Genomic DNA, 55849 nt, shown 5'->3' on the forward strand with positions numbered 1-55849 from the left:
GCGACAGCAAATGGCTGGCAGATCCAGCCGTGACCCAGGTTCAGATTCCGCTGCAAACCGTGCACATCGACGATGCCGACGTGATCAAAAGCCTGCACGCGATTGAAACGGCGCAGCAGCGAGGTCCGGTACTGATGCACTGCAAACACGGCCAGGACCGCACCGGCCTGATAGCGGCGATGTACCGGATCGTGGTGCAGGGCTGGACCAAGGAACAGGCGGTGGAAGAGATGACCCACGGCGGGTATGGCGATGAAGACAATCTCAAGCGGGGAATTGCCTACATCGACAAGGTGGATGTTCAGGCGCTGAAAACGGCCTATCAAAGCGGCGCGTGCAGCACCAGCGCGCTGGCGAGCTGCGCGATCAAGGGCTGGTTTCAGAAGACCGACGTGGCCGGCGTACCCACAATCTTGTGGCGACTGTAGGAGCGCGCTTGCCCGCGACCGCGGAGTGTCAGGCGATGAATGCGTCGGGGACACACCGCCGTCGCGGGCAAGCGCGCTCCTACAAGGTTTGCGTCATACCTCAGCTGGGATCAACCGGCTTCTTCAACTTCGGATTAGGGAAGAACTGCACGCCCTGCACCTTCGGATCGGCTGGTTTCACCGGCGCCTTGTTGACCCGCGTACCCAACTCCTTGGGCACTGACTGGCCCTGGGCGTTGAGCGTGTCCGCGTAGCCGCAATGCACGCATTCGCGATGCGGAACGTCGTCTTCGTTCCACATCATCAGCTTGTCAGACTCGCTGCACGCCGGGCATACAGCCCCGGCAATGAAGCGCTTCTTGGTCACCACGCGAGGTGTGTCGCTCATGCTGCCGCGTCCTCGCTCAGGCCGGAATGACGCAACAGCGCGTCAATCGAAGGCTCACGCCCGCGGAAGTCGACGAACAGCACCATCGGCGCCTGGGAGCCACCACGGGCCAGGATCGCCTCGCGGAACGCGCGGCCGGTTTCGGCATTGAGCACGCCGTCTTCTTCGAACTTGGAGAAGGCATCGGCCGACAGCACTTCAGCCCACTTATAGCTGTAATAGCCCGCCGCATAACCCCCGGCGAAGATGTGCGCAAAGCTGTTCGGGAAGCGGTTGTACGCCGGTGGACGCATGACCGACACCTCGTCGCGCACGCCTTCGAGCACTTGCAGCGTGGTGCGACCGTCGCCGTGGGTGGCATGCAGTTCGAAGTCGAACAGCGAGAATTCCAGCTGACGCACCATCATCAGGCCGGACTGGAAGTTCTTCGCTGCCAGCATTTTTTCCAGCAAATCCTGAGGCAGCGGCTCGCCGGTCTCATAGTGTCCGGAGATCAGCGCCAGGCCTTCGGGCTCCCAGCACCAGTTTTCCATGAACTGGCTTGGCAGCTCGACCGCATCCCACGCCACGCCGTTGATGCCCGAAGCGCCGGCGTGCTCGACGCGGGTCAGCAGGTGGTGCAGGCCATGACCGAATTCGTGGAACAGGGTGGTGACTTCATCGTGGGTCAGCAGGGCAGGTTTGCCCGAGTCTGCCGGAGTGAAGTTGCACACCAGGTTGGCCACCGGGCTCTGCAGCGAGCCTGCCGAGGTGCGGCGGCGATCGCGGGCACCGTCCATCCATGCACCGCCACGCTTGTTGGCACGGGCGTAGAGGTCGAAGAAGAAGCGGCCGACGTGCTGGCCGTTTTCCTTGATTTCGAACAGGCGAACGTCAGGGTGCCAGGTATCGAAACCTTTCTGCTCGGTGATTTCGATGCCGTACAGTTTTTGCACAATGGCGAACAGGCCGCCCAGCACCTTGTCGATCGGGAAATAGGCGCGCAGGGCTTCCTGGGAAACGCTGTAGCGCTGTTCGCGCAGCTTCTCGCCGTAGAAACCGCTGTCCCAGCTTTGCAGATCCGGGCAGCCTTGCTCGGCGGCGTAAGCCTTCAACTGCACCAGGTCCTGTGCGGCGAACGGCTTGCTGCGCTTGGCCAGGTCACGCAGGAAGCTCAGTACCTGATCGCTGGATTCAGCCATCTTGGTCGCCAGGCTCAGTTCCGAGAAGCTGGCAAAACCCAACAGTTTGGCCAGTTCCTGGCGCAAATCGAGGATCTGCTCCATCACCGGGCCGTTGTCGTTCTTGCCGGCGTTCGGGCCTTGGTCGGAGGCGCGGGTGCAGTACGCGGCGTAGACTTGCTCGCGCAGCGCACGGTCCTGGGCGTAGGTCATCACCGCGTAGTAGCTCGGGAATTCCAGGGTGATGAGGTAACCTTCCAGACCTTTTGCCTGGGCCGCAGCGGCCATTTGCGCCTTGGCCGAATCGGTCAGGCCGGCGAGCGCCGCTTCGTCGGTGACGTGCTTGGTCCAGGCTTGGGTGGCGTCGAGCAACTGGTTGGAGAACTGGCTGCCCAGCTCCGACAGTTTGCTCTGCACTTCGGCGTAACGTTTCTGCTGCTCGGGCGGCAGATCGATGCCCGACAGGCGGAAGTCACGCAGTGAGTGCTCCAGAATGGTCTTCTGGGCGACGTCGAAACCGGCGGCTTCCGGGCTGTTGGCCAGGGCTTCGAAGGCCTGGAACAGCTCGCGGTTCTGGCCCATTTCGGTCGAATAGGCGCTCAAGCCGGGCAGGCAGGATTCATAGGCTTCGCGCAGTTCGGCGCTGTTGCACACGGCGTTCAGGTGGCTGACCGGGCTCCAGGCAGCGCCCAGGCGGTCATTCAACTCGTCCATCGCCAGCACCAGGCCAGCCCATGTAGGCTGCGTGCCTTGCTTGGCGAGGATGTCGGCAATCGCGGCGCGGTTGTCGGCAAGAATCTGGTCAATGGCAGGTTTTACGTGCTCGGCGCGGATCGCCGAGAAAGGTGGCAGGTCGTAGGATTGCAAAAGAGGGTTGTTCGCGCTCACGGTTTGGCACCTTGGCTGGAAGAAACACCTGAGCATCTTAATTACAATCGGCGCTGACCGCAGCTATCAGCATCAGAGAAGGAGCCTATTGTGGCGATCCGAAAATTCCAGAATCACACGCCGGCCCTTGGCGAGCGGGCTTTCGTCGACCATTCGGCAATTGTTATCGGTGATGTCGAAATCGGCGCGGACAGCTCCGTCTGGCCGCTGACGGTGATTCGCGGCGACATGCACCGCATCCGTATCGGCGCGCGCACCAGCGTGCAGGACGGCAGCGTGTTGCACATCACCCACGCAGGCCCGTTCAACCCGGACGGCTTCCCGCTGCTGATCGGCGATGAGGTGACCATCGGCCACAAGGTCATGCTGCACGGCTGCACCATCGGCAGCCGCATCCTGATCGGCATGGGCAGCACGATCATGGACGGCGCCGTGGTCGAGGACGAAGTCATCATCGGCGCCGGCAGCCTGGTGCCACCGGGCAAGCGCCTGGAAAGCGGCTTTCTGTACGTGGGCCGCCCGGTGAAACAGGCGCGCCCGCTGACCGAGAAGGAAATTGCCTTCTTCCCCTACAGCGCCACCAATTACGTGAAATTGAAAGATCAGCACCTGGCCGAAGGCTTCGACAAGCCCTGCTGATCCCCGGCCGCAAACGAGAGACGACATGCATTACCAGAATATCCTGTTCGACCTGGACGGCACCCTGACCGATCCTCGCGAAGGCATCACCCGTTCGATCCAGTTCGCCCTGAGCAAGCTGGGCATCGACGAACCCGACATCACCCAGCTTGAACACTTCATCGGGCCACCGCTGTTGCAACAGTTCATGCGCGCCTATGACTTCGACGAAGCCCGTGCCTGGGAGGCGGTGGGTTTCTACCGCGAGCGTTTCAAGGTCACCGGGCTGTACGAAAACCTGGTGTTCGACGGCATTTTCGAACTGCTCGACCTGCTGTCCGATCAAGGCCGCACGCTGTTCATCGCGACCTCCAAGCCTTGGGTGTTCGCCCATGAAATCGCCCGGCATTTCGACTTCGCCCGGCACTTCAAGCTGATCTACGGCAGTGAACTGGACGGTACGCGGACCGACAAGGTCGAGCTGATCCGGCATCTGCTGGACGAGGAAAAGCTCGATCCCAAACAGACGCTGATGATCGGCGACCGCAAACATGACCTGATCGGCGGCAAGCGGAACGGGCTGGATGTGGCGGCGGTGGGGTACGGGTTTGGCAGCCGCGAGGAGCTGGAAGCCGAGGCGCCGACCTATCATTTCGAGTCGGTGAAGGCACTGCGTGAGGCGTTCCTCAAGCCCTGAGGACATTTGTAGGAGCGCGCTTGCCCGCGACTGCGGTGTGTCAGACAATGAGTCTGTAACAGACACACCGCGGTCGCGGGCAAGCGCGCTCCTACAGAGGTCAGATTTTCGACAAACGCTCCAACGCCGCCTTGCGCTGATCCTTGGGCAAAGCACCCATCTTCTCCACCGCTGCGAAAAATGCAGGCCAGTCGCCGCCAACCTGCTTGAACAGCGCCGCGAACGCGGGCGTCCATTGGTCATAAAGGCCGATGGGCAGTAGCCGGGCGTTGTTCATCGGCGCGTAGACCCAAGTGTCAAAGCGCTTGTCGCCACTCCATTGGCTGTCGCGCATCGTCCGGTATTCGCTGCGCAGCCGTTCGAACTCAGCGGCCTTGCGCTGGCGCATCACTTCCGGGCTCAGTGGCTCGGCGTACAGCGCCTTGAGCCGGTCCCGCGTGGCTAGCACCAGTGTGGTCAGTTGATCCCTGCGCTGGCTTTCGGATGACGCGCCTTCAGCCGGCAGGCCCCGGGCAGCGCGCCATTGCCGCGTGCCCTCCTGCTCGACGAAGGTGGCGTAGGACTCGTTGAACTCACTGTCGTCCTGCACGTAGAAGCGCTGGTGCGCCAGCTCGTGGAAGATCAGGGTCGCCAGGCGCTCGTCGCCCCAGTTCATCATCGAGCTGATGATCGGATCATCGAACCAGCCCAGCGTCGAATAGGCCTCCACGCCACTGACGTAGACATCCTTGCCGTCAAGCTTCTGCAACGCCGCCTCGCCCCGCGCCGCGCCCTGGCTGTAATAGCCGCGATACGCCACGCAGCCGGCAATGGGGAAACAGTGGGTGACCGGGTCCAGCGAGAACTCTCCCGTGGCGAAGACATTCCAGACCACATACTGGCGGTGGATGTCGGCGTACAGCCGGTAACTCTGGTTGTCCGGCAGATGCAGGTGCTGGCTCGCGAACTCACGAGCCTGTTGCGCCTTGCGCAGGTGCTCGCGCAGTTTGGGGTCGCGCTGGGGGTCGGCAATCACATCTGCCACCGGTTCACGGGCGCGCAGCAGGTCCAGCTGGCCTTCGGCCAATTGCGTGTAATAGGAAAGACTGGAACAGCCGCTGAGGAGTAAAATCGCCAGCATGGACAGGCCGCGCAGCAGCCACTGCTTTTTGTTTCGAATCATGCGGCGGCCTTACCGTCGAAATACATGAGGGGTATAAAGCCCCAGCGTTATGCCGCAGACCCGGCCCCTGACGCAACCATCCCCGTCATCTGCCTAATGCGGAGTCTGTCATGCGCCTGCCCCTGTCGATCATCGCCCTGAGCCTTCTGGCTGGCTGTGCAGGGCCGCTCCCCGCCGTTGACCCGCAACAAGCCTGGGTCGATCTGCACACCTACACCGGCAAGACGCTGATGGCCGACAAGCTCGACGGCAAGCGCACCGAAGACGGCCGCTTCTTTCAGGTATCGCCGGGCAAACACAAGCTCGAAGTGCGTTATGACTATGAATACGCACCCGGCGGCCTGGGCCTGTCGATGGACATCTACAACGAGCTGACCTGCTACGTCACGGTCAACTACGACCATTTCGAAGCGGGCCATCGTTATCGCCTGGATGTGCGCCACGTCGCCAACAGCATCGACGCGCAACTGCGTGACGAACAGCGCAAGGTGCTGGCCGAAGAGGGTGAGATCTTCTGCATTCCCTAGCTCAGGGTTTGCAGGTTACCGATCATTCTTCTGGTAGATGATCTTTTTGGTGCCGTTTTCGCACGAACCCACGACCATATTCTGATCGTGAACCTCTTCGTTGCTGACGATCTCGAGGGTGTAGGAACTGACGTTCTGCGCCTGGATCTTGGCTTCGATCTCGGCCTTGAGTTCTTCGCAGGGCTTGGGCGCGGCGAAGGCACTGGTGGTCAGGGCGCTGACGATCAGGGTTAACACAATACGTTTCATGTGGGGCTCCTAAAGCCGTGCGCTGCGCAGCGGCATTGCATCAGACCTTGCCGTGCCCGGCCGGTTCTACCGGTCCCATAACGACAATGACCCGCAATTGCGGGCCATCGAAGTTGCTACAGGGCAGTTATCAGCTGACCAGTGTGGCGTCCAATGTGATCTTGGCGTTTAGCACCTTGGAGACCGGGCAGCCTTCTTTCGCGGCTTGGGTCAGGCGCTCGAACTGCTCCTGGGTCGCGCCCGGCACCTTGGCCTTGAGGGTCAGGTGAACCGCGGTGATCGCGAAGCCGCCATCGACCTGGTCCAGGGTGACGTCGGCAGTGGTGTCGATGCTGTCGGCCTTCAGGTTCTCGCCACCGAGGATCATCGACAGTGCCATCGAGAAGCAGCCTGCGTGCGCCGCGCCGATCAGTTCTTCAGGGTTGGTGCCCTTGCCGCCTTCGAAACGGGCCTTGAAGCCGTAAGGCGCTTCACGCAGCACGCCGGTTTCAGTGGAGATGCTGCCGATGCCTGACTTCAGATCACCTTCCCAGTGGGCGGATGCTTTCTTGACGATGCTCATGGTGTCTCCTCGTGAAATAGGTGCGAAGGGCTCGCACATGGACAAAAGTCAGAGGAGTGTAGGCGCCACTTGGTTCAACCGTTGTGACGCCTGTGCTTTTTTAACGAAAGGTTTTTCCTGAATGACTAGGCATATTTCCGACCAAATCAGTAGGGATTTTCTCGCTACCCATTGCAACCTGAGAATCCGGCCTTATCCTATGGCTTAACGCAAATATTTAGTCTTAATGTGGGTATCGCTTTCGCGCCGGCCGTTTATTCGGCGCAGGGCCCGGCCCCAAGAGGATCAACCGCAGCCTATGAAACGTTTAGCTGATGTGAAGATTTCCATGCTCGATCTGGTTCCGGTGCGCGAGGACAAAGGCCCGGCCGTCTCCCTGCACAACTCGCTGGATCTGGCGCAACACGCCGAGAAATGGGGTTACAACCGCTTCTGGGTGGCCGAACACCACAACATGGACGGCATCGCCAGCTCCGCGACTTCCGTGTTGCTGGCGTACTTGGCGGGCGGGACTTCGAGCATCCGCGTAGGCTCCGGCGGTGTGATGCTGCCCAACCATGCGCCGCTGGTCATCGCCGAACAGTTCGGCACCCTGGCAAGCCTGTTTCCCGGTCGCATCGACCTGGGCCTGGGCCGTGCGCCTGGCTCCGACCAGATGACCGCCCGCGCCCTGCGCCGTGAACGATCCGGCAGCGCCGATGACTTCCCGGACGACGTCGCGGAGCTGATGAGCTATCTGGGCCCGCGCCAGCCGCATCAACGGGTGATCGCCGTGCCTGGCAGCAACACCAACGTGCCGATCTGGCTGCTGGGCTCAAGCCTGTTCAGCGCGCAACTGGCCGGCCAGCGCGGTTTGCCCTACGCCTTCGCATCGCATTTCGCGCCGCGCTACATGCACGAGGCGATTCGCGTCTATCGCAATCATTTCCAGCCTTCCGAGGTGCTGGACAAGCCTTACGTGATGCTGGGCGTGCCGCTGGCGGCCGCCGATACTGACGAGCAGGCCGACTATCTGGTGACCTCGGTGTACCAGCGCATCCTCAACCTGATGCGTGGCCAGAGTCTGATGCAAAAGCCGCCCGTGGACAGCATGAACGGCCTGTGGCTGCCCCACGAGCGCGAGGCGGTGATGGATTTCCTGGGCCTTGCGATGGTTGGCGGCCCCGAGAAGATCCGCGCCAAGCTGGAGGTGCTGCTTGAGCAGACCGATGCTGATGAGCTGATCTTCACCTGCGACATGTACGAACACGCCGACCGGCTGCGTTCGTATGAAATCCTGGCGCAGGTCGCCAGGGGCTGAGCCCGGCCAACCTTGTACTTGTAAGAGCGCGCTTGCCCGCGACTGCGGTGTGTCAGACGACGCATCCGTTACAGGCAAACCGCCGTCGTCCGAATGCGGCCCAGAGCAAGCGCGCTCCTACGGGTTACGCGGTGCAATAAAAAACCGACGCAGTGGCGTCGGTTTTTTTGTACAACGGGCCGAAATCAGCCGCGCTTGTAGACAATCTCCTTGCTGCCGCCGTCGCAGGTGCCGACAACCTTGCCACCCGCCGCGCTGCCTTTGTCCACCGCCTCCAACGTGTAGGACGACACGCCCTTGGCCTTGATCTTCGCGTCGATCTCGGCCTTCACGTCATCGCAGGATTTCCCGGCTGCCATGGTGGTGCCCGCAATACTCAACAACCCTACCGCCAAAAGAATCTTCTTCATCGGTCACACTCCATCGTCAGGCGCTTTTCAAGCGAAAGAGGCCGCCCGAAAAGGGCGGCCCGATACATGAAACACGCGTCCGAATTCACGAACGGCGGGTTATGTATAGTGAAGGTTGTGGCATTCGGCCAGTTCGAAAGTTCAGTGTTTTCAGCTGTTATCGATGCGGAAGCCCACTTTGAGGGTCACCTGGAAGTGCGCCACCTTGCCATCCTCGATGTGGCCACGGGTTTCGATAACTTCGAACCACTCCAGCAGCTTCACCGTCTTGGCGGCCTGGGCGATCGCATTCTGGATGGCGTCGTCGGTGCTGGTGGTCGATGAGCCGACCAGTTCGAGGATTTTGTAGGTGCGATGATCGGACATGGCAGTTCTCCTAATGGGGTCTTTTGCAGCGTAGCAGCGAATTCAATCCCTACCTCTGGCGGGAGAAACGCCCGGAAAGTTCACAAAAATCACCCTTGGGCAAACCCGCGACCAACCTTCACTGCACTTTCTGAAAACCCTGTAGTCGGAATCTTCACACGCCACTCATCACTGCAGGAGAGTCACAATCATGGCATTCACCTCATCCCGTAAAGCGTCGCTGCAAAGCATGGAAGCCGAGATCGAAAGTCTGCTCAAGTCGTTGGAGAGCTTGAAGTCGGACGCTTCGGACGAGTCGCGCAAAACCCTGAAGACTCTGAAAGCCAACGCTGAAAGCGCGCTGAGCCATTCGCGCAGCCTGCTGAGCGATGTCTACGAAGACGTCAAAGTGAAAACCCGCGAAACCGGCGTGGCTACCCGTGATTACGCCCAGGAACACCCTTGGACTACAGCCGGTGTGGCTGTTGGTGCAATCGGTCTGCTGGCAGCGTACTTGCTGTGCAAGCGCGGTAACTGACCGGAACATGCAGGGCACCGTTACACCGGGCCTGAACGCGCCAGCTCTTGCCCCAGCCACTGGGCCAATTGCCGGGCGCGCCCGTCGGCGGCACGTTTAGGCACCCACAACGCCAGTTGCGCCGGGGTTTCACTGAAACCCCATGGCGCAGCGAGGCGACCTGCCTTCAGGTCATCGGCTACCAGCTGCTCAGGTGCGATGGCGATCCCCAGGCCTGAAACAGCGGCCTCCAGCAAGTAATACAGATGCTCGAAACCTTGGCCGTAATGCAGCGCGTCGGGATTGATACCGTTGTGTTTCGCCCAGCTAGGCCAAGCCTGCAAGCGCGACATGGTTTGCAGCAACGGCTCGTTCAACAGCGCAGTGGCAGGCGCCGCGCGCAGGGACTCGAAGCGCGCAAAGCGGGGGCTCATGACCGGGCCGATCCGCTCGCTGGCCAGTTCGAATACCTGCATGTCGGCAGGCCAGGGTGGCTCTGCGAACACCAGCAATGCGTCCAGCCCGGGGCGGCGTGGATCGAGATCACCTTCACCGGCGGACAGATGCAGGCGCAAATCCGGCAAATCTGCATTCAATCGCCCAAGCCTGGGGATGAACCAGCGCGCCAACAGGCTCCCCGAACAACCCAGAACGAATGGCGCATCGGCGCTGCCCTGGCTCAACTCGGCACATACGCTGCGCAACCGGTCGAAAGCCTCGCCGCTGGCATCGCGCAGACGAACACCCGCATCTGTGAGTTTAAGGCCGCGCCCCTCCTTGCTGAACAGGCTCACGCCCAAATGTTCTTCCAGCGCCTTCAACTGCCGGCTGACCGCGCCGTGGGTGACATGCAGTTGTTCGGCGGCCTGACTGACGCTGTTCAGGCGGGCAGTGGCTTCGAAAGCGCGCAGGGCGTTCAGCGGGGGAAGGTCGCGGCTCATGATATCTGTGAGTTTTCCTGACAGGTTGTGGCGATCTTATCGGTTTTCACCGGCCTGCGCGCTGGTTAAAGTGTGTTCACTGCCTCAACGGCTCACCCTATTTGTCACTCGGCACTAGTCAATTGGAGCTCCTCATGTCCCAGACTCAGACCCAATATCGCAATGGCCCGGACGATCGCGGCATGTTCGGCGCGTTTGGCGGCCGTTACGTCGCTGAAACCCTGATGCCCCTGATCCTCGACCTGAACCGCGAATACGAAGCGGCCAAGAACGATCCTGCATTCATCAAGGAACTGGCCTACTTCCAGCGCGACTACGTGGGCCGTCCAAGCCCGCTGTATTTCGCCGAGCGACTGACCGAACACTGCGGCGGCGCCAAGATCTACCTCAAGCGCGAAGAGCTGAACCACACCGGCGCGCACAAGATCAACAACTGCATCGGCCAGATCCTGCTGGCGCGGCGCATGGGCAAGAAACGCATCATCGCCGAGACCGGCGCGGGCATGCACGGCGTGGCAACGGCCACCGTGGCTGCACGTTTCGGCCTGGAATGCGTGATCTACATGGGCACCACCGACATCGAGCGCCAGCAGGCGAACGTGTTCCGCATGAAGCTGCTGGGCGCCACCGTGATCCCGGTTGTCGCCGGCACCGGCACCCTGAAAGATGCGATGAACGAGGCGCTGCGTGACTGGGTGACCAACGTCGACAGCACCTTCTACCTGATCGGCACCGTTGCAGGTCCGCACCCGTATCCTGCGATGGTTCGCGACTTCCAGGCCGTGATCGGCAAGGAAACCCGCGAGCAGCTGCAAGAACAGGAAGGCCGCCTGCCGGACAGCCTGGTCGCCTGCATCGGCGGCGGTTCCAACGCCATGGGGCTGTTCCACCCGTTCCTGGATGACACCACCGTGCGAATCATCGGCGTCGAAGCGGCCGGCCACGGCATCGAGACCGGCAAGCACGCAGCCAGCCTGAACGGCGGCGTGCCGGGCGTACTGCACGGCAACCGCACCTTCCTGCTGCAGGACGACGACGGCCAGATCATCGACGCCCACTCGATTTCCGCAGGCCTGGACTACCCCGGCATCGGCCCTGAACACGCCTGGTTGCATGACATCGGTCGCGTCGAATACACCTCGATCACCGACGACGAAGCCCTGGCCGCGTTCCACCAGTGCTGCCGCCTGGAAGGCATCATCCCGGCGCTGGAAAGTGCCCATGCCCTGGCCGAAGTGTTCAAGCGCGCACCGACGCTGCCAAAAGATCACCTGATGGTGGTCAACCTGTCCGGTCGCGGTGACAAGGACATGCAAACCGTCATGCATCATCTGGATCTGTCCCAGCAGGAGAAACACTGATGAGCCGCCTGCAAACCCGTTTTGCCGAGCTGAAAGAACAAAACCGCGCCGCCCTGGTGACCTTCATCACCGCAGGCGACCCGTCTTATGACACCTCGCTGGCAATCCTCAAGGGCCTGCCAAAATCCGGTGCCGACGTGATCGAGCTGGGCATGCCCTTCACCGATCCGATGGCCGACGGCCCGGCGATCCAGCTGGCGAACATTCGTGCGCTGGATGCCAGACAGAACCTGGCGAAAACCCTGCAGATGGTTCGCGAGTTCCGTACTGAAGACAGCAACACGCCACTGGTGCTGATGGGCTACTACAACCCGATCCACAACTACGGCGTCGAACGTTTCATTGCCGAAGCCCATGAGTCCGGCGTCGATGGCCTGATCGTTGTCGACCTGCCGCCAGAGCACAACAACGAGTTGTGCGACCCTGCGCAGGATGCCGGCCTGGACTTCATCCGCCTGACCACGCCGACCACCGACGACAAGCGTCTGCCGACCGTGCTCAACGGTAGCTCCGGCTTCGTTTACTATGTGTCGGTTGCAGGCGTGACCGGTGCAGGCTCGGCGACCATCGAGCACGTCAAGGAAGCCGTTGCGCGTCTGCGTCGTCACTCGGACCTGCCGATCAGCGTCGGTTTCGGGATTCGTACGCCAGAGCAGGCCGCAGCCATCGCCCGCGTTGCAGACGGTGTGGTGGTGGGTTCTGCGCTGATCGACCAGATCGCCAATGCCCAGTCGCCGGAGCAAGCGGTCAGCGGCGTGTTGAAGCTCTGTTCGGACTTGTCCGAAGGCGTGCGTAAGGCCCGTGTAGCCTGAAGGTAAAGTTCCTGATACAGAGGAATCTGCAGCTTCGTTAGCAGACTAAGTAGTACAGCAAAGGGGTTCGGAACCTGATTCTGAACCCCTTTTTGCTGACTCGAATTTGCTCAGGAGCGCGCTACATGAAAGTCTCGAATCGTCTGATCGCAGGGTTGGGTGTGTTGATGGTCAGCGCCAGCGCGCTGGTCCACGCAGCGCCGCCGGATCAACGTGACGGCCACGATGATCACGGCCAGGGTCAACAGCACCAGGACCGAGGCCCGCAAGGTGGTCCGCAGGGCGGCCCTCAAGAGCAGCGAGGCAATGACCACCGCAACGAGCAACATGCCGACAACCGTGGCGACGATCATCGTGGCGGCCGTCCTCCTTCAGATTTCGGCGACGTTCGCCGCACGATCTCCGAGCATCGCGAAGTCATCGGTCGCGGCCAACCGTTGCCGCCCGGTGTGCACATCGTGAAGGGCCACCCGCTGCCAAGGGGCTACGGCCGCCGTCTGGACGACCGCTCGCTGCAATACCTGCCGCGTTACGAAGGCTACGAATGGCGCCGCCTCGGCCCGGATATCGTGCTGATCGCGGTGGGCAGCGGGATTGTGTATGAGATTCTGGAGGGTGTGCTGAACTGATACCCCGACAGTCCCCTGCCGCCAAAACCCTGTAGGAGCGCGCTTGCCCGCGATGGCGGTGTGTCTGATACAAAATTTGTCACAGACACACTGCCGTCGCGGGCAAGCGCGCTCCTACAACGGCGACGACAATAGTGGCTTTCGTTATCTGAACATCCCCACATTCAACTCGCGGATTCCGCCCATCCAGATAGCATGTTCGGTGTGGTCGGCCAGATCATCACCGGTCGAAGGGTGGATGAAGATCACCAGCCCATTGCGATTCAGCGCCAGGTACAGCATCACATCGGCGAACTGCGCGTGGGAAAACGCCAACTGGCAGCTCCAGTCCGGATGCGGTCCTACAGGGCGCTCATGCACACGGCCCATGCGAATGTCGAATTTCGCCGCAACGGTTTCGCACAAGGCCCGGGCCTGCTCGATTGTCTGGGCGTCGAAGTAAACGTGGGCGTGGTAGCCCTCAATGGGTGACATGTTCAATCCCTCAATCTTGAATTCATTCATCGTCATCGACGATGAACCTGTAGGAGCGCGCTTGGTCTGGGCCGCATTCGGACGATGGCGGGTTGTCAGATGTAAATGTGTCACAGACACGCCGCCGTCGCGGGCAAGCGCGCTCCTACAAGACAGGTGCTAGAGCACCGCTAACTGCCTGCTCACTTTTTAACCAGTCGACAAACCGCTGAACAATCTGCACCCGGCGTTTGCGCTGTGGCAGAACAATGTAATACCCATACGCCGAAATCGCCGCACTCTCGACCGGGCGGCACAGCAGGCCTTGCTCCAGCAAATCATCCACCAGATGCCGCCAGCCAATGGCCACGCCCTGCCCACCGATGGCAGCCTGAATCAGGAGGGTGTAATTGTCGAACCGCAACTGGCCGGGCGCAGGCGCCTGGGCGATGTTCAGCGCACGAAACACACCGGCCCAATCGAACCAGTTATTGCCGCCTTCGCCACGCAAATGCAACAACGGATAATCGCGCAGCGCCTCGTTGGGCATCGGCAGGGCGCGGCCCGCCAGCAATTGCGGGCTGCACACAGGGAACACTTCTTCGCTGAACAGCCAGTGGCTTTCGCCCTGTTTGAAGCGCCCGTCGCCGAACAGCACGGCCACGTCGATATCGGCGCGCAGCATGCTGTGGCTGCGTTCACTGGTGACCAGGCTCACGTCGACATCGGGGTTCTGCTTGTGAAAACGATGCAGGCGCGGCATCAGCCAGTACGCCGCAAAGGCGAAGTCGGTCGCGACCTGCAGTACCTCGTGCTGATGCTGCTCAGTAATCAGGCTCAGCCCCGCATCCATCGACTGCAGACCGGCCTGCACGTGGTTGAACAGAATCTCCCCGGCGTCGGTCAGTTCGATTCCGCGATAGATGCGATCGAACAGGCGCGTTGCCAGTTGTTCTTCTAACCTTTTGATTTGCTGGCTAATGGCCGGTTGGGTGGTGCCCAGTTCGATGGCGGCAGCCGTGAAACTGCGCAAACGGGCAGCGGCTTCAAAACCGCGAAGCAGGTCCAACGACATGTCACCGAGGGATTCAAACATAAGCGTGGATTATCCTAGGCATTGCGTTTTATGGGCTTTACCGCTGATCCCATGGGTCTCATTCTCTGGAACAGCAATTTCGCATAAATATTCACTATGGAATGCCGCGAAGACATGAAGCGCAAGAACATTCTTTTCATCATGGCCGATCAGATGGCCGCGCCGATGTTGCCGATTTACGCCTCATCTCCAATCAAGATGCCGAATTTGAGCCGCCTCGCCGCCGAAGGCGTGGTGTTCGACGCCGCTTATTGCAACAGCCCGCTGTGCGCGCCGTCGCGTTTCACCTTGGTCAGCGGCCAGTTGCCGAGCAAGATCGGCGCCTACGACAACGCTGCCGATTTTCCTGCCGATGTCCCGACTTACGCCCACTACCTGCGCCGTCTGGGCTACCGCACCGCGCTGTCGGGCAAGATGCACTTCTGCGGCCCGGATCAACTGCACGGCTACGAAGAGCGCCTGACCAGCGACATTTACCCCGCCGACTACGGCTGGGCCGTGAACTGGGACGAGCCGGACGTGCGCCCGACCTGGTACCACAACATGTCGTCGGTGCTGCAGGCAGGCCCGTGCGTGCGCACCAACCAGCTCGATTTCGACGAAGAAGTGGTGTTCAAGGCCCAGCAGTACCTGTTCGACCATGTGCGCGAAGACGGCGACCAGCCGTTCTGCCTGACGGTGTCGATGACCCATCCGCACGATCCGTACACCATCCCCAAGGAGTACTGGAACCTCTACAGCGACGACGAGATTCCGATGCCGCCTGCGCCACCTGCCCAGGCCGATCAGGACCCGCACTCCCAGCGCCTGCTCAAGGTCTATGACCTGTGGGACAAGCCGCTGCCCGAGCACAAGATCCGCGACGCCCGCCGTGCGTATTTCGGTGCGTGCAGCTACATCGACGACAACGTCGGCAAACTGCTGAAGACCCTGGAAGACACGGGCCTTGCCGAAGACACCATCATCGTGTTCTCGGGCGACCACGGTGACATGCTTGGCGAGCGCGGCCTCTGGTACAAGATGCACTGGTTTGAAATGTCTGCCCGCGTGCCACTGCTGGTCTACGCTCCGGGGCAGTTCAAGGCTGGCCGCGTGAAAGCTGCCGTGTCCACCGCCGACCTGCTGCCGACTTTCGTCGCCCTGGCTGAAGGCGGGCTGGAAAACGGCCTGCCACTGGACGGCCGTTCGTTGCTGCCGCATCTGCAAGGCGAGGGCGGTCACGACGAAGTGTTCGGCGAGTACATGGCCGAAGGCACCAACAGCCCGCTGATGATGATCCGTCGCGGTGCCTACAAATTCATCTATTCGGAAAAGGACCCATGTCTGCTGTATGACGTGTACAACGATCCGAAGGAACAGGAAGAGTTGAGCCAGTCTTCGGCCCATCGCGACCTGTTCAACGCGTTCCTGGCAGAAGCACGGGCCAAATGGGACATCAAGGCGATACACCACCAGGTGCTCGCCAGCCAGCGTCGTCGGCGTTTCGTTGCCGAATCGCTGGCCCTCGGCAAGCTGAAGAGTTGGGATCACCAGCCGCTGGTAGACGCCAGTCAGCAATACATGCGCAACCATATCGATCTCGACGATCTGGAGCGCAAGGCCCGTTATCCACAACCTTGAACCCTGCCACCACCTAGAAAACCAAAAAGGGGCACACCATGAAGAAGTTGTTCACAACGCTGGCGGTTGCGGTGATGAGCTTGAGCAGCGTCGTTGCATACGCCGCTGACGCAAGCTGCAGTACGGTCAAGATGGCAGATCCGGGTTGGAGCGATATCGCTGCAACCAATGCCACCGCGGGCTTTCTGCTCGACGGCATGGGTTACAAGACCAAGGTCGATACGCTGGCAGTGCCGATTGCCTATGGTGGTCTCAAAGACGGTCAGATGGACGTTTTCCTGGGCAACTGGATGCCTGCGCAGCAGGGCTTCTACGACAAGTTCATCGCCACCGGCGATGTGACGCAATACGCCAAGAACCTGGAAGGCACCGAGTTCACCCTCGCGGTGCCTGACTACGTCTACGACGCGGGTGTGCATAACTTCGCCGACCTGAACAAGTTCGCTGACAAGTTCCACAAGAAAATCTACGGCATCGGCTCGGGGGCTCCGGCCAACGCATCGATTCAGGAGATCATCAAGAAGAACGAGTTCGAGCTGGGTGACTGGAAGCTGGTCGAGTCGAGCGAACAGGCCATGCTGGCCGAAGTGCAGCGCAACGTGAAGAAGAAGGACTTCGTGGTGTTTCTGGGCTGGACGCCGCACCCGATGAACGTGCAGATCAAGGGGATGAAGTACCTCAAGGGTGGCGAGAAGTACTTCGGTGACACCGGCAGCGTCTACACCGTGACCCGCAAGGGCTACGCCGACGCCTGCCCGAACGTCGCCAAGCTGTTCTCCAACCTGACGTTCACCCAGGACATGGAAAACACCATCATGAAGAACGTGGTGGACAACAAGGTCAGCAACACCGATGCGGTCAAGGCCTGGATCAAGGAAAACCCGGCGGTGCTTGAGAAGTGGCTCAACGGCGTGAAAACCGTTGATGACAAGGATGCGCTGCCTGCGGTTAAGGCGAAGTTGTAACAGCCTGCGATCTCACCTTGTAGGAGCGCGCTTGCCCGCGACTGGGTTGGGTCAGCGACGAATCTGTCGACTGACACAATGCTGTCGCGGGCAAGCGCGCTCCTACAGGTCAGATACTATGCGCTCTGCGCCATCAACCGCCGCAACTCGGCCAGCACCGGCTTCGAATCCGGGCGTACGCCGCGCCACAGGTAGAACGCTTCGCCCGCCTGCTCAACCAGCATCCCCAACCCATCCACCGCTTTCCCGGCCTTGTGCTCCATGGCCCAGCGGCAGAATGCGGTCGGTTCCTTGGCGTACATCATGTCGTAGCAGAAGGTTTCGCCAGGCTGGATCAGGCTCGGCGCAATCGGCGGCAGCTCACCGGACAGGCTCGCCGACGTCGCGTTGATGATGATGTCCACCGGCTCTTCCAGCCAGTCATAACCGGCCGCCAGGATCGGCCCCAGCTCGGCGAATTCCTGCGCCAGCTTCTCGGCCTTTTCCACCGTACGGTTCGCCACCACCAACGCCTGTGGCTCCTGCGCCAGTAACGGCTCCAGCGCGCCACGCACCGCGCCGCCGGCTCCCAGCAACAGGATGCGTTTGTCCTTGAGGGTGATGCCGTGGTTGACCTTCAGGTCCCGTACCAGGCCAGCGCCATCGGTGTTGTCGCCCAGCAACGTGCCGTCAGGCTGGCGGGCGAGGGTGTTCACCGCGCCGGCACGACGCCCGCGCTCGGTCAACTGGTCGGCCATGCGATAGGCCTCTTCCTTGAACGGCACGGTGACATTGGCGCCACGCCCGGTCTCGAAGAAGTGCCGGGCAAAGGCGGTGAAGCCATCCAGCGGCGCCAGGGAGGTCTGATAATCCAGCGACTCGCCGGTCTGCTCGGCGAACAGCGCATGAATCAGCGGCGATTTGCTGTGGGCGATGGGGTTGCCGAACACTACGTATTGGTCAGTCATTATTGGGCGTCCTCGGCCAGCCAGTCGCGGTCTTGCAGGAAGTAGTCAGTCAGGCGAGCCTCCTCGCTGCCAGGTTCCGCTTTCCAGTCGTAGCCCCAGCGCACCTGCGGCGGCAGCGACATGAGGATCGACTCGGTACGCCCGCCCGATTGCAGGCCGAACAGGGTGCCGCGGTCGTATACCAGGTTGAATTCCACATAACGCCCACGGCGGAATTCCTGGAATTCACGCTGCTGCGCCGTGTAAGGCGTGGCCTTGCGGCGCTGGACGATGGGCAGGTACGCATCGACGAACGCGTCACCAATGGCGCGCAGGAAGGCGAAGCTGGTGTCGAAGTCCCACTCGTTCAGGTCATCGAAGAACAGGCCGCCCACACCCCGTGGCTCGTTGCGATGCTTGATGTGGAAATAGCGGTCGCACCAGGCCTTGTAGCGCGGATAGACGTCCGCCCCGAACGGCGCGCAGGCCTGCTCGGCCACGCGGTGCCAGTGAATGCAGTCTTCCTCTACGCCGTAGTAGGGCGTGAGGTCAAAGCCGCCACCGAACCACCAGACCGGCTCTTCGCCTTCTTTTTCCGCGATGAAGAAACGCACGTTGGCGTGGGAGGTCGGAACATGTGGATTGTGCGGGTGCATGACCAGCGACACGCCCAGGGCCTCGAAGCCACGCCCGGCCAGTTCCGGACGGTGCGCGCTGGCTGAAGGTGGCAGCCCCGAACCGAATACATGGGAGAAATTGACCCCACCTTTTTCGATGACGTCGCCGTTCTCGATCACACGGGTACGCCCGCCACCACCGGCCGGGCGCTCCCAGGCGTCTTCGACGAAGCGGGCCTTGCCGTCTTCGTGCTCAAGAGCGGCGCAGATCCGGTCTTGCAGATCGAGCAGGTAGGCTTTGACGGCATCGGTGCGAAAGGACATGGCAGTACCTTGAGTAACCTGAAACGGGTTTTTGAGTGCCGTCTTCGCTGGCGCGGGCAGCGTCAGTCGGAACGTGCGGCTCGAAATTGGCGCGTAGCATATCACCCGCCAGACCCGCGCCGCAGTTGACGAAGACCAAACGAAGGAGTCCGATAGAACCCTTTCGCGCATATAGTTGATCCACGCAGTTTCGATCCATGACGGAGAAAGCAAATGGCAAAGCGTATCCAGTTCCGCGCTCACGGCGGCCCTGAAGTACTCGAGTATGTCGACTTCGAACCAGGCACCCCGGGGCCGAATGAAGTACTCGTGCGCAACAAAGCGATTGGCGTCAATTTCATCGAAACCTATTTCCGTACCGGCCTGTACCCGGTTGCCAATTTCCCTTCGGGGCTGGGCAACGAAGGTGCAGGCGTGATCGAGGCGGTCGGCGCAGAAGTCACCCACGTGAAGGTTGGCGACCGCGTGGGCTACGGCACCGGCCCGCTGGGCAGCTACGCCGAGGTGCATCGCACCCCTGCGGCCAACGTGGTCAAGCTGCCGGACAACATCACCTTCGAACAGGCCGCCGCCGTCATGCTCAAGGGCCTGACCGTGCAGTACCTGTTCCGTCAGACGTACGAAATCCGTCCGGAAGAAACCATTCTGTTCCACGCGGCGGCCGGTGGCGTGGGCTCGATTGCCTGCCAGTGGGCCAATGCCGTGGGCGTGAAGTTGATCGGCACCGTCAGTTCGCCCGAGAAAGCCGCTCACGCCAAGGCCAACGGCGCCTGGGCGGTGATCGACTACAGCAAGGAAGACGTGGCCAAGCGCGTGCTTGAATTGACTGATGGCAAGAAAGTGCCGGTGGTCTACGACGGCGTGGGCAAGGACACCTGGGAAACCTCGCTGGACTGCCTGGAGCTGCGCGGCCTGCTGGTCAGCTTCGGCAACGCCTCGGGCGCGGTGTCGGGAGTGAACCTGGGCGTACTGGCGCAGAAAGGCTCGCTCTACGTCACCCGCCCGACGCTGGGCTCCTACGCCAACACCCCGGAAGCCTTGCAGGCGATGGCCGATGAAGTGTTCGCGATGGTCAGCAGCGGCAAGGTCAAGGTCGACGACATCCAGACCTTCGCGCTCAAGGATGCGGGCAAGGCCCACACCGAGTTGTCGGCGCGCCGCACCACCGGGTCGATGATTCTGGTGCCGTAACAACCAACGTAGGAGCGCGCTTGCCCGCGACCGCGGTGTGTCTGTGACGAATTCACATCTGACACAACGCCGTCGCGGGCAAGCGCGCTCCTACAGGGGGCGTTATCCCGCCCGTACGACCTCGGCGGTCACCAGATCGCGGATCACGCTCGGATTGCGCCGCCCACCCAGACTCCCGCCCAGCACCATGTCCAGCTGACCATGAAAGTACTGCTCGATGCGCAGCCGTGACTTGGCCGCCGGGCGTCCGGTCGGGTTGGCCGACGTGGACACCAGCGGGCCAGTCAGCGCGCACAGTTCGCGCACCAGCGGGTGATCGCTCACGCGCAACGCCACGGTGTCACGCCCACCGGTGATCCAGTCGGGCAGCAGGCCCTGATGCGGCACCAGCCAGGTGTTCGGACCCGGCCAGGTACTGGCCATGCGATCGATCCACAGCTCCGGGAAATCCTCGAACAGAAAGTCGAACTGCCGAATGTTGTCGGCGATCAGGATCAGGCCTTTTTCGACAGGCCGCGACTTGATCGCCAGCAGACGGTAGACCGCCTCCACGTCCCACGGGTCGCAGCCCAGTCCCCATACTGCCTCGGTTGGATAGGCAATGACCGCTCCGGCCCGGATCTCTCGTGCGGCTTGTTGCACACGCCAACTGCTGACCATCGTTCGCTCTCCGAATGTACGCTGGCCAGCAGTTTAACCTCAGGGCGCGCGGGCAAACCATCGTCCGGCTTCACAAGCCACGCTGCTGTCCAGTTCAAGCTCGGTCAATGCCGCCAGCACCTTGGGCAACGGCCAGCCGCTGGACAGTGCAAGTGCCTCGCTGGTCTGCGGCGCGGCATGCAGCAGAGCGAGCAGAGGATGAGCAGGTTGAACGCGGCGCGCAGGAGGACCGGTGTCCACAGGCAGGTTCTTCCAGCCCTGCAGGGCTTCGAGGATATGCTCGACGGTTTCCACCAGCACCGCTCCGTCGCGTATCAATTGGTGGCAGCCCTTGGCACCGGGGTGATGGATCGATCCCGGAATCGCATACACCTCTCGCCCCTGTTCTGCCGCCATCCGCGCGGTGATGAGGGAGCCACTGGCCATGCTGGCCTCGACCACCAGCACGCCCAGGGACAGCCCGCTGATGATCCGGTTGCGTTTGGGGAAGTTCGTCGAGTGGGGTGGTTCGTCCAGGGGCAGCTCGGAAATCACCGCGCCACCTTCCGCCAACATGCGCGCTGCCAACTGGCGGTGCCGCTGTGGATAAAAATTTTCGATCCCTGTTCCCAATACCCCGATCGTGCCGCCTTTTACGTCCAGCGCGCCCTTATGAGCGGCGCCGTCGATGCCCAACGCAAGGCCACTGGTCACGACAAATCCGGCGCTCGCCAGGCTGCGTGAGAAGGCTGTTGCAGTGTCCAGGCCAGGTCTGGAAGCACGCCGGCTGCCGACTATTCCCAACTGCGGACGGTCGAGCAGCGTGCGGTTTCCAGCGACGAAAAGCAGCGGTGGCGGGTCGGGAATTTCGGCGAGCAGGGCGGGGTAGTCCGCATCGTCCCACATCAGCAAATGCTGGTCCGGATGCTCTAGCCAGCGCAATGCGGCGCTGGCGCCGTCGCGTATTCCGGTGCTTCTGCGAGCCTCGGCGCTGGCCGCTGGAAGACCCAGCGAGCGCCAGGCCGAAGCGGGCGCGCTCAGGGCTGCGCAGGCGCCGCCAAACGCATCGATGAGGTTCTTGAAACGCTTGGGGGTGATTCCGGGCAATCGATGGAGCCGCAGACGCGCCTCCAGTTCGGCAGGCGACTGCCCGTCTTTTTCAAACATCGGCATGCATGCTTCCTTGATCCAGGACCCACTTCGGGAAGTGGGCAAGCCTGTGGATAAGTCTGTTGACAACACTTAGATAAGTGAAGCATGCCGGTGGAAAAAAGTGATTCAGACCTGATACATAGGATTACGGATTGCGCACCTTGTCATTGACCGCCAAAGATCGGGTGGCGTGCAGCACCATCGCGTAGCTCAGGCGATTGTAGGTGCGGAAAACCATCAGCATCCCGGAGCGCTCGTCAGGAATTTTCACCTGATCGCCAGTGATCCGGTCGCGAACGGTTTCGCCGGTCTTGTAGATCGCCAGGACGTTGCCCTCGGCCAGCCCGTCGAGGCGACCGCGATCGAGGGTCACCACGTCGAATTCACCGATCTGGGTCACGCCACGCGGAACGTCGATGATCACGCCTCGCACTTCCCGCTGTGGCTCGCTGGGCACGAAGTTGGAGTTAATCGCGCGCTCTTCGCTGACGAACAGGCGGTCACCCAGACGCACTTCCTGGGTCGAACGCTGCATCTGCAGGGTCGCGACGTCACCCTCGCTGGCCACCAGATCACCACTGCCGATGTCGTCGGCGTTCACGCCCAGCGGTTCGTTGGTGTCCGGATCCACGTAGATCTTGCCTTTGCGGAAGATTCCGTACGACACGTGGCTTGGGTCGAAATAACCCCGCGCATAGATGCGGTCACCCGCCCCGCTGAGCACCCGCTCGCCGTTACCCGCCACGATATAAGGCGCGTCCTCGAACTGCTCCGCGGTGTCCATGATCCGGTTGTTCAGCAGGAAGGCGTTGATCGCGCCCAGCGGAATGGTCGGGATGGCTTCGGCGATGGGCGTGCTGCGCACACGCGGTGACAATTTGATCGTGCCGCGGGATTCACCACGGTTGACCACGATGCGCGGCTGGCCATCGACGTAAATGAGGTTGAGGGTATCGCCGGGGTAGATCAGGTCCGGATCGTGGACCTGTGGGTTGGCCCTCCAGATCTGCGGCCATTTCCACGGCTGGCTCAGGAATTTTCCGGAAATGTCCCAAAGTGTGTCACCGGCGACAACGGTGTAGCTCTGTGGATGACCTTCCTTGAGCTGTACTTGCGCCTGGACCAGGCCTGTCGCGGCCAACAGCAGCAGGGCGAGTAGTGATTTCCTCATGCGGTGAATCCCTTTATCATGTTGGCTTCGCGTGAAACATGGAATTTTGCGAGACTTCGGTTTGCCAAGGCTGCCTGCGTTTGACGTCCACAGCCTAGCAGCCCCATTCGACTTTACCTTACAAGTGCAGCTCTTACGTATATGGCCATTTTAAACATTCTCGAATTTCCCGATTCGCGCCTGCGCACCATCGCCAAGCCGGTGGCTGCCGTGGACGACGGTATTCGCCAGTTGGTCGACGACATGTTTGAAACCATGTACGAAGCGCCTGGCATCGGCCTTGCCGCGACGCAGGTTAACGTACACAAACGCGTCGTGGTCATGGACCTTTCCGAAGATCGCAGCGAGCCGCGGGTTTTCATCAACCCGCAGCTTGAGCCGCTGACCGAGGAGATGGACCAGTATCAGGAAGGCTGCCTGTCCGTTCCCGGCTTCTACGAGAACGTCGACCGCCCGCAGAAGGTCAAGGTCAAGGCGCTGGATCGCGACGGCCAGCCTTATGAGCTAATCGCCGAAGGCTTGCTCGCGGTGTGCATCCAGCACGAATGCGATCACCTGAACGGCAAGCTGTTCGTTGACTACCTGTCTACGCTCAAGCGTGACCGGATCAAGAAAAAGCTGGAAAAACAGCACAAGCAGAACGCCTGATCCCCCCTTATCCGTAGGAGCGCGCTTGCCCGCGAAAGCGCTGTGTCAGAGACATCTACCTTGCCTGACGCAACGCTGTCGCGGGCAAGCGCGCTCCTACAGTCATCTTCACCAGTGAGAAGCCCATGACTGAGCCACTGCGCATCGTCTTCGCCGGCACCCCGGAATTCGCCGCCGAACACCTCAAAGCCCTGCTCGACAGCCCTCATGAGGTGATCGCGGTCTACACCCAGCCTGATCGCCCGGCCGGACGTGGGCAAAAGCTGATGCCAAGCCCGGTCAAGCAACTGGCCTTGCAGCACGATATCCCGGTGCTCCAGCCGCCAACCTTGCGTGCCCCCGAGGCTCAGGCCGAACTGGCTGCGCTCGCGCCGGACCTGATGGTGGTGGTCGCCTATGGCCTGATCCTGCCGCAGGTGGTGCTGGATATCCCGCGCCTGGGCTGCATCAACAGTCATGCCTCGTTGCTGCCACGCTGGCGCGGCGCAGCGCCGATCCAGCGTGCCGTGCAGGCCGGTGATGCCGAAAGCGGCGTGACCGTGATGCGCATGGAAGCAGGCCTGGACACCGGCCCCATGCTGCTCAAGGCCATCACCCCGATCAGCCCCGAGGACACTGGCGGCACGCTGCATGACCGTCTGGCCGAACTGGGCCCGGTCGCCGTGGTGCAGGCCATCGCCGGCCTGGCCGATGGTTCGCTGGTGGGCGAGGTGCAGGATGACGCGCTGGCCAACTACGCGCACAAGCTGAACAAGGATGAAGCGCGCATCGACTGGACCCGCCCGGCCGATGAGCTGGAGCGTCTGGTACGTGCTTTCAACCCTTGGCCGATCTGCCACAGCACGCTCAACGGTGAAGCGCTGAAAGTGCTGGCCGCGCAGGTAGCTGCGGGGCAGGGCGAGCCGGGCATGATCCTCGAAGCGAGCAAAGACGGTCTGACCGTTGCCTGTGGACAAAACGCACTGCGCCTCACTCGCCTGCAGTTGCCGGGCGGCAAGCCGCTGAACTTCACTGACCTGTTCAACAGCCGCCGCGAGAAGTTCGCAGTGGGCACGGTGCTGGGCCAAGTGGTGGATAACCAATGAACCCGCGTCTGGCCGCAGCCCGCGCCCTGGCTGCCGTACTGAGCGGCAAGGCGTCGCTCAACAGTTCTCTGCCAGCCCAGCTGGACAAGGTCGACGACCGTGATCGTGGCCTGACCCAGGATCTGGCATTCGGCACTGCCCGCTGGGAGCCGCGTTTGTCCGCACTTGCGGCCAGGCTGCTGCAGAAGCCGTTCAAGGCAGCCGATACCGACATCCAGGCGCTGCTGCTGGTCGGCCTGTACCAGTTGTTCTATTCGCGCATCCCCGCTCACGCCGCCATCGGCGAGACGGTCGGCTGCGCGGACAAACTCAAGAAGCCTTGGGCCAAGGCGCTGCTCAACGCGGTGTTGCGTCGCGCCCAGCGTGAGGGTGAAGCGCTGTTGACCGAGCTTGAGCACGATCCGGTGGTGCGCACCGCTCACCCGCGCTGGCTGCAAAAAGCCCTGAAAGCCGCGTGGCCCGAGCATTGGGAAGCCATCTGCGCTGCAAATAACGCCCACCCTCCGATGATTCTGCGGGTCAATCGCCGTCACAAGACCCGCGATCAGTACCTGCAATTGCTGGCCGACGCAGACATTACCGCGACCGCCAGCAGCTTCAGCCAGGACGGCATTGTCCTCGCTGAGCCGGGCGATGTCCGTGGCTTGCCGGGCTTTGCCGAGGGCTGGATCAGCGTGCAGGACGAAGCCGCGCAACTGGCCGCCGACCTGCTGGAGCTGGCACCGGGTCAACGTGTGCTCGACGCCTGCTGCGCACCGGGGGGCAAAACCTGTCATCTGCTGGAAGTGCAACCGGGCTTGTCCGGGGTCGTGGCAGTGGATTTGGAAGCCAAGCGCATGGTGCGGGTCAAGGAGAACCTCGACCGCCTGGGCCTGAGCGCCGAGTTGATCGCCGCCGACGCCCGTGCCACCGATCAGTGGTGGGACGGCAAGCCGTTCCAGCGCATCCTGCTCGATGCACCGTGCTCGGCGACCGGCGTGATCCGCCGCCATCCCGACATCAAGCTGACCCGCCAGGCCGATGACATTCCTGCCCTGGCCACCTTGCAGGGCGAGCTGCTCGACGCGTTGTGGCCGACGCTGCAAGTGGGCGGCATGTTGCTGTACGCCACCTGCTCGACGCTGCCGACCGAGAACACCGAGGTGATCGAGGCGTTCCTGGCTCGCACGCCGGGTGCGCGGGAACTGGACATCGCCGGCCAGAACGGCAACCCGCCGCCGGGGCTCAAGCAGCCTCACGGTCGCCAGTTGCTGGCGCAGGAAGGCGGGCATGACGGGTTCTATTACGCCAAGTTGATCAAGATTTCCGCAGCCTGACCTGTAGGAGCGCGCTTGCCCGCGACCGCGGTGTGTCAGTCACATCCATGTTTCAGACATACCGCGGTCGCGGGCAAGCGCGCTCCTACAAGGCTGTAATTTTCAGGGAGAAGCTGATTGAAGATCATCATTCTCGGCGCAGGCCAGGTCGGCGGTACGCTGGCGGAACATCTGGCCAGCGAAGCCAATGACATCACCGTGGTGGACACCGACGCCGACCGTTTGCGCGCATTGGGTGACCGGCTCGACATTCGCACCATCCAGGGAAAAGGCTCGTTTCCCACCGTGTTGCGCCAGGCCGGTGCCGACGACGCCGACATGCTGGTGGCCGTAACCAGCAGCGACGAGACCAACATGGTCGCCTGCCAGGTCGCCTATACGCTGTTTCACACCCCGACCAAGATCGCCCGGGTGCGTGAATCCGCCTACCTGACCCGTGCGGGCCTGTTCGACAACGAAGCGATTCCGGTCGATGTGCTCATCAGCCCCGAGCAGGTGGTCACCAACTACATCAAGCGTCTGATCGAATACCCCAGCGCCCTGCAGGTGATCGACTTCGCCGAAGGCAAGGTCCAGTTGGTGGCCGTGAAGGCTTACTACGGCGGCCCTCTGGTGGGCCAGCAATTGCGTCAGTTGCGGGCGCACATGCCGAACGTGGACACGCGGGTCGCAGCCATTTTCCGTCGAGATCGTCCGATCAGTCCGCAAGGCGATACCGTGATCGAAGCCGATGACGAAGTCTTCTTCATCGCCGCCAAGGCGGACATTCGCGCCGTGATGGGCGAAATGCGCCGGCTGGACGAGAGCTACAAGCGCATCGTCATAGCCGGTGGCGGGCAGATCGGCGAGCGCCTGGCCGAAGCCATCGAAAACCGTTACCAGGTGAAGATCATCGAGATGAACCCGGCCCGTTGCCGTCATCTCTCGGACACCCTGGACAACACGGTGATCCTGCAAGGCAGCTCCTCGGATCGCGACCTGCTGATGGAAGAGAACATCGACAACGCCGACCTGTTCCTGGCGCTGACCAACGACGACGAGGCCAATATCATGTCCTCGCTGCTGGCCAAGCGGCTGGGGGCGAAGAAGGTCATGACCATCATCAACAACCCGGCCTATGTGGATCTGGTTCAGGGCGGGGAGATCGACATCGCGGTCAGCCCGCAACTGGCGACCATCGGCACCCTGCTGGCTCACGTGCGGCGCGGCGATATCGTCAGCGTGCACTCGTTGCGGCGCGGTGCAGCAGAGGCCATCGAGATCGTCGCCCACGGCGATGCGCGGTCGAGCAAAGTCATCGGCAAAGCGATCAAGCACATCAACCTGCCGCCGGGCACGACCATCGGCGCCATTACCCGGGATGAACAGGTGCTCATCGCCCACGATAGTACGGTGATCGAGTCCGGCGACCACGTGATCATGTTCCTTGTGGATAAAAAGCATATCCGCGACGTGGAGCGGCTGTTTCAGGTGGGTTTGAGTTTTTTCTAAAGGAGACGCCGCGTGCTCGAATCACTGGAAAAAATGCTCGCCAAGGGCATGGACAATGCCTTGCTGCGGTTCGGCCTGGGCAAGGGGTATCTGGACGCAGGCGATCACCTCAAGGCAGTGGAGCACCTGCAGCGCTGCGTCGAATTCGATCCCAAGTACTCGGCGGCGTGGAAGCTGCTGGGCAAGGCGTGGCTGGCTTCAGGGGATAGCGATCAGGCGCGCCAGGCGTGGGCGCAGGGCATCGCGGCGGCGGTCGGCCATGGCGACAAGCAGGCCGAGAAGGAGATGACGGTGTTTGTGAAGAAGCTGGATCGTACGACCAAACTTCCGTAGGAGCGCGCTTGCCCGCGACCGCGGTGCGTCTGAAACATCGATTTGACTGACACTCCGCTGTCGCGGGCAAGCGCGCTCCTACAGGTTTTTGCGCGGAGTTCAGGTTTTGCGCGGGTTTCGGGGTGCGCGCGGGGTTCGGGTTTTGCGTTGGATCAGTACCAGCGCGCTTCGCCCTCAGGCCGCTTCTTGAAGCGTTTCATGGTCCACATGTACTGGCTCGGATACGCCCGCACATACTTTTCCACCACCTTGCTCATCGCCGCCGCCGAGGTTTCGGCGTCGGTGCTGTACATCTCGTCCGGCGCGGCTTCCAGCACCACCTTGTAGCCCGAACCATCTTCCAGGCGCATTGCGTGCAGGAACACCCCCACCGCCTTGCCACCGGCCAGCATGTTCGGCACGAACTTGCTGGTCAGCGCCACCGTCCCACAGAACGGCACGAAAATTCCTGCAGACTCTGCCGGCTCAGGGTCAGCCGGAATGCCCACCGAGCCCCCTTTGCGCACTTCCTTGATGACGCTCAGAATCCCTTCCTTCGTCGAGGCCGCCACACGGTTGCCCAGTTGCACGCGCTGCTTGCGCAGCAATTCGTCCACCGCCTTGAGCTTGGGCGGACGGTAGAAAATGATCGGTTTGCACTGGCTGCAATAGAAGTGGTTGAGCACTTCCCAGTTGCCCAAGTGGCTGGTGATGCCGACCACGCCTTTGCCAGACGCCAGCGCGTCCTTGAGGATGTGCAGGCCTTCGACTTCGCGCACCAGATTGATCGATTTCTGAGCAGGCCAGATCCAGGCGCAGGCGCTTTCGGTCAGGGTCTTGCCAATGTCCATCAGGCTGCGGCCCACCAGCGCTTCGAGTTCGGTGGGGCTCAGCTCCGGGAAACACTTGGAAAGGTTGATCCGCGCCACCTCACGGGAACGGTTGGGCAGCTTCCACATCAGCCAGCCGATGGAGGTGCCGACCCATTGCACCGCGCGCCACGGCAACAGGGCAAACAACCGCAATGCCCCGACCATCAAGGCGCCTTTGAACTTATCCACAGATCACTCCTGAATCGATGAGGCGGGCATTGTAACCACTCCTGCGGTCACGCGGACCTGTAGGAGCGCGCTTGCCCGCGATAGCATTGTTTCAGGCACTTTGATTTACTTGGCACACCGCAATCGCGGGCAAGCGCGCTCCTACAGTCAACCAACGAGCTGCGCGTACCGATCACAATCGGTCGTGTGGTCCATCACCATCCCCGTCGCCTGCATGTAGGCGTAGCAAATGGTCGGGCCGACGAAGGTGAAGCCCGCTTTCTTCAACGCCTTGCTCATGGCCTCGGCCTCGGGCGTGATGGCCGGGACTTCGCTGCGGTCCTTGAAGTGATTGACCTTGGGTTGGCCGCCCACAAAGGACCAGACAAACGTCACCGGGTCTTCAAGGCGCAGCCAGGCCTGGGCGTTCTTGCGCGCGGCGTTGAGTTTCAGGCGATTGCGAACGATGCCGGGTTCGAGCATCAGGGCTTCGATCTCGGCGTCGGTCATGGCGGCGATCCGGTTGACGTCGAAGTTGAACATCACTTCGCGGTAGCGGGCGCGTTTCTTCAAAATCGTGATCCACGAAAGGCCGGCCTGGAACCCTTCGAGCAACAGGAACTCGAACAGCATCTGCGCGTCGCGCAACGGCACACCCCACTCTTGATCGTGGTAGTCCATGTAAAGCGGATCTTCGTTGCACCAAAAGCAGCGTGGCATAGGGCTCCCAAGGGTGGAGGCGGCGCCGAATCGGGTATACTCCCGCTCTTTAAATCGCAGCCCCCCAGTACAGGTGAATTTCGTGAGCCAGCCTACGCCAGCCGTGCGTACCTTCCAAGACTTGATCCTCGCCCTCCAGCAATACTGGGCCGAGCAAGGTTGTGTGGTACTTCAGCCCTACGATATGGAAGTGGGCGCCGGCACTTTCCACACTGCAACGTTTCTGCGCGCCGTCGGCCCGGAAACCTGGAACGCCGCCTACGTCCAGCCGAGCCGTCGTCCTACCGATGGCCGTTATGGCGAAAACCCAAACCGCCTGCAGCACTACTATCAGTTCCAGGTGGTCTTGAAGCCTAACCCGGACAACTTCCAGGAACTGTACCTGGGCTCGCTCAAGCACGTTGGCCTGGACCCGCTGGTCCACGACGTACGCTTCGTCGAAGACAACTGGGAATCGCCGACCCTGGGCGCCTGGGGCCTGGGCTGGGAAATCTGGCTCAACGGCATGGAAGTCTCGCAGTTCACCTACTTCCAGCAAGTGGGCGGCATCGAGTGCTACCCGGTGACCGGCGAAATCACCTACGGCCTGGAACGCCTGGCGATGTACCTGCAAGGCGTAGATTCGGTCTACGACCTGGTCTGGACTGACGGCCCGTTCGGCAAAGTCACCTACGGCGATGTGTTCCACCAGAACGAAGTGGAGCAATCGACCTACAACTTCGAACACGCCAACGTCGACAAACTGTTCGAACTGTTCGATTTCTACGAAAGCGAAGCGATGCGCCTGATCGCAGCCGAGCTGCCGCTGCCGAGCTATGAAATGGTCCTCAAGGCCTCGCACACCTTCAACCTGCTCGACGCCCGCCGCGCGATTTCCGTGACTGCGCGTCAGCAGTACATCCTGCGCGTACGCACCCTGGCCCGCTCCGTGGCCCAGGCGTACCTGATGGCCCGGGCCAAGCTTGGCTTCCCGATGGCTGCACCTGATATTCGCGACGAAGTGTTGGCTAAGCTGGAGGCTGCACAATGAGTGCTCAAGATTTCCTGGTTGAATTGGGCACCGAAGAACTGCCACCCAAAGCCCTGACCACCTTGGCCGAGTCGTTCCTGGCCGGTATCGAAAAAGGCCTGCAGGCCGCCGGCCTGACCTACAGCGCCAAGCAGGTCTACGCCGCGCCGCGCCGTCTGGCCGTGCTGGTGACTGAACTCGCCACCCAGCAGCCGGACCGCAGCGTCAATCTGGACGGCCCGCCCCGTCAGGCAGCGTTCGATGCCGAAGGCAACCCGACCCAGGCCGCCCTGGGCTTTGCCAAGAAGTGCGGCGTCGACCTCTCCGAGATCGATCAGAGCGGCCCGAAGCTGCGTTACAGCCAGAGCATCGCCGGCAAGCCGACGGTCAGCCTGCTGCCGACCATCATCGAAGACTCGCTCAACGACCTGCCGATCCCCAAGCGCATGCGCTGGGGTGCGCGCAAGGAAGAGTTCGTGCGTCCGACCCAGTGGCTGGTGATGCTGTTCGGCGATCAGGTGATCGACTGCACCATCCTCGCTCAGCGCTCAGACCGTGAATCCCGTGGCCACCGTTTCCATCACCCGGAAAACGTGCGTATCAGCTCGCCAGCCAACTACGCCAGCGACCTGCGCGCAGCCTATGTGCTGGCAGACTTCAACGAGCGCCGTGCGCTGATCAGCAAGCGTGTCGACGAGCTGGCCACCCAGCACGAAGGCACCGCGATCGTGCCGCCTGCGCTGCTCGACGAAGTGACTGCGCTGGTTGAATGGCCGGTGCCGCTGGTGTGCTCCTTCGAAGAGCGTTTCCTGGAAGTGCCGCAGGAAGCCCTGATCACCACCATGCAGGACAACCAGAAGTATTTCTGCCTGCTGGACGCCGAAGGCAAGCTGCTGCCGCGCTTCATCACGGTGGCCAACGTCGAGAGCAAGGATCCGTCGCAGATCGTGCTGGGTAACGAGAAAGTCGTGCGCCCGCGCCTGACCGACGCCGAGTTCTTCTTCAAGCAGGACAAGAAGCAGAAGCTGGAAACCTTCAACCAGCGCCTGCAGAACGTGGTGTTCCAGGCTCAACTGGGCACCGTGTTCGACAAGGCCGAGCGCGTTTCCAAGCTGGCCGCCTTCATCGCCCCACGCATTGGCGGCGACGCCCAGCGTGCAGGCCGTGCGGGCATCCTGTCCAAGTGCGACCTGGCGACCGAAATGGTCGGCGAATTCCCTGAGATGCAGGGCGTGGCGGGCTACTACTACGCGCTGGCCGATGGCGAGCCGGAAGACGTCGCACTGGCCCTGAACGAGCAGTACATGCCGCGTGGCGCTGGCGCTGAACTGCCGAGCACCCTGACTGGCGCTGCGGTGGCCATCGCCGACAAGCTCGACACCCTGGTCGGCATCTTCGGCATCGGCATGCTGCCAACCGGTAGCAAGGACCCCTATGCACTGCGTCGCGCGGCGCTGGGCATCCTGCGCATCCTGATCGAGAAGAAGCTGGATCTGGACCTGATCAAGACCGTGCAGTTCGCCGTCACCCAGTTCGGTGCCAAGGTGAAATCCGCAGGCCTGGCCGAGCAGGTTCTGGAATTCATCTTCGACCGCCTGCGTGCGCGTTACGAAGACGAAGGCGTGGACGTGTCGGTGTACCTGTCGGTGCGTGCCCTGCAACCGGGTTCGGCGCTGGACTTCGACCAGCGCGTGCAAGCTGTCCAGGCGTTCCGCAAGTTGCCTGAAGCCGCCGCACTGGCCGCCGTGAACAAGCGCGTGTCGAACCTGTTGAGCAAGGCCGAAGGCAACATCGCCCAGACCGTCGAGCCCAAGTACTTCGACAACGCCAACGAGTTCTCGCTGTACTCGGCCATTCAGCAGGCAGACCAGGCCGTGGCGCCGATGTCGGCCAACCGTCAGTACAACGAAGCGCTGGCCCGTCTGGCAGCACTGCGCGAGCCTGTGGATGCCTTCTTCGAAGCCGTGATGGTCAACGCCGAAGACGCCAGCGTGCGTGCCAACCGTTATGCGTTGCTGGCGCGCCTGCGTAACCTGTTCCTGGGTGTCGCCGACATTTCCCTGTTGGGCTAACGCTGGAGCGCATGATTTGAAGCTGCTGATTCTCGATCGGGACGGAGTGATCAACGAAGACTCCGACGCTTACATCAAGTCGGTGGCCGAGTGGATTCCGATCCCCGGCTCGATCGAGGCGATCGCGCAGTTGAGCAAGGCCGGCTGGACGGTGGCAGTGGCCACCAACCAGTCGGGCATTGCTCGCGGTTATTACGACCTGGCTACCCTCGACGCCATGCACGCGCGCCTGCGCGAGCTTGTGGCAGAGCAGGGCGGCGAGGTCGGTCTGATTGTTTACTGCCCCCATGGGCCGGATCAGGGGTGCGAATGCCGCAAACCCAGGCCCGGGATGTTGCAGACCATCGCCCGCCATTACGGCGTGGATCTGCGCGGCGTGTGGTTCGTCGGCGACAGCAAGGGTGACCTGGAGGCGGCGGTGGCCGTCGACTCTCAACCTGTTCTGGTCATGACGGGCAAAGGTCAGAAGACGCGGAGCAACCCGTTGCCTGCGCAAACCCTGGTTTTTGACGATCTGGCGGCGGTTGCCGCAGAACTTATTCACAACAGCGCCCCGTTGAACGGCTGACCGGTCGTCCAGCGGCACGCTCAATCCGGGCTCTGCCCGTAATGGTAAAAGCAGCTATGTCGATAGTGCAGGCCATCAGGATCTTCTTCTTTTACCTGCTGCTGGGCACCAGCGCTCTGCTGTGGTGCTCGCTGAGTTTCTTTGTCGCGCCTTTTCTGCCGTTCCGCCTTCGCTACCGGTTCATCAATGTGTACTGGTGCCGCTGCGCGCTGTGGCTGACAAGGGTATTCCTGAACATCAACGTCCGGGTCACGGGCCAGGAGAACGTCCCGCAGACGCCTTGCGTGATCGTCTCCAACCACCAGAGCACCTGGGAAACCTTCTTCCTGTCGGCGCATTTCCAGCCGCTGAGCCAGGTGCTCAAGCGTGAACTGCTGTACGTGCCGTTCTTTGGCTGGGCCATGGCGATGCTGCGTCCGATTGCCATCGACCGCGGCAACCCGAAAGCCGCGCTCAAGATCGTGGCGAAAAAGGGCGATGAGTTGCTCAAGGACGGTGTGTGGGTGCTGATCTTCCCGGAAGGGACTCGCGTGCCTTACGGCCAGATCGGAAAGTTCTCACGCAGTGGCTCGGCCATGGCAGTGAATGCCGAAATGCCTGTGCTGCCCATCGCCCACAACGCCGGCAAGTACTGGGCGAAAGAAGGCTGGGGCAAGACGCCAGGCACCATCGACGTGGTGATTGGTGAACCGATGTACGCCGAGGGCACCGGCCCACGTGCAGTGGCCGCACTCAATGACCGTGTAGCCGCCTGGAACGAAGCCACTCAAAAGGCGCTGGGCTCGCCCGCCACACCTGCGCCCGTGGCGGAAAAATCACCCGTATGAATTGTGGATAACCTGTGCACCAATTGTTGGAGAATTTCTGAAATCGAAGCTAACTCATTAATTTAGCTACTTATTTCTGGACGCTACTATTCACCCCAAAACGTGCATAAGTTTTTTCTGACGGCGCTTTACCTACTCTGAAAACATCGGTCTTGAGCCCTCCCGGGCCAGGACTGATCGTGCCTTTACACCCTCTTGGCAGTCCTGGATATCCACAGATTGCAAAGGGCTGCCATTCCCACCAGCACCAACCCGCCACAGCCCGCAGCGACGAATCCCATCGCAGGGGAGAGGTGGTCAATCGCAAGCCCTACAAGCGGCGTGGAAAGCGTCTGACCGAGCCTGTTGGCCGAATCATGCAACCCCATCACCTCGCCTCGCACGTTGGCAGGCGCGAGCTTGGCGACCGCTTCGGAACCTGCCGCCAGCGTCGGCGTGCACAACAGGTTGTTGGGAAGTAACGCCAGCATCAGCCACCACCAGACCCCATCGAAGAACACCACCGGCAACAGCAACAGGCTCATGGTCAGCGCCAGGCGCAGTTGCGACCAGGAACTGTGAACGGCGCCGTGCACGAAGCCCCCACAGATTGACGCCATGGCCATCGCCGCAATCACGTAGCCGGTGAATGCCACTTCACCGTTGGTGCGCAGTACCGCGATCAACGCAAGCTCGGTGCCGAACACCACGAACAGGGCACCGGCGCTCACCAGCAGCACGCCCAGCAACTGGGGTGTCATCCAGGTCCTGATACTTGGCCGGACCGGGTCCGGATCCTTGGTCATTTCATCCGCACTGCGTGTAGGCCAGTTCAGTGCGTAGAGCGCGATGTAGGACAGCGCCCGCCAGACACCAATACCCACAAGGATGGCCGACGCCGAATAGGTGGTTATCAACAGGATCGCCACCGCCGGGCTGATCACGAACGACAGCTCGGTCAGCATCATGTTCAGCGTGTAGGCGGGGCGGCGCTGATCCAGCGGGACCAGACTCGCCACGAACTGCCGCGCAAGTGAGCCGGTCGGCACGGTGGACACCCCCGCCAAGAAGGCGAACGTGACGAACAGCGGGTAGTTCACCACCGGCAGCAGGCACCAGGCGATTGTGGATAACACGCCACTGACGGCGATCACCGGGCGCAGGCCGTGGCGATCAATCATCCGCCCCAACATGGGCGAGCCAACGGCAAAACCCAGCGCGGTGGCCGTGCCCACCAAACCGGCATCAAAGTAGCTGCGACCCATGTCGTTGAGCACGTGCAGGCTCAGCGTCAGGGTCATGACCGTCAGCGGAATGCCTGCCACGAACATGAACAGCGTGGCGGGCAGAACGCGAGGGATGGACAGCACTTTCTGGTATTTGCGAAACGACATCCGGGTACAGCTCCTTGGCCCGTGGTGTGGCGTGAATCAATCGCGCAGTTTATCCCTTTGGCTGCAACAGCAGGGCAACCAGCGCGCTCCAGCCGGTCTGGTGTGAAGCACCGAGGCCACGGCCATTCTCGCCATGGAAGTACTCGTGAAACAGCACCAGGTCGCGGCTCTGCGGGTCTATCTGTAGCTGTGGATAACCCACCATGGATGGCCGGTTTCCTTCCTCGTCGCGTAGGAAAAGTCTGTTTATGCGAGCGCTGAGTCCGTCAGCCACTTCTTCGAGCGATGCCAGATACCCCGACCCACTGGGGTATTCCACCGAGAAATTCTCGTCGTAGTAGCGATGAAACTCACGCAGCGACTCGATCAGCATGTAGTTGAGCGGCATCCACACCGGACCTCGCCAATTGGAGTTGCCGCCAAACAACCGTGAATTCGACTCGGCAGGCTCATAGTCCGCAGACAGGGTGTTGCCGTTGATCTGCATGCTGAACGGCTGCTCGCCGTAGAACCGCGACAGGGAGCGAACCCCGTAAGGGGAGAGGAACTCGCTCTCATCGAGCATGCGGGCGATGAGATCCTTGGTACGCTGGCCGCGCAACAGGGCCAGCAGCAGACGGTTGCCTTTGCCCGGCTCGGTCCAGCGCGAGATCAACGCAGCCAGGTCCGGGCGATGGTGGAGGAAACCCAGGAGGCGTTCACGCAGTCCCTTGAGGCCTTCATGTTCGCGCTGTTCCAGCACGCGCACGGCGAACAACGGGATGAGCCCGACAAAGGATCGAAGCCGCACCGACTCCCGCAGCCCGTCCGGGCGGTGCAGAACGTCATAGAAGAAACCGTCGTCCTCGTTCCACAGCCCTTCCACGTCGTCCTTGTCGACCTCGTTGATCGCGCCGGCAATGTACAGGAAGTGTTCGAAAAACTTCACCGCGATATCGACGTACACCTCGTTGTGCTGCGCCAGTTCCAGCGCAATGCGCATCAGGTCCAGCGCGTAACCGGCAACCCAGGCAGTGCCGTCGGCCTGGTCGAGCTGGTAGCCGGGGGCGAGGGCAGCAGAGCGGTCGAACAGGCCGATGTTATCCAGCCCCAGAAAGCCTCCCTGGAAGATGTTGTGCCCTTCGGCATCCTTGCGGTTGACCCACCAGGAAAAATTCAGCAGCAGCTTGTGGAAAACTCGCTCGAGGAAATCGACATCGCCCTTGCCAGTCTGCGCCTTTTCCATCTGGTACACGCGCCAGGACGCCCAGGCATGTACCGGCGGATTGGCGTCGTCAAAGCGCCATTCGTATGCTGGAAGCTGGCCGTTGGGGTGCATGAAACGGTCTTTGACCAACAGCAGTAACTGGTCCTTGGCGAAGCCGATATCGATCAGTGCAAAGGCCACCGCCTGAAACGCCAGATCCCATGAGGCGTACCAGGGGTACTCCCATTTGTCCGGCATGGAGACGATGTCGAAATTGCACAGGTGCCGCCACTGACTGTTGCGGATGTGCGAACGCTCCCTGGGCAACGGCGGCTGGCCCGGGTCACCGTCGAGCCAGGCTTTCACGTCGAAGTAATAGAGCTGCTTGGACCACAACAGGCCGGCCAATGCCTGCCTCTGAACGTTGCGGGCGTCGGCGTCCGATAGATTGTGCTGCAGCGCGGCATAGAATTCGTCCGCCTCACCTCGGCGCTGTTCGAACAGCGCCTTGGCATTCACCCGCGGTGAATCCGCCGGGGCGAATCGCAGATACACGCACTGCGACGCGCCGCCTTCGAGCTCCAGGAGAAAATGAGCAGCGACCTTGGTCCCGGAATCCCGGCGGATTGCAAGTGCATCGCCGGCTACCAGCCAGTCGTTGATCCCGTCCTTGAAAGGTCCCTCGGCAGGCAGATTGAAAAGCCTGCGGGTGTTGGTGCGGTTGTCGCAAAACAACCACTGACAAGGTTGTTGCGCGTGTCCCCATGCGGTGACGTGCCTGGCACCTTCGACCGGATGCAGCGCCAGGACCTGATCGTCTTGCAGCGAGAGGGAAGGGCGCTTTTGTTCCGCGTTACTGCTCCAGATATCCCGCGCCCATAGCTGTGGCAACACATGCAGGCGAGCAGCCTGATCAGAGCGGTTGTGCACCGTCACCCGCATGATGATGTCATCGGGGGCGTGCTTGGCGTATTCGATGCTCACATCGAAGTAGTGGTTGTCGTTGAACACGCCCGTGTCGAGGACTTCATACTCGGGGTCGTTCAAGCCACGGCGGGCGTTTTCCTGAACCAGGTCGCCGTAGGGAAATGCCGCATGAGGGTACTTGTACAGCATGCGCATGTAGGCGTGGCTCGGTACGCCATCGACATGAAAATACAGCTCCTTCACGTCTTCGCCGTGATTGCCTTCGGCGTTGTTCAGGCCAAAGAGCCGCTCCTTGATGATCGGGTCCCGCTCGTTCCATAGCGCAAGGCCCAGGCACCAGTGCTGCGACTTGTCCGAAAAACCGGCCAGGCCGTCCTCACCCCAGCGGTACGTTCGGCTGCGGGCGTGATCGTGGGGAAAGAAATCCCAGGCATCACCGCCGGCGCTGTAATCCTCCCGCACCGTGCCCCACTGCCGGTCGCTCAGATACGGTCCCCATTCCCGCCATTGTTCAGCGGCGCTGTCCTTCAGCCGTTGGCCTTCCACAGTCTGTTGCAGTGTTGCGATACGCGCGTCGGCAGACATGGTGAGTTCCAGAATTTTCTTATTAATCGTTCCCCACGGAAAATCTATCGGGGAGCCGTTCTGGTCAATTTATTGGCAAGCAGCTTATTCAGGGGCCCATTGCCTATGGCAATTAGACGAATGATGAGCCGGGTGTATCGTTTCAACGTCGAAACACATTTCGTAACTCCTTCAGTATTGCGCATCGTTCGGCAGGAGAAGCGTCACGTTGTAGCCCTGATCGTGGGCGGAGGCGGTATGAATACATTGGGTGATCTGGCTAGCAGGCGAAACAACAACTTCAATCTGATCAGGATGCTCGCTGCCACCGCCGTGTTGATATCCCACAGTTATCCACTGGCACTGGGAAGCTCGGCGGTCGAGCCCTTGTCCTCATGGCTGGGCATCTCGCTGGGTGAACTGGCGGTCATCACCTTCTTTTGCGTCTCGGGCTTCTTCATCTCGCTGAGCCGTGACCGAGCCCCCACCGGGCTGGATTTTTTCGCGGCCCGCTTCCTGCGGATCTACCCCGGGTTAACCTTGGTACTCGTGCTCTGCGTCTTTGTGCTCGGCCCGATCTTTACGACACTCGGCACCGTGGAATATTTCCGCTCGGGCGCAATTTATAGCTACCTGAGCAATAATCTGATGCTGTTCAGCATGAAGTTCCAGTTGCCGGGTGTGTTCGAGGATAACCCTTGGCCTGGGATCAACGGGTCATTGTGGACGCTGTTCTACGAGGTCACGCTGTATGTGCTGGTCGGTGCACTGGGGGCGTTCGCCTTCTATGCTCGCGGTCCGCGCTTCGCCGGTTTCCTGCTGGTGTACGCAGTCGCTTATGCCGCCTTCAAATACCTGCTCGCCCACACAACCCTGGTGAGCGAGATGCACCGTGCTCAGTTCTTGTTCACCTGGAGCCTGCCTTTCGTGATCGGCATGGCGCTCTACCGATACAGGGCGCACGTCCAGCACCGCCTGCTCTGGCTGCTGCCACTGGCCGCCTTGGCTGCAGGGACATACGGCACGCCATGGTTCTATGAGTGCTTCGTGCTGGCCTGGAGCTGGCTGATTTTCTACCTCGGCTTCGCCACGAACTCTTTCGTGGATCGCTACAACCAACTGGGTGATTACTCCTACGGCGTCTATATCTACGCCTTCCCTGTGCAGGAAATCCTCGCCCATGAACTCAAGGGAGTCGGCCCCATCAGCATGATGCTGCTGGCCTTTCCCATCGTGCTGATCCTGGCGATGTTCTCCTGGCACTTCGTCGAGAAGCCGGCCATGGCCAGACGACATTCATTTGCCGCTTACCTCAACGGACGTTTGAATGGGCTCAAGGCGTACTGGGTTGGCCTGAGAAAGGGCGCTGTCTGAAAAACAAAAACCCCGGTCATTTGCATGGCCGGGGTTTTGTTTCAGCGGGTGAACCTTAAAAGTCCAGGTTCGACACCGCCAGTGCGTTGGCTTCGATGAAGTCGCGGCGAGGTTCTACAGCGTCGCCCATCAGGGTGTTGAAGATCTGATCGGCAGCGATCGCGTCTTCGATGGTGACTTTGAGCATGCGGCGCACGGTCGGGTCCATCGTGGTTTCCCACAGCTGATCCGGGTTCATCTCGCCCAGACCTTTGTATCGCTGGATGGTGTGACGCTTGGTACTTTCAGCCATCAGCCAGGCAAGCGCTTCCTTGAACTCGGTGACGGCTTTCTTGCGCTCGCCACGTTGTACATAGGCGCCTTCCTCCAGCAGGGTGCTGATCTGGGCACCGAGGGCGGTGACGGTCTTGTAGTCGTTGCTGCCGAAGAAATCGCGGTTGAAGGTGACGTAGTTGGACAGGCCGTGGGAGATCAGCTCGACCTCTGGCAGCCAGACGTTACGTTCACGGTCTTCGCGCAGGCTGGCTTTGTAGACCAGGCCCGACTTCTCTCCATTGCGCAGACGCTCGTCGAACTTGGCCAGCCACTCTTGCATGGCGGTGTGGTTCGACAACTGCTCCAGCGTAACCGGCGGCAGGTAGACGAAGTGCTCGGTCAGCTCCTGAGGGTACAGGCGCGACAGACGCTTGAGCGTCTTCATGACCATGCGGAAATCGTTGACCAGCTTCTCCAGCGCCGCACCAGAAATACCAGGCGCGGATTCGTTCAGGTGCAGGCTTGCATCTTCCAGGGCCGACTGCGTCATGTACTCTTCCATGGCGTCGTCGTCTTTGATGTACTGCTCTTGCTTGCCTTTCTTGACCTTGTACAGCGGCGGCTGTGCGATGTAGATGTAGCCACGCTCGACCAGCTCCGGCAACTGACGGAAGAAGAAGGTCAGCAGCAGGGTGCGGATGTGCGAACCGTCAACGTCAGCATCGGTCATGATGATGATGTTGTGATAGCGCAGCTTGTCGATGTTGTACTCTTCGCGACCGATGCCGCAGCCCAGCGCGGTGATCAGCGTGCCGACTTCCTGCGAGGAAATCATCTTGTCGAAGCGCGCTTTCTCGACGTTGAGGATCTTGCCCTTCAACGGCAGGATGGCCTGGGTCTTGCGGTTACGACCCTGCTTGGCGGAACCGCCAGCGGAGTCACCCTCGACCAGGTACAGTTCGGAGAGGGCAGGGTCCTTCTCCTGGCAGTCAGCCAGTTTGCCTGGCAGGCCGGCGATATCCAGCGCGCCTTTGCGGCGAGTCATCTCACGCGCTTTACGCGCAGCCTCACGGGCGCGGGCAGCGTCGATCATCTTGCCGACAACGGCCTTGGCTTCGTTCGGATTCTCCAGCAGGAAGTCGGAGAAGTACTTGCCCATCTCCTGTTCGACAGCGGTCTTCACTTCGGAAGAAACCAGCTTGTCCTTGGTCTGCGAGCTGAACTTCGGATCCGGCACCTTGACCGAGATGATCGCAGTCAGGCCTTCACGCGCGTCGTCACCGGTGGTGGCAACCTTGTGCTTCTTGGCCAGACCTTCCTGTTCAATGTAGTTGTTCAGGTTGCGAGTCAGCGCAGAGCGGAAGCCCACCAGGTGAGTGCCGCCATCGCGCTGCGGAATGTTGTTGGTGAAGCACAGCAGGTTCTCGTTGAAGCTGTCGTTCCACTGCAGGGCGATTTCCACGCCCACGCCATCTTCACGCTGAACGCTGAAGTGGAACACCTGGTTGACCGGGGTCTTGTTGGTGTTCAGGTATTCGACGAACGCACGCAGACCACCTTCATATTTGAAGAGCTCTTCCTTGCCGCTGCGCTCGTCGCGAAGAACGATGCCCACACCGGAGTTCAGGAACGACAGTTCACGAATGCGCTTGGCCAGGATGTCCCAGCTGAAGTGAATGTTCTTGAAGGTTTCAGCGGAGGGTTTGAAGTGGATCTCGGTACCGGTAGTGTCACTGTCGCCGACGATCTTCATGGGCTCCTGAGGAACGCCGTGAACATAGGTCTGTTCCCAGATCTTGCCACTGCGGCGCACGGTCAGGTTCAATTCTTCTGACAGTGCGTTAACCACGGAAACACCTACACCGTGCAGACCGCCGGATACTTTGTAGGAGTTGTCGTCGAACTTACCGCCGGCGTGCAGCACGGTCATGATGACCTCGGCTGCGGAAACGCCTTCTTCTTTATGCACATCGACCGGAATGCCGCGGCCGTTGTCGCGCACGGTGATGGATTCGTCCGGGTGGATGATGACTGTGATGTCGTCGCAATAACCGGCCAGTGCTTCGTCGATAGAGTTATCCACCACCTCAAACACCATGTGGTGAAGACCGCTGCCATCGTCCGTATCGCCGATGTACATACCGGGACGCTTGCGTACGGCATCAAGTCCTTTCAGCACCTTAATGCTGGACGAGTCGTACGTTTGATTTTCGCTCATGCATTCACTCCCGATGGTCGTGGGTCTGGGTGATACTGCCGTGTTCCACGTGGAACACCGCAACTGGCGTTTCCGTCTGCCAGCCTTCCCTCAACAATTCATGATCTACACAGGTGATAAAAACCTGGCAGCGTAATTCTTCCAGCAGGCGACACAGCGCGCTGCGATGGTTCTCGTCGAGCTCCGATGGAAGGTCATCGACGAGGTAGATACATTGCCCGCGGCGGGCCTGGCTGACCAAATGTCCTTGAGCAATACGCAGGGCACATACCACCAACTTCTGTTGGCCGCGTGACAAAATGTCCGCCGCGTTGTGCCCACCGAGTCTGAGTCGCAGATCCGCTCGTTGCGGTCCGGCTTGGGTGTGACCCATCTGCTGGTCACGATAGAGAGAAGAGGCGAGCACGCTGCTCAGGTCTTTTTCCTTGTCCCAGCCACGGTAGTAACTCAGGGTAAGCCCTTCAAGCTCTACCAGCTCACTCAACGTTTGCTCAAAAACAGGTTTCAGCGCTTTGATATAAGCGCGACGAAATTCATCGATTTCATCACTGGCCAGGCACAGCTCTCGATCCCAGGCCGCCTGCGAAGCGGCGTCAAGTGTACCATGCCGAAGCCACGAGTTTCGCTGCCTCAGCGCCTTCTGCAAACGCTGCCAAGTGGCCATGAATCGAGGTTCCACGTGGAACACTCCCCAATCCAGAAACTGCCTGCGGATTTTCGGGGCACCCTCCAGCAGCCGAAAGCTGTCGGGATTTATCAGTTGCAGCGGTAGCGTTTCGGCGAGCTGCGCAGCGCTCTTGGCATTCTGGCCATCGATACGAATCTGGAACTCACCTTGCCTGTCTCGTGAAATACCGAGATTGCTGTGTCCACCTTCGGCCAGTTCGACCTGGCCAAAGACTGTGCAAGCAGGCTGTTCGTACTGGATGACAGGTTGCAACCGAGTGCTACGGAAGGAGCGAGCCAAGCCAAGCAAGTGAATGGCTTCCAGGACACTGGTTTTACCACTGCCGTTGGCGCCATAAAGGATATTGATACGAGGAGAGGGGGAGAAGGTCACCGGGTGCAGATTGCGCACCCCGGTGACCGAGACGCGGCTAAGAGACATCTAGGTTCTGCTGATTACAGACGCATCGGCATGACAACATACGCCGAGTCGTCGTTGCCCGATTCCTGTACCAGCGCACTGCTGTTGGAGTCGGACAGGAGCAGACGCACCTGCTCGGTGGTCATGACGCCCAGCACATCGAGCAGATAGCTCACGTTGAAGCCGATCTCCAGCGTGCTGCCGTTGTAGTCAACGCCGATTTCTTCTTCCGCTTCTTCCTGCTCAGGGTTGTTGGCCTGGATCTTCAGTTGACCATTGGCCAGCTGCAAGCGGATGCCACGGTACTTCTCGTTGGAAAGAATCGCAGTGCGGCTGAACGCTTCGCGCAGCGCCTGACGATCACCCACCACCAGTTTGTCGCCGCCTTTTGGCAGAACACGCTCGTAGTCCGGGAATTTGCCGTCTACCAGTTTGGAGGTGAAGGTGAATTCGCCGGTGGTCGCACGGATGTGGTGTTGACCCAACACGATGCTGACCAGACCGTCCTGCTCGGTCAGAAGGCGAGCCAGCTCAAGGATACCCTTGCGCGGCACGATGACCTGATGACGATCAGCCTGTTCGATTTCAGCGGCCATCGAGCACATCGCCAGACGGTGACCGTCGGTGGCAACGGCGCGCAGCACGCCCGACTGAACTTCGATCAGCATGCCGTTGAGGTAGTAACGGACATCCTGCTGAGCCATGGCAAAGCTGGTGCGCTCGATCAAACGGCGCAGTTTGCTTTGAACCAGGCTGAACGTCAGCGAGCCAGGGCCTTCTTCCACAGTCGGGAAGTCGTTGGCTGGCAGCGTCGAAAGGGTGAAACGGCTGCGGCCGGCCTTGACCACCAGCTTCTGCTCGTCGACCTTGACGTCGATCAATGCATCGTTTGGCAGGCTTTTGCAGATGTCCATCAGCTTGCGCGCCGGCACGGTGATCTCGCCAGGCTCGGCAGGCTCTTCCAGCTGGACGCGCCCGACCAGCTCGACCTCAAGGTCGGTACCGGTCAGGGACAGCTGCTGGCCTTCGACAACCAGCAATACGTTAGACAGAACCGGCAAGGTCTGGCGGCGTTCTACAACGCCTGCGACCAGTTGCAGGGGTTTCAACAGGGCTTCGCGTTGAATGGTGAAATGCATGGTCTAGTCCCTTGCCTTGATAAGCTGCGTCGGCATCACGTAGTCAAAGTACGCAGCAGGTTCTTGTAGTCCTCGCGGATGTCCGCGTCGGATTCTTTAAGTTCGTTGATTTTGCGGCAAGCGTGCAGCACCGTGGTGTGATCTCGCCCGCCAAACACGTCGCCGATTTCAGGCAGACTGTGGTTGGTCAATTCTTTGGACAACGCCATCGCGACCTGACGCGGACGGGCAACCGATCTCGAACGACGCTTCGACAGAAGGTCGGAGATCTTGATCTTGTAGTACTCGGCAACAGTTCGCTGAATGTTATCCACACTGACCAGTTTGTCCTGAAGCGCCAACAGGTCTTTCAAGGATTCGCGGATCAGCTCGATGGTGATGTCGCGGCCCATGAAGTGAGAGTGCGCGATGACCCGCTTGAGGGCACCTTCGAGTTCACGAACGTTGGAGCGAATGCGCTGCGCGATGAAGAACGCCGCATCGTGCGGGAGCTCGACCTTCGCCTGGTCGGCTTTCTTCATGAGAATCGCGACCCGGGTTTCCAGTTCCGGTGGCTCGACCGCCACCGTCAGGCCCCAGCCGAAGCGCGACTTCAGACGTTCCTCGAGACCTTCGATCTCTTTCGGATAACGGTCACTGGTCAGGATGACCTGCTGCCCACCTTCCAGAAGCGCGTTGAAGGTGTGGAAAAACTCTTCCTGCGAACGCTCCTTGCGGGCGAAGAACTGGATGTCGTCGATCAGCAACGCATCGACCGAACGGTAGAAGCGCTTGAATTCGTTGATCGCGTTCAACTGCAGCGCCTTGACCATGTCTGCAACAAAGCGCTCCGAATGCAGGTACACAACCTTCGCATTCGGATTCTTCTTCAGAAGATGGTTACCCACAGCGTGCATCAAGTGGGTTTTACCCAGGCCCACACCACCATAAAGGAACAGCGGGTTATAGCCATGCTTGGGGTTATCGGCCACTTGCCAGGCAGCGGCGCGCGCCAACTGGTTGGACTTACCCTCGACGAAGTTCTCGAAGGTGAACGTGCGGTTCAGGTAACTGGTGTGCTTGAGGGCACCCTCGACCTGGACGCTGCGCTGCTCGGCACGGGCTGGAGCCTGTTGGCTGCTGGCGCCGGCCATGGGGTCGAAGCTCGCCCGCGAAGGCTCATCGTCCACATCCAGTGACTGCTGGACGACTGGCGCAGGTGCAGACACCGAGGCAGGTGCCGGGGCCAAGGCACCATTGCTGGCAGTCGCCGCACTCTGGGCAGCCTGTGTTGCAGCGGCCGCGGCAGCTGCTGCCAGGGGAGCATTGGGCGCAGCACGAGGGGCCGAGCTGCGTTTGCTGCCTATTAATAAGGAAAGGGCAGGCGCAGCACCCTGTCCATGCTCACCGAGCAGTTCGAGCAGGCGGCCAAGGTACTTTTCGTTTACCCAGTCGAGCACGAAGCGGTTAGGCGCATAGACACGCAATTCGTCGCCTTCGGCTTCGACCTGCAGCGGACGGATCCAGGTGTTGAATTGCTGGGCAGGCAGCTCATCGCGCAAAAGCTCCACGCACTGCTGCCAAAGTTCCACTGACACGGATATCCCCTACGTTTCAAAAGCCGGTGAGGCGAAAACAAGCGCCCATTGTAACCACCCACAACAGACTTATCCACATGTAGGTGTCGCCCACCCACCTGAAAATCAACATCTTATAGGGTTGAAAACCGACCAATGGCATCTGCATGAGGTCTGTGGATAACCGCCCATGACCCCTTTGTATAACCCAGGCCTGAAATTTGTGGATAACCAGCCTGTGGATAAAGAGACATTCCACGCACAGCTTTTCCGACAGCGCAGCACAGGTCCGACACCGCTTGCTGACAGAGTTGTGATTCTCTGTACACAGCGGTTTATAAGGCCTTGATAAGGTTATCCACAGAAGATGGCTTGCCTAGCTTCTATAAGCTTTACAGAAAAGCTTTAAATACTTTCCTTCTTTATTTTTATGTCTAGGTGATCGGTGTGCCCGTTCGGGCGGGGTGATGCCGTCCAATACCCATATAAGAAGTAAATGAGAGAAACGCTGGTTGGAAATTGACCTGCGGGCTTGCTTTCTCTAGAATCCCCGCTCTCTTAAAACGGGGTCATTCCGGCCCGTTGTGGACGAACCAGGTAACACACCATGAAACGTACTTTCCAACCGAGCACCATCAAGCGCGCCCGCACCCACGGTTTCCGTGCACGTATGGCTACCAAAAACGGCCGTGCAGTCCTGTCGCGTCGTCGCGCCAAAGGCCGTAAGCGTCTGGCAGTTTGATTAATCGGCACAGGTGGTGAGTCGAGACTTCAGTCGGGAAAAACGTCTGCTGACACCCCGACACTTCAAGGCAGTCTTTGACTCCCCAACCGGCAAGGTTCCGGGGAAGAATCTCCTGCTCCTTGTGCGCAACAACGATCTTGATCACGCCCGACTGGGGCTCGTGATCGGGAAGAAGAGCGTCAAGCTCTCCGTCGAGCGCAATCGTCTGAAACGCTTGATGCGCGAATCGTTTCGCAACAATCAGGATGATCTGATTGGTTGGGATATCGTCGTCGTCGCGCGTAAAGGCTTGGGTGATATTGAAAACCCCGAATTGATTCAGCATTTCGGCAAGCTCTGGAAACGTCTGGCGCGTAGCCGGCCCACTCCGGAAGTCAAATCCGAAACTGCGGGGGTAGACAGTCCTGATGCGTAAACTGGCGCTCGTTCCGATCCAGTTTTACCGCTATGCCATTAGTCCTCTGATGGCTAATCACTGTCGTTTCTACCCCAGTTGCTCCTGCTATGCGTACGAAGCCATTGAAAATCATGGCCTGGTACGCGGCGGCTGGCTGACCTTGCGTCGTTTAGGTCGCTGTCACCCGTGGAATCCCGGTGGTTTCGACCCGGTTCCACCAGCACCCACCTCCCGTTCCTCTTCGATGGCCGAGTAATCATGGATATCAAACGCACAATCCTGATCGTCGCCCTGGCAATCGTGACCTACGCCGGTGTCCTGAAATGGAACCAGGACTATGGTCAGGCTGCCTTGCCGACTCAGAATGTTGCTGCCAACACCAATACATCCGCTCTTCCTGACACCCCGCAAGGTACTGGCGCTGCAAACGCAGACGTACCAAGCGCGACAGGTGAAGTTGCAGCACCTGCCGAAACACCGGTGGTTGCCAGCAAAGACCTGATTCAGGTTAAAACAGACGTATTGAGCCTGGAAATCGACCCGGTAGGTGGTGATGTGGTGCAGCTTCGTCTGCCACTTTATCCACGTCGTCAGGACCATCCTGAAATTCCGTTCCAGTTGTTCGATAACGGCGGCGAGCGTACTTTCCTGGCACAAAGCGGCCTGACAGGCATCAACGGTCCGGACGCACGTGCCGCTGGCCGCCCTGTCTACGCTGCCACCCAGAAAAGTTATCAACTGGCAGAAGGTCAGAACGAGCTGGTCGTTGACCTGAAATTCAGCGATGCCGGCGTCAACTACATCAAGCGTTTCACGTTCAAGCGCGGCCTGTACGACCTGACTGTCAGCTACCTGATCGACAACCAGAGCGCGCAGCCGTGGAACGGTAACCTGTTCGCCCAGCTCAAGCGCGACGCCAGTGCCGACCCGTCTTCGACCACCGCCACCGGTACCGCCACCTATCTGGGTGCCGCGATGTGGACACCTTCGGAGCCTTACAAAAAGGTTTCGATGAAAGACATCGACAAAGGCTCGATCAAAGACACCGTTCAAGGTGGCTGGGTGGCCTGGCTGCAGCACTACTTCGTGACCGCATGGATTCCGAACAAGGCTGACAGCAACACCGTTACCACTCGTAAAGACAGCGCCGGCAACTACATCATCGGTTTCACCGGTCCTGCGGTGACGATCGCGCCGGGTGCCAAGGCTGAAACCACGACCACGCTGTACGCTGGTCCCAAGAGCCAGGCTGTCCTGAAAGAGTTGTCCCCAGGTCTGGAACTGACTGTCGACTACGGCATCCTGTGGTTCATTGCCCAGCCGATCTTCTGGCTGCTGCAACATATCCACAGCATCGTCGGCAACTGGGGCTGGTCGATCATCTTCCTGACCATGCTGATCAAGGGGCTCTTCTTCCCTCTGTCGGCTGCCAGCTACAAATCGATGGCGCGCATGCGTGCCGTGGCTCCGCGCCTTGCAGCACTCAAAGAGCAACATGGCGACGACCGTCAGAAGCTTTCCCAGGCGATGATGGAGCTGTACAAGAAAGAGAAGATCAACCCGCTGGGTGGATGCTTGCCGATTCTTGTGCAGATGCCGGTGTTCCTGTCGTTGTACTGGGTACTCCTGGAAAGCGTCGAGATGCGCCAGGCGCCATGGCTGCTGTGGATAACGGACCTGTCGATCAAGGATCCGTTCTTCATCCTGCCGATCATCATGGGCGCAACCATGTTCATCCAGCAGCGTCTGAACCCTACACCTCCGGATCCGATGCAGGCCAAGGTGATGAAGCTGATGCCAATCATCTTCACCTTCTTCTTCCTGTGGTTCCCGGCGGGTCTGGTGCTGTACTGGGTTGTGAACAACACCCTGTCCATCACCCAGCAGTGGTACATCACGCGCAGCATCGAGGCCAAGGCCAAGAAAGCCGCAGCCTGATCTACCCTGTGAGTAAGTCATACAGAACGCCCCCTAGTGGGGCGTTTTGCTATCTGTCAGTTTGTCGGGAGCCGGACCATGAATGTCCCTCGTGAAACCATTGCAGCCATCGCAACTGCCCAGGGTCGGGGAGGCGTCGGTATTGTGCGTATCTCGGGCCCGTTGGCCAGCGCCTGCGCCCAGGCCATCGTCGGCAAGCAGCTGCAGCCGCGTTATGCCCACTACGGCCCGTTCCACGATCACGATGGCCTGGTGATCGACGAAGGCATCGCGCTGTATTTCCCGGGACCGAATTCGTTCACAGGTGAAGACGTCCTGGAACTACAGGGCCATGGCGGCCCCGTCGTGCTCGACATGCTCCTGCAACGCTGTGTACAACTGGGTAGCCGCCTTGCGCGCCCTGGGGAATTCAGTGAGCGGGCGTTTCTCAACGACAAGCTCGACCTGGCCCAGGCCGAAGCCATTGCCGACCTCATCGAAGCCAGTTCCGCGCAAGCGGCACGCAATGCGCTGCGCTCTCTGCAGGGCGTGTTCTCGCAACGTGTCCACAGCCTGACGGAAAAGCTGATCAGCCTGCGGATCTACGTCGAAGCGGCCATCGACTTTCCCGAGGAAGAAATCGATTTTCTCGCCGATGGCCACGTGCTGAGCATGCTGGATGCGGTTCGCGAGCAATTATCCACAGTCGTTCGCGAGGCGAATCAAGGTGCATTGCTGCGCGACGGCATGACGGTCGTGATTGCCGGTCGTCCGAATGCGGGCAAATCGAGTTTGCTCAACGCCCTGGCCGGCCGTGAGGCCGCAATCGTCACCGAGATTGCCGGCACCACCCGGGACGTGCTGCGCGAACATATCCACATCGATGGCATGCCGTTGCACGTTGTGGACACCGCGGGGCTGCGTGACACCGATGACCATGTGGAAAAGATTGGCGTGGAACGTGCGCTCAAGGCGATCAACGAGGCCGACCGCGTGCTGCTGGTGGTCGATGCGACTGCACCGGAGGCGGCCGATCCATTCGCGCTCTGGCCAGAGTTCCTCGACCAGCGCCCCGATCCTGCGCACGTCACGCTGATACGCAACAAGGCCGACCTGAGCGGCGATCAAGTGGGGCTGCAAATCAGCGCCGATGGCCACGTCACCATCAACCTGAGCGCCAAGGCTGGTGGCGAAGGCCTGGAACTGCTGCGTGAGCACCTCAAGGCCTGCATGGGTTATCAACAGACCGCCGAAAGCAGCTTCAGCGCTCGCCGACGCCACCTGGAAGCGCTGCAGCGAGCCAGCGCCTCCCTCGAGCACGGCCGCTCACAACTGACGCTAGCGGGCGCCGGTGAACTGCTCGCTGAAGATCTGCGCCTGGCGCAGCAGTTTCTGGGTGAAATCACCGGGGCATTCAGCTCCGATGACCTGTTGGGCCGGATCTTTTCCAGCTTCTGCATCGGCAAATAAGCCACTTTCTGCGTTTTCCACAGGCAGGTTCACCTCCCGAACCTGCCTGATCGCCTCCTGCCTACCTCTTTCACGTCACCTGCGACTTCATCGCGGGATGCTTTCGCCTGCGCGTTGCCCCTCAATTCGCTACCAAACCTCAAAATAAGCCCTGTGCATAACCGCGATTCAGCTCGGTTGATAAGTGGGCTTCGTGGCTGAGGATAATCCCCCCTGTGGACAACCGAGCACTTAATCCACAGGCTTAAAGCGCTTATCCAAGGGCCTCATGCACAGATGACCACAAGGTTTCAAAACTCTGTACACAGCGTAAAACGTAGGCTGTATGAATCTATCCACAGATAGGTGCCTCTATATACATAAAAATAAAAACAAAGATTTTATAAATTTCTTTCTTTTTAATTTCTTTAACCGCCATTCATCCACAGCTGGTTAAATTTTGCGCAAAAGGTTCCTTTAAGGGGGGCGAAGTCCCTATACTTGCCGCCAATTTCCTATTCCCCCCAAAAAACAGGCACGAGGTGCGTGGTGGATTTCCCTTCCCGTTTTGAAGTGATCGTCATCGGCGGCGGTCATGCCGGTACCGAGGCAGCACTGGCGTCTGCTCGCATGGGTGCAAAAACCCTGCTGCTGACGCATAACGTGGAAACCCTCGGCCAGATGAGTTGCAACCCGGCCATCGGCGGCATCGGCAAAAGCCATCTGGTCAAAGAGATCGATGCGCTCGGCGGCGCCATGGCAACTGCAACTGACCTTGGTGGCATTCAATTTCGCGTACTCAATGGCCGCAAAGGCCCGGCAGTACGAGCGACACGCGCCCAGGCAGACCGCATTCTGTATAAGGCCGCGATTCGCGAGATCATCGAAAACCAGCCGAACCTGTGGATATTCCAGCAGGCCTGCGATGACCTGATCGTCGAGCAGGATCAGGTGCGCGGCGTAGTGACCCAGATGGGCCTGCGTTTCATGGCAGACTCAGTGGTACTCACCACGGGCACCTTTCTGGGTGGACTTATCCACATCGGTTTGCAGAATTACTCGGGTGGTCGTGCAGGCGATCCGCCTTCCATCGCACTGGCTCGCCGCCTTCGCGAACTGCCGCTGCGTGTCGGTCGCCTGAAAACCGGTACTCCGCCGCGAATCGACGGCCGCTCCGTGGATTTCTCGGTGATGACCGAGCAACCAGGCGATACCCCGATCCCGGTCATGTCGTTCATGGGTTCCAAGGAGCAGCACCCGCGTCAGGTCAGCTGCTGGATTACCCACACCAACGCGCGCACCCACGAAATCATCGCGGCGAACCTCGACCGTTCGCCGATGTACTCCGCCGCCGGCGAAATCGAAGGCATCGGCCCGCGTTATTGCCCGTCGATCGAAGACAAGATTCATCGCTTTGCGGACAAGGCCAGTCACCAGGTATTCATCGAGCCGGAAGGCCTGACGACCCACGAGCTGTACCCGAACGGGATCTCCACCTCGCTGCCGTTCGACGTGCAACTGCAGATCGTGCGTTCGATTCACGGTATGGAAAATGCCCACATCGTGCGTCCTGGCTACGCCATCGAGTACGACTACTTCGATCCGCGTGACCTGAAGTACAGCCTGGAAACCAAAGTCATTGCCGGTCTGTTCTTCGCCGGGCAAATCAACGGCACCACCGGTTACGAAGAAGCCGGTGCGCAAGGTCTGCTCGCCGGTGCCAATGCCGCACTGCGTGCGCAGGGCAAGGAAAGCTGGTGCCCGCGTCGCGATGAGGCCTACATCGGTGTGCTTGTGGATGACTTGATTACCCTAGGCACCCAAGAGCCGTACCGGATGTTCACATCCCGCGCCGAATATCGCCTGATCCTGCGCGAAGACAACGCCGACCTGCGCCTGACTGAAAAAGGTCGCGAGCTGGGCCTGGTCGATGATGCTCGCTGGGCTGCGTTCTGCGCCAAGCGCGAAGGCATCGAGCGTGAAGAACAGCGTTTGAAATCCACCTGGATTCGCCCGGGCACCGAGCAGGGCGATGCGGTCGCGGCGCATTTCGGCACGCCGCTGACCCACGAATACAACCTGCTGAATTTGCTGAGCCGTCCGGAAATCGACTATGCCGGGCTTGTCGCACTGACAGGCCAAGGCGAAATCGATCCACAGGTTGCCGAACAGGTCGAGATCAAGACCAAGTACGCCGGCTACATCGACCGTCAGCAGGATGAAATCGCCCGCCTGCGTGCCAGCGAAAACACCAAGCTGCCGCAAGACATCGACTACACCACCATTTCCGGGCTGTCGAAAGAAATCCAGGGCAAGCTGGGGATAACTCGGCCGGAAACTCTGGGCCAGGCTTCGCGGATTCCCGGGGTTACGCCGGCGGCCATTTCCCTGTTGATGATTCACTTGAAAAAACGCGGCGCGGGCCGTCAGTTGGAGCAAAGCGCTTGAGTTCTATGGTCACCCCGCAGCACGCAGAAGAACTGACCCTTGGCGCCCGCGAATTGGGCGTCGCGTTGAGTGAGACCCAGCACAGGCAGTTGCTGGGTTACCTCGCATTGCTGATCAAATGGAACAAGGCCTACAACCTGACCGCGGTGCGCGATCCGGACGAAATGGTCTCGCGTCACCTGCTCGACAGCCTGAGCGTCGTGCCGTTCATCGACGGCGAACGGCAACTGGACGTCGGCAGCGGCGGCGGCATGCCTGGCATTCCGCTGGCGATCATGTTTCCGGACATGAAAGTCACGCTGCTGGACAGCAATGGCAAGAAAACCCGATTCCTGACCCAGGTCAAACTCGAGCTCAAGCTCGACAACCTGGAAGTTATCCACAGCCGTGCCGAAGCGTATCAACCTGCGCAGCCGTTCACCGGTATCATTTCCCGGGCATTCAGCAGCCTGGAAGACTTCACCCATTGGACACGCCACATGGGCGATACCAATACACGCTGGCTGGCAATGAAAGGTCTGCATCCTGCCGATGAACTGGTAGCATTGCCCGCAGATTTCAATCTGGAAAGCGCGCAAGCCTTGGCCGTACCCGGTTGCCAAGGTCAACGGCATCTGCTGATACTGCGCCGCACGGCATGACAGGGAACACACGCAAGAATGGCTAAGGTATTCGCGATAGCGAACCAAAAAGGTGGTGTGGGTAAAACCACCACTTGCATCAACCTCGCAGCGTCGCTGGTCGCAACCAAGCGTCGGGTGTTGTTGATCGATCTCGATCCACAGGGCAACGCCACCATGGGTAGCGGTGTGGATAAACATGGCCTGGAGCATTCCGTCTACGATCTGCTGATCGGCGAGTGCGACCTGAATCAGGCCATGCACTTCTCCGAGCACGGCGGTTATCAACTGCTGCCGGCCAACCGCGACCTGACTGCCGCCGAAGTCGTCCTGCTGGAAATGCAGATGAAAGAGGCGCGTCTGCGTACTGCCCTGGCACCGATTCGGGAAAACTACGACTACATCCTGATCGACTGCCCTCCGTCGCTGTCGATGCTGACCCTCAATGCGCTGGTTGCCGCAGATGGCGTGATCATTCCCATGCAGTGCGAGTATTATGCGCTGGAAGGTCTGAGCGACCTTGTGGATAACATCAAGCGCATCGGCGAGTTGCTCAACCCACAACTGAAGATCGAAGGCCTGCTGCGGACCATGTACGACCCGCGCCTGAGCCTGATCAACGATGTGTCGGCGCAGCTCAAGGAACACTTCGGCGATCAGCTGTACGACACGGTGATCCCGCGCAACATTCGTCTCGCTGAAGCCCCAAGCTTCGGCATGCCGGCGCTGGCCTATGACAAGTCATCGCGGGGGGCGCTTGCCTACCTGGCGCTGGCGGGTGAAATGGTCCGCCGCCAGCGTCGCGCCTCGCGCGCTGCTGCCCAGCCCACTTAAGGAACCCCCATGGCCGTCAAGAAACGAGGACTTGGACGTGGGCTGGACGCGCTGCTGAGCAGTCCCACCGTCGCTGCGCTGGAAGAACAGGCCGTTCAGGCCGACCAGCGTGAACTGCAATACATCCCGCTGGACCTGATTCAGCGCGGCAAGTACCAGCCGCGCCGGGACATGGACCCGCAGGCGCTGGAAGAACTGGCCAATTCGATCAGGGCACAAGGCGTCATGCAGCCGATCGTGGTGCGCCCGATCGCTGACAACCGCTTCGAGATCATCGCCGGTGAACGCCGCTGGCGCGCTAGCCAGCAGGCAGGCACCGAGACCATCCCGGCGATGGTGCGTGATGTGCCGGATGAAGCCGCCATTGCCATGGCGCTGATCGAGAACATCCAGCGCGAAGACCTCAATCCGATTGAAGAGGCGATTGCCCTGCAGCGTCTGCAGCAGGAATTCCAGCTGACTCAACAGCAGGTCGCCGAGGCTGTGGGTAAGTCGCGCGTGAGCGTGGCCAACCTGCTGCGTCTGATTTCACTGCCGGATGTCATCAAGACCATGCTGTCCCACGGCGACCTGGAAATGGGCCATGCCCGTGCGTTGCTCGGATTGCCGGAAGAACAGCAGGTCGAAGGGGCGCGACATGTTGTCGCACGTGGCCTGACAGTGCGCCAGACCGAGGCACTCGTACGCCAATGGTTGAGTGGCAAACAGGAGCCAGCGGCACCTGTAAAAGCCGATCCGGATATCACCCGCCTCGAACAGCGTCTGGCCGAACGGCTGGGCTCTGCGGTGCAGATTCGCCACGGTCAGAAGGGTAAAGGCCAGTTGGTGATCCGTTATAACTCGCTGGACGAGTTGCAGGGTGTTCTCGCCCACATCCGCTGAAACAAATCATAAGTAGCGTGTGATCGGAAATCACTACCCGGCAGTTGAATAGGGGCTGAACCGCCCCTATACTCTGCGCGCATTTTGTCGGCACAAATTATGCCAAGTTATTGATTTTGGCGGCTGGCACTAGAGGAGCCCATGTGATGGAGACACGCACGCCAAACCGCTTGCCATTCCATCGCCTGGCTGTTTTCCCGGTATTGCTGGCGCAATTGATTGTGCTGCTGCTGGCGGCGGTGACGCTTTGGCAGTGGCATGGGGTCGTAGCTGGATATTCAGGACTTTGCGGAGGCCTGATAGCTTGGCTGCCCAATTTGTACTTTGCCCATAAGGCGTTCCGGTATTCCGGTGCCAGGGCCGCACAAGCCATCGTTCGGTCGTTCTACGCCGGCGAGGCAGGCAAACTGATTTTTACGGCAGTGCTTTTTGCACTGACCTTTGCAGGCGTAAAGCCGCTGGCTCCATTGGCGGTTTTCGGCGTGTTCATGCTGACCCAGTTGGTCAGCTGGTTCGCACCCCTGCTTATGAAAACAAGACTTTTGAGACCTTAGGGCGTTTGAGGGCACCATGGCAGAGCAAACAGCTTCGGGCTATATCCAGCACCACTTGCAGAACTTGACCTTCGGTCATTTGCCTGAC

Annotated in this window: 56 protein-coding genes (2 of these 56 running past the window's edge); 33 read left to right on the forward strand and 23 right to left on the reverse strand. The window is 60.5% G+C overall.

What is annotated here, in order from left to right; all coding sequences use genetic code 11:
- Positions 1-428, forward strand: partial view of a dual specificity protein phosphatase family protein gene (locus ACIPOO_RS24955; RefSeq protein ID WP_400610514.1) — the 3' portion only. The gene continues 253 nt to the left of window position 1, outside the view; only the last 428 of its 681 coding nucleotides appear in the window; its start codon lies off the left edge, out of view; the stop codon is at positions 426-428.
- Between the two features lie 100 nt (positions 429-528).
- On the opposite strand, the gene ACIPOO_RS24960 is transcribed toward ACIPOO_RS24955, so the two are convergent.
- Positions 529-816 carry a YheV family putative zinc ribbon protein gene (locus ACIPOO_RS24960; RefSeq protein ID WP_274132037.1) on the reverse strand — a complete coding sequence of 96 codons (288 nt, stop codon included), beginning with the start codon at positions 814-816 and terminating at the stop codon, positions 529-531.
- Positions 813-2864, reverse strand: a complete 2052-nt coding sequence (gene prlC / locus ACIPOO_RS24965) for an oligopeptidase A (RefSeq protein ID WP_400610517.1) — start codon at positions 2862-2864, stop codon at positions 813-815. The genes ACIPOO_RS24960 and prlC overlap by 4 nt, the downstream gene beginning before the upstream one ends.
- 90 nt (positions 2865-2954) lie before the next feature.
- On the opposite strand from prlC, the gene ACIPOO_RS24970 reads away from it, so the two are divergent.
- Positions 2955-3503: a gamma carbonic anhydrase family protein gene (locus ACIPOO_RS24970; protein WP_400610519.1), complete on the forward strand. Its 549-nt coding sequence runs from the start codon at positions 2955-2957 to the stop codon at positions 3501-3503.
- A 25-nt stretch (positions 3504-3528) separates the two neighbouring features.
- Positions 3529-4179: an HAD family hydrolase gene (locus tag ACIPOO_RS24975; protein WP_400610521.1), complete on the forward strand. Its 651-nt coding sequence runs from the start codon at positions 3529-3531 to the stop codon at positions 4177-4179.
- A gap of 100 nt (positions 4180-4279) precedes the next feature.
- Here the strand turns inward: ACIPOO_RS24975 and ACIPOO_RS24980 are convergent, their stop codons facing one another.
- Positions 4280-5341 carry an aminopeptidase gene (locus tag ACIPOO_RS24980; protein WP_400610523.1) on the reverse strand — a complete coding sequence of 354 codons (1062 nt, stop codon included), beginning with the start codon at positions 5339-5341 and terminating at the stop codon, positions 4280-4282.
- A 110-nt stretch (positions 5342-5451) separates the two neighbouring features.
- On the opposite strand from ACIPOO_RS24980, the gene ACIPOO_RS24985 reads away from it, so the two are divergent.
- Positions 5452-5868, forward strand: coding sequence for a hypothetical protein (locus ACIPOO_RS24985; RefSeq protein ID WP_274132042.1), 417 nt, complete (start codon positions 5452-5454; stop codon positions 5866-5868).
- A gap of 15 nt (positions 5869-5883) precedes the next feature.
- Here the strand turns inward: ACIPOO_RS24985 and ACIPOO_RS24990 are convergent, their stop codons facing one another.
- Positions 5884-6117, reverse strand: a complete 234-nt coding sequence (locus tag ACIPOO_RS24990; RefSeq protein WP_400610524.1) for a DUF1161 domain-containing protein — start codon at positions 6115-6117, stop codon at positions 5884-5886.
- A gap of 130 nt (positions 6118-6247) precedes the next feature.
- The gene (locus ACIPOO_RS24995) at positions 6248-6679 is read right to left on the reverse strand and encodes an OsmC family protein (RefSeq protein WP_274132044.1); all 432 of its coding nucleotides are present in this window, start codon (positions 6677-6679) and stop codon (positions 6248-6250) included.
- 298 nt (positions 6680-6977) lie between these two features.
- Between ACIPOO_RS24995 and ACIPOO_RS25000 the strand changes: the two genes are divergently transcribed.
- Positions 6978-7979 (forward strand): LLM class flavin-dependent oxidoreductase, encoded by a 1002-nt coding sequence (locus tag ACIPOO_RS25000; RefSeq protein ID WP_274132045.1) that lies wholly within the window; start codon positions 6978-6980, stop codon positions 7977-7979.
- A 185-nt stretch (positions 7980-8164) separates the two neighbouring features.
- Here the strand turns inward: ACIPOO_RS25000 and ACIPOO_RS25005 are convergent, their stop codons facing one another.
- A complete protein-coding gene (locus ACIPOO_RS25005; protein ID WP_400610527.1) occupies positions 8165-8389 on the reverse strand; it encodes a DUF1161 domain-containing protein in 225 nt (74 codons plus the stop codon).
- Between the two features lie 150 nt (positions 8390-8539).
- On the reverse strand, positions 8540-8755 hold the full coding sequence (locus ACIPOO_RS25010; protein WP_274132047.1) for a dodecin: 216 nt from the start codon (positions 8753-8755) through the stop codon (positions 8540-8542).
- A gap of 190 nt (positions 8756-8945) precedes the next feature.
- Here ACIPOO_RS25010 and ACIPOO_RS25015 point away from each other — a divergent pair, with 190 nt between their 5' ends.
- On the forward strand, positions 8946-9272 hold the full coding sequence (locus tag ACIPOO_RS25015) for a YqjD family protein (protein ID WP_120128247.1): 327 nt from the start codon (positions 8946-8948) through the stop codon (positions 9270-9272).
- Between the two features lie 20 nt (positions 9273-9292).
- Here ACIPOO_RS25015 and ACIPOO_RS25020 read toward each other — a convergent pair whose 3' ends face one another.
- A complete protein-coding gene (locus ACIPOO_RS25020; protein ID WP_400610529.1) occupies positions 9293-10192 on the reverse strand; it encodes a LysR family transcriptional regulator in 900 nt (299 codons plus the stop codon).
- 134 nt (positions 10193-10326) lie between these two features.
- Here ACIPOO_RS25020 and trpB point away from each other — a divergent pair, with 134 nt between their 5' ends.
- The 3 genes from trpB (at position 10327) to ACIPOO_RS25035 (ending at position 12994) form a co-directional block, all read left to right on the forward strand.
- Positions 10327-11553: a tryptophan synthase subunit beta gene (gene trpB / locus ACIPOO_RS25025; protein WP_400610531.1), complete on the forward strand. Its 1227-nt coding sequence runs from the start codon at positions 10327-10329 to the stop codon at positions 11551-11553.
- A complete protein-coding gene (gene trpA, locus ACIPOO_RS25030; RefSeq protein WP_400610533.1) occupies positions 11553-12365 on the forward strand; it encodes a tryptophan synthase subunit alpha in 813 nt (270 codons plus the stop codon). Before trpB ends, trpA begins: the two co-directional genes overlap by 1 nt.
- 125 nt (positions 12366-12490) lie before the next feature.
- Positions 12491-12994, forward strand: coding sequence for an anti-virulence regulator CigR family protein (locus ACIPOO_RS25035; protein WP_400610535.1), 504 nt, complete (start codon positions 12491-12493; stop codon positions 12992-12994).
- 144 nt (positions 12995-13138) lie between these two features.
- Here ACIPOO_RS25035 and ACIPOO_RS25040 read toward each other — a convergent pair whose 3' ends face one another.
- Positions 13139-13468, reverse strand: a complete 330-nt coding sequence (locus ACIPOO_RS25040; protein WP_274132057.1) for a DOPA 4,5-dioxygenase family protein — start codon at positions 13466-13468, stop codon at positions 13139-13141.
- A gap of 145 nt (positions 13469-13613) precedes the next feature.
- Positions 13614-14543, reverse strand: a complete 930-nt coding sequence (locus tag ACIPOO_RS25045) for a choline sulfate utilization transcriptional regulator (RefSeq protein ID WP_400610537.1) — start codon at positions 14541-14543, stop codon at positions 13614-13616.
- Between the two features lie 114 nt (positions 14544-14657).
- Between ACIPOO_RS25045 and betC the strand changes: the two genes are divergently transcribed.
- Positions 14658-16163, forward strand: coding sequence for a choline-sulfatase (gene betC, locus ACIPOO_RS25050; protein WP_400610539.1), 1506 nt, complete (start codon positions 14658-14660; stop codon positions 16161-16163).
- Between the two features lie 38 nt (positions 16164-16201).
- Positions 16202-17128, forward strand: coding sequence for a choline ABC transporter substrate-binding protein (gene choX, locus ACIPOO_RS25055; protein ID WP_400610541.1), 927 nt, complete (start codon positions 16202-16204; stop codon positions 17126-17128).
- A 116-nt stretch (positions 17129-17244) separates the two neighbouring features.
- Here choX and aroE read toward each other — a convergent pair whose 3' ends face one another.
- Positions 17245-18075 (reverse strand): shikimate dehydrogenase, encoded by an 831-nt coding sequence (aroE, locus tag ACIPOO_RS25060; protein WP_400610543.1) that lies wholly within the window; start codon positions 18073-18075, stop codon positions 17245-17247.
- On the reverse strand, positions 18075-18995 hold the full coding sequence (gene hemF / locus ACIPOO_RS25065) for an oxygen-dependent coproporphyrinogen oxidase (protein WP_400610545.1): 921 nt from the start codon (positions 18993-18995) through the stop codon (positions 18075-18077). Before hemF ends, aroE begins: the two co-directional genes overlap by 1 nt.
- A 213-nt stretch (positions 18996-19208) precedes the next feature.
- Here hemF and ACIPOO_RS25070 point away from each other — a divergent pair, with 213 nt between their 5' ends.
- On the forward strand, positions 19209-20186 hold the full coding sequence (locus ACIPOO_RS25070) for an NADPH:quinone reductase (protein ID WP_400610547.1): 978 nt from the start codon (positions 19209-19211) through the stop codon (positions 20184-20186).
- A 102-nt stretch (positions 20187-20288) separates the two neighbouring features.
- Here the strand turns inward: ACIPOO_RS25070 and ACIPOO_RS25075 are convergent, their stop codons facing one another.
- The 3 genes from ACIPOO_RS25075 to ACIPOO_RS25085 all read right to left on the reverse strand — a co-directional run bounded on the left by ACIPOO_RS25075 (position 20289) and on the right by ACIPOO_RS25085 (position 23148).
- Positions 20289-20846: an L-threonylcarbamoyladenylate synthase gene (locus ACIPOO_RS25075; RefSeq protein WP_274132064.1), complete on the reverse strand. Its 558-nt coding sequence runs from the start codon at positions 20844-20846 to the stop codon at positions 20289-20291.
- Positions 20847-20885: 39 nt separating this feature from the next.
- Positions 20886-21998 carry a DNA-processing protein DprA gene (gene dprA / locus ACIPOO_RS25080; protein WP_400610549.1) on the reverse strand — a complete coding sequence of 371 codons (1113 nt, stop codon included), beginning with the start codon at positions 21996-21998 and terminating at the stop codon, positions 20886-20888.
- A gap of 124 nt (positions 21999-22122) precedes the next feature.
- Positions 22123-23148, reverse strand: coding sequence for a LysM peptidoglycan-binding domain-containing protein (locus ACIPOO_RS25085; protein ID WP_274132067.1), 1026 nt, complete (start codon positions 23146-23148; stop codon positions 22123-22125).
- A 141-nt stretch (positions 23149-23289) separates the two neighbouring features.
- Between ACIPOO_RS25085 and def the strand changes: the two genes are divergently transcribed.
- The 5 genes from def (at position 23290) to ACIPOO_RS25110 (ending at position 28021) form a co-directional block, all read left to right on the forward strand.
- Positions 23290-23796 carry a peptide deformylase gene (gene def, locus ACIPOO_RS25090; protein WP_400610551.1) on the forward strand — a complete coding sequence of 169 codons (507 nt, stop codon included), beginning with the start codon at positions 23290-23292 and terminating at the stop codon, positions 23794-23796.
- A 125-nt stretch (positions 23797-23921) separates the two neighbouring features.
- Positions 23922-24881: a methionyl-tRNA formyltransferase gene (fmt, locus tag ACIPOO_RS25095; protein WP_400610553.1), complete on the forward strand. Its 960-nt coding sequence runs from the start codon at positions 23922-23924 to the stop codon at positions 24879-24881.
- Positions 24878-26197 (forward strand): 16S rRNA (cytosine(967)-C(5))-methyltransferase RsmB, encoded by a 1320-nt coding sequence (gene rsmB / locus ACIPOO_RS25100; RefSeq protein WP_400610555.1) that lies wholly within the window; start codon positions 24878-24880, stop codon positions 26195-26197. The genes fmt and rsmB overlap by 4 nt, the downstream gene beginning before the upstream one ends.
- A 117-nt stretch (positions 26198-26314) precedes the next feature.
- Positions 26315-27688, forward strand: coding sequence for a Trk system potassium transporter TrkA (gene trkA, locus ACIPOO_RS25105; protein ID WP_274132071.1), 1374 nt, complete (start codon positions 26315-26317; stop codon positions 27686-27688).
- Positions 27689-27721: 33 nt separating this feature from the next.
- Complete coding sequence (locus tag ACIPOO_RS25110; RefSeq protein WP_400610589.1) at positions 27722-28021, forward strand: tetratricopeptide repeat protein; 300 nt, start codon at positions 27722-27724, stop codon at positions 28019-28021.
- A 152-nt stretch (positions 28022-28173) separates the two neighbouring features.
- On the opposite strand, the gene ACIPOO_RS25115 is transcribed toward ACIPOO_RS25110, so the two are convergent.
- On the reverse strand, positions 28174-29061 hold the full coding sequence (locus ACIPOO_RS25115; RefSeq protein ID WP_400610557.1) for a lysophospholipid acyltransferase: 888 nt from the start codon (positions 29059-29061) through the stop codon (positions 28174-28176).
- Between the two features lie 147 nt (positions 29062-29208).
- A complete protein-coding gene (locus ACIPOO_RS25120; protein WP_400610559.1) occupies positions 29209-29760 on the reverse strand; it encodes a DNA-3-methyladenine glycosylase I in 552 nt (183 codons plus the stop codon).
- 82 nt (positions 29761-29842) lie between these two features.
- On the opposite strand from ACIPOO_RS25120, the gene glyQ reads away from it, so the two are divergent.
- From glyQ to ACIPOO_RS25140, 4 genes are read left to right on the forward strand one after another with little or no spacing between them, the layout of a single operon-like run.
- Entirely contained in the window at positions 29843-30790 is a 948-nt protein-coding gene (gene glyQ, locus ACIPOO_RS25125) for a glycine--tRNA ligase subunit alpha (protein WP_274132075.1), read from the forward strand.
- Positions 30787-32841, forward strand: coding sequence for a glycine--tRNA ligase subunit beta (gene glyS, locus ACIPOO_RS25130; RefSeq protein WP_400610561.1), 2055 nt, complete (start codon positions 30787-30789; stop codon positions 32839-32841). Before glyQ ends, glyS begins: the two co-directional genes overlap by 4 nt.
- 16 nt (positions 32842-32857) lie before the next feature.
- A complete protein-coding gene (gene gmhB, locus ACIPOO_RS25135) occupies positions 32858-33409 on the forward strand; it encodes a D-glycero-beta-D-manno-heptose 1,7-bisphosphate 7-phosphatase (protein ID WP_400610563.1) in 552 nt (183 codons plus the stop codon).
- 56 nt (positions 33410-33465) lie between these two features.
- A complete protein-coding gene (locus ACIPOO_RS25140) occupies positions 33466-34236 on the forward strand; it encodes a 1-acyl-sn-glycerol-3-phosphate acyltransferase (RefSeq protein WP_274132078.1) in 771 nt (256 codons plus the stop codon).
- A 185-nt stretch (positions 34237-34421) separates the two neighbouring features.
- Here ACIPOO_RS25140 and ACIPOO_RS25145 read toward each other — a convergent pair whose 3' ends face one another.
- A complete protein-coding gene (locus tag ACIPOO_RS25145) occupies positions 34422-35609 on the reverse strand; it encodes an MFS transporter (protein ID WP_274132079.1) in 1188 nt (395 codons plus the stop codon).
- A 49-nt stretch (positions 35610-35658) separates the two neighbouring features.
- On the reverse strand, positions 35659-38307 hold the full coding sequence (locus tag ACIPOO_RS25150) for an MGH1-like glycoside hydrolase domain-containing protein (RefSeq protein ID WP_400610566.1): 2649 nt from the start codon (positions 38305-38307) through the stop codon (positions 35659-35661).
- A gap of 132 nt (positions 38308-38439) precedes the next feature.
- Between ACIPOO_RS25150 and ACIPOO_RS25155 the strand changes: the two genes are divergently transcribed.
- A complete protein-coding gene (locus ACIPOO_RS25155) occupies positions 38440-39660 on the forward strand; it encodes an acyltransferase family protein (RefSeq protein WP_400610568.1) in 1221 nt (406 codons plus the stop codon).
- A 55-nt stretch (positions 39661-39715) separates the two neighbouring features.
- Here ACIPOO_RS25155 and gyrB read toward each other — a convergent pair whose 3' ends face one another.
- From gyrB to dnaA, 4 genes are read right to left on the reverse strand one after another with little or no spacing between them, the layout of a single operon-like run.
- Entirely contained in the window at positions 39716-42133 is a 2418-nt protein-coding gene (gyrB, locus tag ACIPOO_RS25160) for a DNA topoisomerase (ATP-hydrolyzing) subunit B (protein ID WP_274132082.1), read from the reverse strand.
- A 4-nt stretch (positions 42134-42137) separates the two neighbouring features.
- Positions 42138-43241, reverse strand: coding sequence for a DNA replication/repair protein RecF (gene recF, locus ACIPOO_RS25165; protein WP_274132084.1), 1104 nt, complete (start codon positions 43239-43241; stop codon positions 42138-42140).
- Positions 43242-43255: 14 nt separating this feature from the next.
- Positions 43256-44359, reverse strand: coding sequence for a DNA polymerase III subunit beta (dnaN, locus tag ACIPOO_RS25170; protein WP_274132086.1), 1104 nt, complete (start codon positions 44357-44359; stop codon positions 43256-43258).
- A 35-nt stretch (positions 44360-44394) separates the two neighbouring features.
- Positions 44395-45936: a chromosomal replication initiator protein DnaA gene (gene dnaA / locus ACIPOO_RS25175; protein ID WP_400610571.1), complete on the reverse strand. Its 1542-nt coding sequence runs from the start codon at positions 45934-45936 to the stop codon at positions 44395-44397.
- A gap of 586 nt (positions 45937-46522) precedes the next feature.
- On the opposite strand from dnaA, the gene rpmH reads away from it, so the two are divergent.
- The 11 genes from rpmH to atpB form a co-directional block, all read left to right on the forward strand.
- Complete coding sequence (gene rpmH, locus ACIPOO_RS25180) at positions 46523-46657, forward strand: 50S ribosomal protein L34 (RefSeq protein ID WP_002551315.1); 135 nt, start codon at positions 46523-46525, stop codon at positions 46655-46657.
- Positions 46658-46673: 16 nt separating this feature from the next.
- On the forward strand, positions 46674-47075 hold the full coding sequence (gene rnpA / locus ACIPOO_RS25185; RefSeq protein WP_274132088.1) for a ribonuclease P protein component: 402 nt from the start codon (positions 46674-46676) through the stop codon (positions 47073-47075).
- Positions 47068-47313 (forward strand): membrane protein insertion efficiency factor YidD, encoded by a 246-nt coding sequence (gene yidD / locus ACIPOO_RS25190; protein ID WP_081564616.1) that lies wholly within the window; start codon positions 47068-47070, stop codon positions 47311-47313. The genes rnpA and yidD overlap by 8 nt, the downstream gene beginning before the upstream one ends.
- Before the next feature lie 2 nt (positions 47314-47315).
- Complete coding sequence (gene yidC / locus ACIPOO_RS25195; RefSeq protein WP_400610573.1) at positions 47316-48995, forward strand: membrane protein insertase YidC; 1680 nt, start codon at positions 47316-47318, stop codon at positions 48993-48995.
- A 78-nt stretch (positions 48996-49073) separates the two neighbouring features.
- Entirely contained in the window at positions 49074-50444 is a 1371-nt protein-coding gene (gene mnmE, locus ACIPOO_RS25200) for a tRNA uridine-5-carboxymethylaminomethyl(34) synthesis GTPase MnmE (RefSeq protein ID WP_400610575.1), read from the forward strand.
- 528 nt (positions 50445-50972) lie between these two features.
- On the forward strand, positions 50973-52871 hold the full coding sequence (gene mnmG / locus ACIPOO_RS25205) for a tRNA uridine-5-carboxymethylaminomethyl(34) synthesis enzyme MnmG (RefSeq protein ID WP_400610577.1): 1899 nt from the start codon (positions 50973-50975) through the stop codon (positions 52869-52871).
- A 5-nt stretch (positions 52872-52876) separates the two neighbouring features.
- Positions 52877-53512 carry a 16S rRNA (guanine(527)-N(7))-methyltransferase RsmG gene (gene rsmG, locus ACIPOO_RS25210; protein ID WP_400610591.1) on the forward strand — a complete coding sequence of 212 codons (636 nt, stop codon included), beginning with the start codon at positions 52877-52879 and terminating at the stop codon, positions 53510-53512.
- Between the two features lie 18 nt (positions 53513-53530).
- A complete protein-coding gene (locus tag ACIPOO_RS25215; RefSeq protein ID WP_274132093.1) occupies positions 53531-54325 on the forward strand; it encodes a ParA family protein in 795 nt (264 codons plus the stop codon).
- Positions 54326-54334: 9 nt separating this feature from the next.
- Positions 54335-55207, forward strand: coding sequence for a ParB/RepB/Spo0J family partition protein (locus ACIPOO_RS25220; protein WP_274132095.1), 873 nt, complete (start codon positions 54335-54337; stop codon positions 55205-55207).
- Between the two features lie 146 nt (positions 55208-55353).
- Positions 55354-55761, forward strand: a complete 408-nt coding sequence (locus ACIPOO_RS25225; RefSeq protein WP_274132096.1) for a F0F1 ATP synthase subunit I — start codon at positions 55354-55356, stop codon at positions 55759-55761.
- Between the two features lie 16 nt (positions 55762-55777).
- Positions 55778-55849, forward strand: partial view of a F0F1 ATP synthase subunit A gene (gene atpB / locus ACIPOO_RS25230; protein ID WP_081564624.1) — the 5' portion only. 798 nt of this gene lie beyond the right edge of the window; 72 of the gene's 870 nt are visible here — the first part of the coding sequence; the start codon lies at positions 55778-55780; the stop codon falls past the right edge of the window.

The organism is Pseudomonas sp. NPDC090201 (assembly GCF_044746825.1).
Lineage (GTDB): Bacteria > Pseudomonadota > Gammaproteobacteria > Pseudomonadales > Pseudomonadaceae > Aquipseudomonas > Aquipseudomonas putida_AD.

What these genes read in the sequence shown, in the direction of transcription:
- ACIPOO_RS24960 (WP_274132037.1), bottom strand. Translation starts at nt 816, where the DNA reads ATGAGCGACACACCTCGCGTGGTGACCAAGAAGCGCTTCATTGCCGGG.
- ACIPOO_RS24975 (WP_400610521.1), top strand. Translation starts at nt 3,529, where the DNA reads ATGCATTACCAGAATATCCTGTTCGACCTGGACGGCACCCTGACCGAT.
- ACIPOO_RS24980 (WP_400610523.1), bottom strand. Translation starts at nt 5,341, where the DNA reads ATGATTCGAAACAAAAAGCAGTGGCTGCTGCGCGGCCTGTCCATGCTG.
- ACIPOO_RS24985 (WP_274132042.1), top strand. Translation starts at nt 5,452, where the DNA reads ATGCGCCTGCCCCTGTCGATCATCGCCCTGAGCCTTCTGGCTGGCTGT.
- ACIPOO_RS24990 (WP_400610524.1), bottom strand. Translation starts at nt 6,117, where the DNA reads ATGAAACGTATTGTGTTAACCCTGATCGTCAGCGCCCTGACCACCAGT.
- ACIPOO_RS24995 (WP_274132044.1), bottom strand. Translation starts at nt 6,679, where the DNA reads ATGAGCATCGTCAAGAAAGCATCCGCCCACTGGGAAGGTGATCTGAAG.
- ACIPOO_RS25000 (WP_274132045.1), top strand. Translation starts at nt 6,978, where the DNA reads ATGAAACGTTTAGCTGATGTGAAGATTTCCATGCTCGATCTGGTTCCG.
- ACIPOO_RS25005 (WP_400610527.1), bottom strand. Translation starts at nt 8,389, where the DNA reads ATGAAGAAGATTCTTTTGGCGGTAGGGTTGTTGAGTATTGCGGGCACC.
- ACIPOO_RS25010 (WP_274132047.1), bottom strand. Translation starts at nt 8,755, where the DNA reads ATGTCCGATCATCGCACCTACAAAATCCTCGAACTGGTCGGCTCATCG.
- ACIPOO_RS25015 (WP_120128247.1), top strand. Translation starts at nt 8,946, where the DNA reads ATGGCATTCACCTCATCCCGTAAAGCGTCGCTGCAAAGCATGGAAGCC.
- ACIPOO_RS25020 (WP_400610529.1), bottom strand. Translation starts at nt 10,192, where the DNA reads ATGAGCCGCGACCTTCCCCCGCTGAACGCCCTGCGCGCTTTCGAAGCC.
- trpB (WP_400610531.1), top strand. Translation starts at nt 10,327, where the DNA reads ATGTCCCAGACTCAGACCCAATATCGCAATGGCCCGGACGATCGCGGC.
- trpA (WP_400610533.1), top strand. Translation starts at nt 11,553, where the DNA reads ATGAGCCGCCTGCAAACCCGTTTTGCCGAGCTGAAAGAACAAAACCGC.
- ACIPOO_RS25035 (WP_400610535.1), top strand. Translation starts at nt 12,491, where the DNA reads ATGAAAGTCTCGAATCGTCTGATCGCAGGGTTGGGTGTGTTGATGGTC.
- ACIPOO_RS25040 (WP_274132057.1), bottom strand. Translation starts at nt 13,468, where the DNA reads ATGTCACCCATTGAGGGCTACCACGCCCACGTTTACTTCGACGCCCAG.
- ACIPOO_RS25045 (WP_400610537.1), bottom strand. Translation starts at nt 14,543, where the DNA reads ATGTTTGAATCCCTCGGTGACATGTCGTTGGACCTGCTTCGCGGTTTT.
- betC (WP_400610539.1), top strand. Translation starts at nt 14,658, where the DNA reads ATGAAGCGCAAGAACATTCTTTTCATCATGGCCGATCAGATGGCCGCG.
- choX (WP_400610541.1), top strand. Translation starts at nt 16,202, where the DNA reads ATGAAGAAGTTGTTCACAACGCTGGCGGTTGCGGTGATGAGCTTGAGC.
- aroE (WP_400610543.1), bottom strand. Translation starts at nt 18,075, where the DNA reads ATGACTGACCAATACGTAGTGTTCGGCAACCCCATCGCCCACAGCAAA.
- hemF (WP_400610545.1), bottom strand. Translation starts at nt 18,995, where the DNA reads ATGTCCTTTCGCACCGATGCCGTCAAAGCCTACCTGCTCGATCTGCAA.
- ACIPOO_RS25070 (WP_400610547.1), top strand. Translation starts at nt 19,209, where the DNA reads ATGGCAAAGCGTATCCAGTTCCGCGCTCACGGCGGCCCTGAAGTACTC.
- ACIPOO_RS25075 (WP_274132064.1), bottom strand. Translation starts at nt 20,846, where the DNA reads ATGGTCAGCAGTTGGCGTGTGCAACAAGCCGCACGAGAGATCCGGGCC.
- dprA (WP_400610549.1), bottom strand. Translation starts at nt 21,998, where the DNA reads ATGCCGATGTTTGAAAAAGACGGGCAGTCGCCTGCCGAACTGGAGGCG.
- ACIPOO_RS25085 (WP_274132067.1), bottom strand. Translation starts at nt 23,148, where the DNA reads ATGAGGAAATCACTACTCGCCCTGCTGCTGTTGGCCGCGACAGGCCTG.
- def (WP_400610551.1), top strand. Translation starts at nt 23,290, where the DNA reads ATGGCCATTTTAAACATTCTCGAATTTCCCGATTCGCGCCTGCGCACC.
- fmt (WP_400610553.1), top strand. Translation starts at nt 23,922, where the DNA reads ATGACTGAGCCACTGCGCATCGTCTTCGCCGGCACCCCGGAATTCGCC.
- rsmB (WP_400610555.1), top strand. Translation starts at nt 24,878, where the DNA reads ATGAACCCGCGTCTGGCCGCAGCCCGCGCCCTGGCTGCCGTACTGAGC.
- ACIPOO_RS25110 (WP_400610589.1), top strand. Translation starts at nt 27,722, where the DNA reads ATGCTCGCCAAGGGCATGGACAATGCCTTGCTGCGGTTCGGCCTGGGC.
- ACIPOO_RS25120 (WP_400610559.1), bottom strand. Translation starts at nt 29,760, where the DNA reads ATGCCACGCTGCTTTTGGTGCAACGAAGATCCGCTTTACATGGACTAC.
- glyS (WP_400610561.1), top strand. Translation starts at nt 30,787, where the DNA reads ATGAGTGCTCAAGATTTCCTGGTTGAATTGGGCACCGAAGAACTGCCA.
- ACIPOO_RS25140 (WP_274132078.1), top strand. Translation starts at nt 33,466, where the DNA reads ATGTCGATAGTGCAGGCCATCAGGATCTTCTTCTTTTACCTGCTGCTG.
- ACIPOO_RS25145 (WP_274132079.1), bottom strand. Translation starts at nt 35,609, where the DNA reads ATGTCGTTTCGCAAATACCAGAAAGTGCTGTCCATCCCTCGCGTTCTG.
- ACIPOO_RS25150 (WP_400610566.1), bottom strand. Translation starts at nt 38,307, where the DNA reads ATGTCTGCCGACGCGCGTATCGCAACACTGCAACAGACTGTGGAAGGC.
- gyrB (WP_274132082.1), bottom strand. Translation starts at nt 42,133, where the DNA reads ATGAGCGAAAATCAAACGTACGACTCGTCCAGCATTAAGGTGCTGAAA.
- recF (WP_274132084.1), bottom strand. Translation starts at nt 43,241, where the DNA reads ATGTCTCTTAGCCGCGTCTCGGTCACCGGGGTGCGCAATCTGCACCCG.
- dnaN (WP_274132086.1), bottom strand. Translation starts at nt 44,359, where the DNA reads ATGCATTTCACCATTCAACGCGAAGCCCTGTTGAAACCCCTGCAACTG.
- rpmH (WP_002551315.1), top strand. Translation starts at nt 46,523, where the DNA reads ATGAAACGTACTTTCCAACCGAGCACCATCAAGCGCGCCCGCACCCAC.
- yidD (WP_081564616.1), top strand. Translation starts at nt 47,068, where the DNA reads ATGCGTAAACTGGCGCTCGTTCCGATCCAGTTTTACCGCTATGCCATT.
- yidC (WP_400610573.1), top strand. Translation starts at nt 47,316, where the DNA reads ATGGATATCAAACGCACAATCCTGATCGTCGCCCTGGCAATCGTGACC.
- mnmE (WP_400610575.1), top strand. Translation starts at nt 49,074, where the DNA reads ATGAATGTCCCTCGTGAAACCATTGCAGCCATCGCAACTGCCCAGGGT.
- rsmG (WP_400610591.1), top strand. Translation starts at nt 52,877, where the DNA reads ATGGTCACCCCGCAGCACGCAGAAGAACTGACCCTTGGCGCCCGCGAA.
- ACIPOO_RS25215 (WP_274132093.1), top strand. Translation starts at nt 53,531, where the DNA reads ATGGCTAAGGTATTCGCGATAGCGAACCAAAAAGGTGGTGTGGGTAAA.
- ACIPOO_RS25220 (WP_274132095.1), top strand. Translation starts at nt 54,335, where the DNA reads ATGGCCGTCAAGAAACGAGGACTTGGACGTGGGCTGGACGCGCTGCTG.
- ACIPOO_RS25225 (WP_274132096.1), top strand. Translation starts at nt 55,354, where the DNA reads ATGGAGACACGCACGCCAAACCGCTTGCCATTCCATCGCCTGGCTGTT.